Consider the following 43,757-nt stretch of genomic DNA (forward strand, 5'->3'; position numbering starts at 1 on the left):
CGACGCCGCCTGCCTTCAAGAATTCACGACGCTTCATGCGTATCCCTCCTGTGTGCCGATACCTCGACAAGGGGAACGATCTTGGTGTCGTCTTTCTTCGCCGATCGATCGACGTTGTGTGATGAATGTGTCCGGTGGCCCTCGACGGGCTCTTGTTGTGGAAATCCGAGTTTCCGGTTCCGCCGGTCAGGATGATCGTTTGCCGGAGGAAATCAAGCGCCTGCCTTCGTTGCAGGTGCGAAGGACAATCGGCGCTGTCGGTCTCATCTGATACCCGCCGCGATGGCTGCCGGCCTTGCCGCGATCTGCTACGCAGGGCGAGTGGGTTGATGGGAGTTCCAGGACATGGCCAACAAGAAAGTCGTGGTTGCCGGCGCGACCGGCCTCGTGGGCAACGCCGCCTTGCGACACTTCGGCGCATCCGACGATTGCGAGCGGATTGCGCTGTCGCGCCGCAAGCCACGCGATCTCTACGGCGCACGGCATGTGCGAATCGATCTCACCAGCGCGGAGGATTGCCGTCGCGCCGCGGCCGAGCTCGGCGGCGCAACGCAACTAATCTACGCCGCGCTCTATGAGGCGCCCAGCCTGGTCGATGGCTGGCGCGATGCCGGGCAGATCGAAACCAACGACCGGATGCTGCGGAATTTGATGGGCGTGCTCGAACCCGTCGCGCCCGATCTCAAGCATGTCGCGCTGCTGCAGGGCACCAAGGCCTATGGCGTGCATGTCCGGCCGCTCACGGTGCCGGCGCGCGAGGGCCGTTCCGAAATGTACGAGCAGCCGAATTTCTATTGGGCGCAGGAGAATTTCCTGCGCGAGCTGCAGCGGGGCAAGAGCTGGCATTGGAGCATCCTGCGCCCGGTCTTGATCATCGGCGAAGCCATGGGCGGTGCGATGGACCTGATCCCGCCGCTCGGCGTCTATGCGGCGGTGCTGCGCGCGCAGGGAAGGCCGCTGGATTATCCCGGCGGTGCGCCGCGCGTCGCGCAGGCGGTCGATGTCGATCTGCTGGCACGCGCGATCGCCTGGTCGGGCGACGCCGAGGCTGCGCGCAATGAAGCGTTCAACGTCACCAATGGCGACGTCTTCACCTGGGAAAATATCTGGCCGGCGGTCTCGGACGCGCTCGAGATGACGCCGGGCCGGCACGTGCCGCTGTCGCTGGCGCAGAGCTGGCCGCAATGGATCGCGCCGTGGGACGAGTTGCGCAGGAAGCACGACCTGATCGCGCCCGGACTGGAAGAGTTCGTCGGCCTGTCGTTCCAATATGCCGACTACAGCCTGCGCTACGGACAGACTGAATCGGGTCCGCCGTCGATCGTCTCGACGGTGAAGATCAACCAGGCCGGCTTCACCGAGATGATGGATACCGAGGCGATGTTCCACAAATGGTTCAGGCTGGCGAAGGCGAGCCGGCTGCTGCCGTAAGTCGTTCTGCCCGCGCTCTCTCTACTCCCTCTCCCCGTTCTTACGGGGAGAGGGTGGGGTGAGGGGCCTCCATCCGGCGAGCAGAATAGAGTTTGTCGAGCAGTGTGCCTCGCCCCTCACCCGGATCGCACCGGACGATGCTTCGCATCGCCGGGGCGATCCGACCTCTCCCCGCAAAGCGCGGGGAGAGGTGAAGGCCATCCCGTCGTTCGAGCGTCAGCGCGAAAACGCGGCTTCCATCGCCTTGCGCGTCTTGATCGTGTCGTTCGTCTCGTCGACCTCGACATCGCTCCAGCGCACCACCGCGCCATGGGCGACGTCGCTCTTCAGCTTCACCCGATGGGCAAGTCCGATCGGCAGTGCGCCGGTGGCGAGGCTGGCGGCGGCCGGCATCAGCTTGCCCCACACGGTGTAGCCGCCTTCGCCGTCGAGCATCTCGCCGGCGCGCAGATTGCGCTTGGCCACCGACGCGACGTCGCCGCGGAAGCCGCGCGGCTGCCCGGTCGGCTCGTTGCGCAGCGCCGCCGACAGCACGGAGATGTTCAGCTCGAGCCCGATCAGGTGATACGGCTTGTACATCGCCGCATAGCGGCCGGAGGCGTCGGTCTTGAGGCCGTACTGCCTGAAGCAATCGGCGGCATAATCGTTGGGCGCTTCCAGCACCACATAAACGCCCCAGCGCAAATCGCGAAACACCGGACGGCCGTCGCGCTCCAGCGACGACACCACTTCGACGATGCCGGATTTCTCCAGCACGCCGCCCTTGTCGCGCGGCCGCATCACATGCGGCAGGTCGTCGACGCCGCAGGGCGGAAACAGCAATCCCTCCGACGGCACGTCGAGGGTGCAGGCGTTGGCGATCGCCGCCATCTCGATCGCGGATTTGGTGCCGTCGAGGAAGGAGTTGAACATCTGCGGGTTCATGCCGGCGGACTGTGCCTCGCCGGCGGTGAGCCCGTAATGCTGCCACACGCCCTCCGGCGTCACGTCGTGATAGGCCGGCAGGTATTTGGTGCCCTTGCCGGCGGCGACGACGCGGAAGCCTGTCGCGCGCGCCCAATCGACCATCTCGGCCGTCAGCGCCGGCTGGTCGCCATAGGCAAGCGAATAGACCACGCCGGCCTTGCGTGCCTCCTCGGCGAGCAGCGGCCCTGCCAGCACATCGGCCTCGACATTGACCATCACGACATGCTTGCCGGCGGCGATCGCCGCGCGGGCATGGCGGATGCCGACGGCGGGATTGCCGGTCGCTTCCACCACGACATCGAATGCGCCGCCGGCGATCGCACGTGCACCGTCGTCGGTGAAGGTGGTGGCGCTGATCCGCGCGTCGTCCCAGCCGACGGTGCGGCACGCCTCGCGGGCGCGGTCGCGGTCGAGATCGACGATCACGGGCACCTCAAGCCCCGGCGTGTGTGGCACCTGCGACAGGAACATCGAGCCGAATTTTCCGGCGCCGATCAGGACAACGCGCACCGGCTTGCCGGCGGCGGCGCGGGTTTTGAGGAGGTGATGCAGGTTCATGATGCTTTCCAATTAGAGAGTCACTCCGGGGCGACGCGTAGCGTCGAACCCGGAAACTCGAGATTCCCAGATGCGCAATTGCGCATCTGCGGTTCCCGCTTCGCGTGCCCCGGAATGACGGTCGAAGACTTTACTCCGCCGCCTGCCGCGGTGCACGGGCGAGCCGCAGCAGCGCGTCGTCGGCGACGGTCTGGATCGGCGTGAAGTCGCGGTGCGCGATGTAGTCGGGCCGCGTCGGGGTGCGGATGTAGTTCGAGACCGCGTTCAGCGTCAGGTAGACGATCTTGCGCGGGTAGGGCGTGATGTTGCCGCTCGATCCGTGCACCAGATTGCCGTGGAACATCAGCATGCCGCCGGGCTTGCCGGTCGGCGCGACGATGCCGCCCTGCTTCACGAGGCGGGTCACCGTCTCCTCGTCCAGCGTCCACAGCGGGTAGGACGTGGTTTCGAGGTCGTGCGAGGCCTTGAGGTCGCCGGCGGTCTGGCTCTGCGGCACCAGCATCAGCGGGCCGTTGATCGGCATCACCTCGTCGAGGAAGATCGCGATGTTCATCGCGCGCGGTTCCGGCATGCCGTCATCGCGCTTCCAGGTGCCGTAGTCCTGGTGCCACTGCCAGACGTCGCCGGTGAAGGCCGCCTTCGCGTTGATCTTGAACTGATGCATGTAGACCTTCTCACCGAACAGCTGCTCGATGGGGTCGATCATGCGCGGATGCGCGCCGAGGAGCCCGAACGCCTCATTGTAGAGATGCGCGGCAAAGGCCGTGCGCGGCGCCCCGCTCTTCTCGCGCCACACCTCGGGGCGATTGGCGTCATAGATCGAGACCGCCTCGCGCGCGAGGAAATCGACCTCTTCCTGGCTGAACAGCTCGGGCAGGAACAGCCAGCCTTCGCGATGGAAAAATTCGACCTGCTCTTGGGTCAGTTTCATGGTGCTTTCCTCCTGTTGTTATTCTGTCTCCCCTCATGGTGAGGAGCGCGCCTTCGCGCGTCTCGAACCATGAGGCCTCGCTGGCTCATCCTTCGAGACGCGGCTTGCGCCGTTCCTCAGGATGAGGTCGGCCGGCGGTTCACGCCGCCACGTCGATTGCCCTCAGCTTCTCCTCGGTCATCCGCCCTGCCGTCTGCGCATGCGCCAGCGCCGCGGCTTCTGCCGCTGCGGCATTGCCGGAAAAAACATGCGCGGCGATGGTCTCGTGCTCGGTCCAGGCGCTGCCGCGGTAATCGAGCTCGGCGAGCACGGTCGCCATCGAGCGGCGCATATGCGGCCATTGCGGCGCGATCATCTCCTCGATCGCGGAATTGCCGGCGAGACGATAGATCGCGCTGTGGAAATCGACGTCGAGTGCGATCAGGCGCGCCAGCGGCGTACCGTCGTCAATCGCGCGTCCGGCTTCGAGCGCGGATTCGAGTTGCGCGCGTGCCGCGGCATCCGCTTTGACACGCGCAGCGGCAAGCCGCGCCGCCAGCGCATCGATGGCGCCGCGGACTTCATAGAGTTCGCGGATGCGCTGCGGATCGAGTTGCGTCACCTCGAAGCCGCGTTTGCCGCTCTCGGCGACAAGGCCCTGGCGATGCAACAGATGCAGGGCGTGCGAAATCGGCTGGCGCGAGACGCCGAGCCGATCGGCAAGTTCGTTCTGGGTGATGCGCTGGCCAGGCAGCAACGTGCGGTCGATGATCGCTTCGAGCAATCGCCCGTAGACCTGGTCGATGAGGTTTGGAAGCGGGTCCAACGGGATCATAACGACCGTCCAGTTTGGAATACGGAATTCCGTGTTCGAAAATGAGCCTACCGCGGGTTATGGAAGCGGTCAAGGCGGATGGACAACGAAATACTAAGCGATTGAAATGACAATGATTTATGAGGCGGTCGGAGAGGGGGCACCGCCGCCCCGTGCATCCGGCGGAGGTTAATCAAGTGAGGTGAGCACATCGGTTAGGCTCCCTCCCCCCTTGCGGGGGAGGCTTGGGGAGAGGGTGGCCCCGGGCGCCGGCGCTGAAGATTGGCACGCTCTTTCAAAGGATGCTGCTGCGCCTCCGCGCCCCGCTACTTCGCCTTGCCCAGCTCCATCAGCGTCCGCGTCATCAGATAGAGTCGCGGCACGATCGAGTTGGTGTCGATGTATTCGTCGCGCGCGTGATAGCCCCAGCCGGCGAGGCCGAAGCTTTCGACCACGACGGCCTTGCCGCTGCGCGCGGCGTAGCCGGCGTCGGTCGCGCCGCCGGTCATTTCCGCGATGTCGAGCGTGCGCCCGAGCTCGGTGTAGATCGCCTGTCCTTGCCTGGCGAGCGCGCGGCCGCGATCATCGGCGACGAAGGGTGGACGGCCCGCGACGACCTTCACGGTCACCTCGGTGTCCGCGATCAGTCTGTTCTTCACCTTCTCGTCGAGCGCGGCCTGCAGCTTTTGCACGCCGTCGGGAATGGTGAGGCGGATGTCGGCACCGGCGGTGGCGTGATCGGGGATTTGGTTGCGCACGGTGCCGGCCTTCGCGGTGGTCCAGTTCAGCTGCGTGCCCGGAATCGATTTCGCGACGTCCTGGGTCTGCAGCAATTGATGCGCGAGCTCGATCAGCGCGTTGCGGCCGAGCTGCGGCGCCGCGCCGGCATGCGAGGCCTTGCCCTTGACATCGATCGTGCCGGTGGCGGTGCCGCTGGCGCCGAGCAGCAGACTCTCATTTTTCGCGACCGGCGGCGCAACCGTCGGCTCGCAGGACAGCACCACATCGTGCTGGTCGGCGAGCTCGGCGATGATCTCGCCGGAGCCGATCGAACCGACCTCCTCATCCGGATTGAACGACACCGTGAGCTTGGCGTAGTCGCGCCAGCCCGCATCGTTCAGGATCTTCAGTGAATGCAGGATGACGGCGATGCCGCCCTTGTCGTCGGCAATGCCGGGCCCATAGATCCTGGTGCCGTCGACCTTGTAGGGCTGGGTGTCGAGGATGCCGTGCTCATACACCGTATCCATATGCGCGATCAGCATCAGCTTTCTGCTGCCGCTGCCTTCGAAGGTGCCGATCACCATGTCGGCACCGGCGCCCTTCGTGGTCTTGCGGCGTTCGGTCCTGGCGCCGAGCGCCTTCAGCCGCGCCTCGGTGTAGTCGGCCATCTTCTTCAGACCTTCGACATCGCTGGAGCCTGACTCGATCAGCACCATGTCGTGCAGGCTCTCGATCACCGCCGGCTGGGCCTGCTCGGCGGCCGCACGCAGTTTTTCGTCTGCGGCGGCAAAGGCGGAGGAGGAGGCGAGGGCGAGCAGGCCGGCCGACGCGAGCAATCTGATGGATAGTTTCATGATCGTCCTCCCTGCGCAGATGCAGGGAGACACTAGCATTGCGACTTGTCTGCCTCCAGCTGTGTCAGCTGCGCTCGAGCACCGCGACATCGAAGGTCTCGATCTCCGAGGCATCGGCGGTCGCATCGATCGCCGCGATCCGGTCGCCTGAGATCGTGACCCGCAGCACGATGCGCAGCGCGCCGCCGAAGATGACGGCAACGCCGATCGCGCCGTCGACCAGCGCGGGCTTCGCCGCCTGCGCGCGTCCCTTGAAGCTTTCGGCCACCGCTGCGGCGCCGCGGATGACCGGCAGCGAGCCGAGCCGCTGCGCGGCCTGATCGGCGCGCACCACGACATCAGGCGCCAGCACGGCCAGCAGTCCTTCGAAATCGCCGTTGCGGGACGCGGCGAGAAAGGCCTCGACGATGCCGCGCTGCCGGCTGAGATCGGCATCCGGTGCAGGTGGCGTGCCCTGCACGCGACGCCTGGCACGGCTGGCGAGCTGCCGCGCGGCGGCCGGCGTGCGGCCGACGATCGGCGCGATCTCTTCGAACGGCACCGCGAACATGTCGTGCAGCACGAAAGCCAGCCGTTCGGCCGGCGCCAGCGTTTCCAGCACCACGAGCAGCGCCGCGCCGACGGAATCCGCCATCTCGGTCTCGCGCTCGGACGGATTGTCCGCGACCGGCTCTGGCACATGTGGGCCGATCGGCTCCTCGCGGCGCGATTTGCGCGAGCGCAGCATGTCGAGGCAGATCCGCGCGATCACCGTGGTCAGCCATCCCCCGAGATTGTCGACCGCAGCAGCGTCGGTGCGGCCGAGCCGCAGCCAGGTTTCCTGCACGGCGTCGTCGACCTCCGCCGTCGAGCCCAGCATGCGGTAGGCCACGGCCCGCAAGCGCGGCCGGTTGGCCTCGAACTGTTCGGTGAGAGAATTTTTCTCGTCCATCGGTCACATTCCCTTTGTCCGCTCCGTCATGGCTATGACGAACGAAACTGCGCCGATGTGACAACAGATCGGCGCGGCGCCGTCAAAAGGCAAATCAGGAGAATGAGATGATGAAAGCCCGCATGAACCACCCGGTGATGGTTGTTCCCGAGGCCATGAAGGCGTTGCAGGCGCTGAGCGAGAGCACCAAGCCGGCATTGCCGGAAAAGCTGCTGGAACTGGTGCATCTGCGCGCCAGTCAGATCAATGGCTGCAGCGTCTGCGTCGACATGCACCCGAAACTCGCCCGGCGCGCCGGCGAGACCGACGAGCGGCTGTTCGCGGTCGGCGCCTGGCGCGACGCGCCTTATTTCACCGAGGCCGAGCGCGCCGCGCTGGCTCTGACCGAAGCGGTGACCCGGCTCAGCGACCGCGAGGATCCGGTGACGGACGCAGTGTGGGACGAGGCTGCCAAGCACTTTGACGAACAGCAACTCGCGTCTCTGGTGCTGGGCATCGCGGCGATCAACGTCTGGAACCGGCTGAACGTCGCCGTGCGCCAGCCGGTCGGCGCCTGGAAGGTGTGAGAGAGTAGCTTTCTTGCTTCGCCTCTCCCCTTGTGGGAGAGGCCGCCACCGATGCGTCGCATCGGTGGCGGGTGAGGGGTCTGTCTCCGCGGAGAGAGAGACCCCTCACCCGGCACGATGTCGCTGCGCGTCATCGCGCCACCCTCTCCCACAAGGGGAGAGGGTACACCGCCTATGCCGCCAAGAACTCCAGCACGATCTCGCAGTAGCGCTGCGGCGCCTGCTCGAACATCGGATGCGTGGTGCCGGGGATCATCTCGGTGCGCGAACCCTTCACATTGGCAGCGAGCGCGTGCAGCACCTTCGGCAGCACGCCCTTGGTGTTGGCGCCGCCGATGAAGAGCGTCGGTGTCTTGATCGCTTCCGCGTCCGCCTTCGAGAATGGTGGGCGCTGGTCGCGGGTCTGGCCGATCAGCGTGGTCGCATTGTCGCGCAGCAGCTGCTTGGAGGTCGCCGGAATCCGTTTCCACGCGCCGGGGCCTTCGAGCGCGTCCATGAAGATCTGCAAGCCGCCGTCGATATCGCCTTTGGCGATTTCCACCGCACATGCTGCGAAGCGTGCTGCCAGCGGTGAGGGCCCCGGCTTGAAATCGGGGTCGAGGGTCGCGTCGAGCTCGCCGCCCGGCTCGGCGAGGATCAGCTTGCGCAAAAGGTCGGGCCGCCGCTGCGCGGCGCGGAAGCAGATATGGCCGCCGCGGGAATGCCCCATCAGGTCGACCGGTTTGGTGTCGAAGGCCTCGATGAAGGCGATCACATCGTCGACATGCTGCGCGATCGAATAGGTGTCGCCGACGCCGTCCCACCGCGCCGGGAAGAAATGCCGCAGGCTGACCGCGATCACGCGGTGCCGGCGCGTCAGCGGGCCGAGCACCGCCGACCAGATCCGGAAATCGCACAGCGAGCCGTGTACGCAGACCAGCGGCGGGCCCTCTCCGACATCGAGATAGGGCATGTCGAAACCGTTGACGTGGAGGCTGTACATTTTGGGCTCGCGGAGGGGAGGTAGATGTTGTTGATTTGGCCCAAGTTCCCACGGAATTCGGGTGGATAGCAACATTCTCCAAGCCTAGATTCCGGATCAACAGCAAGCTCACGCGAGAGCTGAAGGGAACATCTGGAGCGAGCCATGACCGGCCAGCATTTTGCAATCTTCGAGACCATGATCGGCGCCTGCGGCGTCGTCTGGGGCGAGCACGGCGTCACCGGCGTGCAGCTGCCGATGGGCACCGAGGAGAAGACCCGCAAGCGGATCTTTCAGCGCAACGGCGAGGTCACCGAGGCGGCGCCGCCGGCGGAGGTGCAGCACGCGATCGACGGTATGATCGAGCTGCTCGCCGGCAAGCCGAACGACCTCGCCGACATCGTGCTTGATCTCGACGGCGTGCCGGAGTTCAACCGCGGCGTCTACGACATTGCGCGGAAAATTCCGCCGGGCAAGACCATGACCTATGGCGACATCGCCAAGCAGCTCGGCGGCGTCGAGCTGTCGCGCGACGTCGGCCAGGCGCTCGGCCGCAACCCGTGCCCGATCGTGGTGCCCTGTCACCGCGTGCTGGCGGCCGGCAACAAGCCGGGCGGCTTCTCGGCCAATGGCGGCGTGGTCACCAAGCTGAAGATGCTGCAGATCGAAGGCGCGATCGTGAACCACACGCCGAGTTTGTTCGATTAGGGCGGGCTCGATCTGCCCCCTCTCCCCGTTCTTACGGGGTCGAGACGAGCGAAGCTCGCTCTTAGAGGGCAGGGGTGAGGGGCTTTCACCGCGAGTAACGTAGCTGGTTAGACCTGTACCCCCTCACCCGGATTGCATCTGCGATGCAACCCGACCTCTCCCCGCAAGCGGGGCGAGATGAACCGAGCAAGGGGCGTCGCCTACACCGTCTCGCACACAAACCCGTTGCCCTTCCGCCTGATCTTGCCAATCGACGGCGAAGGGAAATGCGCGGGGCAGCACAGCGTGTCGGTGTCGCAATAGCGCTCCAGGAAACCGCGCCGCGTCTTCGCGGCTTGCGCCTGGTCGACGTCGAACTTCGCCGACAGCTCCGGATAATGCGTCTGGATCGGCGAGTGCATCAGATCGCCGGAAAAGACCGCAGCGTCCTTGCCGCGGCCGAAGGCGAAGGCGACGTGACCGGGCGTGTGGCCGGGCGTCGGCAGGATGCGGGCGTGGTCGCCGATCGCAAAGTCATGGCCGACGATCTCGGCCCGCCTGGCCTCGACCACCGGCAGCACGCTGTCCACGAAAGGCGGGACCTCGGCCTTCGCGTTGCTCTCGGTCCAGTAGTCGAACTCGGCCTTGTCGAACACGTAGCGCGCGTTTGGAAAGGTCGGCACCCAGCGGCCGTTCTCCAGTCGCGTGTTCCAGCCGACGTGATCGACATGCAGATGCGTGCACATCACATAGTCGATGTCACCGACCGAAAAGCCGGCTGACGCCAGACTGCGCAGATAGTTGTCGTCGGTCTTCATGTTCCATTTCGGCCGCGCCGGCCGCGGCTTGTCGTTGCCGATGCAGCTGTCGATCAGGATGGTGTGGTGCGGCGTCTTCACGACATAGGACTGGAACGCCAGGATCAAGGTGTCGCTGTCGTCGAGCGCGCCGGTGGCCTGCATCCAGCCGCGGTTCTCGGCGAGGACTTCCGGCGTCAGCCCGGGCAGCATGTCGTGCGCGGGCAGGAACGTCGTCTCCTGCTCGACGATGCGATGAATGGTGAGATCGCCGGCGGCAAACTTCAGGCTCATGGTGATTCCTTGGCGTTGGTGTTTTCGAGCGAAGTGGAGTCCGGTTCGCGTGAAGAAGACGCGAAAAAAGATTCTAGTGCGCGTCGCGCACGGCGGGAATGATGATGTTGGCGAGGATATCCATCGCCGCAAGGCCTTCCTTCGGCAGCCCGGTACGGCCGTCGTCGGCCCTCACATCAGTGCCCAGGACGGTCAACGCGAGCACAAGGCTCGCGCCGAAGAAATGGAAGAGGGGGAAGCGATCGCGCATCTTGCTTTCCCCCTGCCTTGGTTACGCCGCTGGCGGCGCCGAGATCTTCACCGACGGCCGCTCCAGCATTTTCTGGTAGAAGGTGTCGAGCTTGGGATAGGCCTTGCGCCAGCCGCAATCGGCGAAGCGGAAATCGGCATAGCCGAGTACGCAGACGAGGCCGATCTGCGCGATGTCGAACGACGAGCCGTTCAGCACGTCCGGCCGGTTCTCGAACCGCGCCATGCCGGCCCAGGCCCTATTCCAGTGATCGTCGTGCCAGGCCTGCCACAGCGAGCCCTGCGGCCGCACCATCTTCTCGTAGCGGCACAGCAGCATGGAATCGAGCATGCCGTTGAGCAGGGAGTGATCGGTCTTCAGCTTCCAGCGCCGCGGGCCGTAGCCCGGGATCAGCCGGCCGCCGCCGAGCTCGTTGAGATATTCGACGATGACATAGGAATCGAGGATGACATCGCCATGGTCGAGGATCAGCACCGGCAGTTTCTTGAGCGGCGAGATCCTGGAATATTCGTCGTTGGCCGTGCCGGGCGCGACGGTCGCCGGCACCAGCTCGATCTTGTCGATCAGGCCAAGCTCGATCGCCGCGATGCGCACCTTGCGGGCGAACGGAGAGGCGGGAGAGAAGGTGAGTTTCATGAAGATGACCTCGTTTCGCAAACACGGTCGTCATCCTGAGAGACCGTGAATGTATGACTCTCGATGACGCAACATACTCGATGTCGTCCCGGCCTAGTGCGCAATTGCGCACGGGAGCCGGGACCCATAACCACCGAAGGTCATTGTTGCGCGACGCTGGGGCCACAGCCTTCTAACAACTCAACCCTGTGGTTATGGGTCCCGGCTTTCGCCGGGACGACAAGGGGAGAGATTGCGCTGTATCCCCGTCATCCCGCGCAACGGCAAAGCCGTTGCGCGGGATGACGATCCCGTAAACTACGCCCCAACGATTTCCTGGCGCTGCTCGCCGAGGCCTTCGATGCCGAGCGTCACGACGTCGCCGACATTGAGATATTGCGGCGGCTTCATGCCGGTGCCGACGCCGGGAGGGGTGCCCGTCGTGACGATGTCGCCGGGCAGCAGCGTCATGAACTGCGAGACGTAGGAGATGCACTTCGCCATCGTAAAGATCATGGTCGAGGTCGTGCCGGTCTGGCGGCGCTGGCCGTTGACGTCGAGCCACATCGACAGCTTCTGCACGTCGGCGATTTCATCCTTGGTGGCGAGCCACGGGCCGACCGGGCCGAACGTGTCGTGCGACTTGCCCTTGGTCCATTGACCGAGGCGCTCGATCTGGAAGTTGCGCTCGGAGACGTCGTTGCAGATGCAGTAGCCGGCGACGTGGTTCAGCGCGTCGGCTTCCGACACATACTTGGCGCGGGTGCCGATGATGGCGGCGATCTCGACTTCCCAGTCGAGCTTGGTCGAACCGCGCGGCTTCTCGACCGGATCGTTGGGACCGGACAGCGCGGTGTTGGCCTTCAGGAAGAAGATCGGCTCTGACGGGATCGGGTTGCCGGTTTCCTTGGCGTGGTCGGAATAGTTCAGGCCGATCGCGACGAATTTGGAGATGCCGGTGACGGGGGCGCCGAAGCGCGGCTTGCCGGAGACGGCGGGGAGGGAGGCGGGATCGAGGGCGGAAAGCTTCTTCAGCGAGTCCGGCGTGTAGGCGTCGCCGGTCAGGTCCTTCAGATGGGCCGACAGGTCGCGGAGCTGGCCCGATTTATCGATCAGACCGGGCTTTTCCGCACCCTTTTCGCCATAACGAACAAGCTTCATGTTGATCACTCCCTACGATGTCCTGAGAGATTGTTACTGGTATACCTCGACACGCTTCATGGAACAGCGCGCCGGGAAATTCAACCGCTTCACGGCCATGGCATTGCAGCCATCACCTTCCGGGGTGGCCGCTTTGAGCCCTTCGATCGCCGGTCATGATCGCGGACGGGGCGCCGCCAGCATCCGCGTGAACATCTCTTCCAGCAGGCGGCATGATGGCTCGGGATCGCGCGTGCCCGCGACGATCGCATCGTCGGCCACGGCATGCATCCCGTCGAATACAATCAGTGCCGCGCTGCGGGCGTCCGGGAAAGCCCAGACGCCGGCCTTCCGGCCGTCCTCCAGCACGGCGACGATCTGGGCGATCACGTCGTCCTTTTCTTGCGACTGCCGCTGATGATGCGGGAAGTCGTGAAACACGACGTCATGCAGCTCGACATTGGCGAGATAGGTTCCGACGGCGCCCCGCAGCCAGGCCGACAGCCGTCCGGCGTGGTCGTCCGCGGCACGTTCGCTGATCGCCGCCGCCACCCGGGCGAGGAAGTCCTGCGCGAAGCGCGTGCGCAAGGCGATGATCACGTCGGCCTTGGTCGAGAAGTAATGATAGAAGGTGCCCTTCGCGACGCCGGCCCGGGCGGCGATGTCGTCGATCGTGGTGGCCTCGATGCCCTTCGCGATGAAGAGGGCCGCCGCAGCCGACATCAGGTCGTCGACCCTGACCTCGGCGGGCTGGGTCCGTCTCCAGCGTTGCGCCGCGCCGCGCGTGGCTGCCGCCTTCCGCTTCCCGATCATACCGTCAGCATCCATCCGCACCTGATATCCGATTCTTGGATCGCATATTTAGAATGACTTTGAAATAGCTTAGACGCATTGACCGACTGTCAGTCGATAGATATTTCTGCCCCGCCGCCGTCAGGGTCCGCGCGATCGGCACGGTCTGGCGCCGTCATCATGAGGAAGCTTCCATGAAATTCTTTCGCGAGGCCGAGCCCGGCATCTTCATCGCAACCGGCCGTCTGCAGACCGAGCAGGACGGCTGCGACTGGACCGCGGAATACAGCGAGCTGCTTGCCGCAAACCGACCGCTCGCCGTGATCGTCAACGTCAACGATCAGCCGGAGGTCGCCGCCGGCAAGCCGATGGTGCTGTGGATGAAGGCGCGCAAGGCCGAGCTCGGCCGGCTGATCCGGGTCACCGTCTATACCGCCGATGACGCGGAGGAGCGCGCCGAGCTCGAGCGCAATCTTCCCGGACGGGCCAAGGCCTTGCCCTATCCGGCCGCGATCGCCGCCAGCGAAGCCGACGCGCTCTTCCTCGCGCGCGCCAGTCTGATCTAGGAAACGAGGCTGGATAAAACTGCGCTCCCTCTCCCGCTAGCGGGCAGGGCTATCGCATTTCGTGGCGGTGCCCTCGTGGCCATCCTTCGCGACGCCCGCCTTCGACGGGCTCCTCAGGATGAGGTCTTGTTTTGCGGCACAATAGTAGACCCTCATGGTGAGGAGCGCCGCTTGCGGCGCGTCTCGAACCACGAGGCCAAGCACTTGCGCGGTCGCCAAGGGGCATATGCGATAGCCCTGCGCTTGCGGGGAGGCCTGGGGTGGGGGTCTCGCCGCGAGTCGCCTGGTGGAGAGAGCCCCCACCCGACGCGCTCTGGCGCGCAAGTGCGCTGCCGAGCGCGTCGACCTAAGAGCGAGCTTCGCTCGTCTCGACCCCGCAAGCGGGAGAGGTGCAGCGAATCTGTTGCGGCACTGATTCGACCGAGAAACATCACGCTCTATGCCTCCAGCGCGACGAACCTGAAGGCGTTGCCGTCGCGCTTGATGTGGCCGGCGTTGAAATGCCCGCCGATCACCAGCGTCGGCGTGTCGGCAAAGCGCGAGAACAATTCTCGCCGCGTCGCGGCCGATTGCCTCTGGTCGGAGTCCGCGGTCGACGACCAGTCGAGGTGGTACATCTGGCAGGGATGATGCGCGACATCGCCGGTCAGCAGCCCTTCCGCGCCGCCGGACCTGATGTGGATGCTCATATGGCCGGGGCTGTGACCTGGCGTCGGGATCAGCGTGATCTCCTCCGTCAGGCGGTGGTCGCTCGGCACCAGCTCCGCCTTGCCGGCATCCGCGATCGGCTTCACGGAATCGGCGAACACAGCGGCATGCGCGGGATCGTCGCTGTGGTCGCGCCAGTGCTCGTATTCGGTCTTGCCGAACACGTAGCGGGCATTGGCGAAGGTCGGCACCCATTTGCCGCCGACGAGTTTTGTGTTCCAGCCGACATGGTCGACATGCAGATGCGTGCACAGCACGGTGTCGATGGTGTCGGGCGCAAATCCGGCGGCGGTCAGTTTTTCCAGGAACGGATCGCTGCGGTTGTTCCAGGTCGGCACGTTGCGGCCCTGCTTGTCGTTGCCGAGCCCGGTGTCGACGATGATGCGGTGCTCCGGCGTCTCCACCAGCAGCGAATGGATCGACATTTTCAGCCGGCCCTCCTCATTGGCGAAATGCGGGATCAGCCAGGGCAGGCTCTGGATCTCCTCCCGGGCGGCCAGCGGCAGGATGAAGCGCGTGCTGCCGACGGTCTCGAGCTCGACGACCTTGGTGATCCTGACCTTGCCTACGGTCCAGTGCATGCGGCGTGCCCTCTGTTTTTTGTTGCTCTTGCCCGACCATGCGGGTTTCCGCACGCCGGCGCAATGGATCAAGTCGGCGCCTCCTGCGTTACCGCCTCGTTGGAAGAAGGAGTGTGCAATGCCGGAACTCGCAATCTCCCCTGAAAAAGTTGGCTTCTTGATCGAGAAGGCGCGGGAATTCGATGTCAAGGAGGGGATCGTCGATCCCGACTCCGGCTCGAACGGCGCCGACGACGAGATGATCGACGTGCTGGAGGACAACGGCAACGATCCGGTGGCGCGCGAGATCACCGGCTTCATCAACGCGCTCAGCGAGGACGAGCAGGTCGACCTCGTCGCCTTGATGCGGCTCGGCCGCGGCGACGGCACGATCGAGGAATGGGCCGATCTCCGCCGCGAGGCCGCGCGCGGACGCAACGGCCGTACCGCGAGCTATCTGCTGGGCGAGCCCATGCTCGGCGATTTCCTCGCCGAAGGGCTCGACGAGTTCGGCCTGTCGCCGAGTGACGAGCGCATCACGCCGATCCAGTAGGTAGTAGAAGCGTGCTGTTCTCCTTACCTCGCCCCGCTTGCGGGGAGAGGTCGGAATTCAAGCGAAGCTTGAATTCCGGGTGAGGGGGGCCTCCGCAGTCTTTGTCTTCACCGCCTTTGCGGTGACGGCCCCTCACCCCGACCCTCTAAGAGCGAGCTTCGCTCGTCTCGACCCCGTAAGAACGGGGAGAGGGAGAAGGAAAACATTCGCTTGCTAACGCGCGCAGTCGACGATCACGGTGCCGATCTTGTCGCCCTTCTCGACGGCGAGATGGGCGTCGGCGGTCTCGGCGAGCGCGAATTGCCCGGCGATATTGTGCACGCGGGTACCCGACGCCAGCCATTGGGTGATGTCGGCCTGCGCGGCCGCGAGCAGCGGCGGCGGCAGCGCGAACAGCACCAGCGACCGCACGGTGATGCATTTCTCCATCAATTCGCGCACCGGCAGTGTCGGCGTGCGGTTGCCGTTGGTGGCGTAGACCGCGATCGTCGAGTTCATCGCCATGATCTTCAGCGTGGTCGCGAGATTGCCGCCGAAATCGACGTCGATCACGCGGTCGACGCCGCGGTTCTCGGTGAAGGCCATCACCTTGGAGACGACGTCCTCGGTCCGGTAATTGACGACGGTGTCGGCGCCGGCGAGCCGCGCCTCGACGTCCTTGACCTGCGAACTGACGGTCGCAATCACGCGCGCGCCGCCCCATTTTGCCAATTGCACGGCGTAGTGACCGACCGCGCCGGCGCCGCCGGTGACCAGCACCGTCTGCCCCGAGATCGGGCCGTCCGCGAACAGCGCGCACCACGCGGTCATGCAGGGGATACCGAGCGTCGCGCCGGCCGCGAACGACACGTCCTGCGGCAGCGGCGTCACCAGATAGTCGGCAAGCGTGATGTATTCGGCCGCGGTGCCGAAGGCGCGGCCGTTGCGCTGGCCGTTGAACAGCCAGACGCGATCACCGACCGCAAAGCGGGTGACGCCTTCGCCGACCTGGTCGATGATCCCGGCGCCGTCGCTGTTCGGGATCACGCGTGGGAATTCCATCGCGCGATAGTTGCCGCTGCGGCGGCCGACATCGGCCGGGTTGACGCCGGACGCCTCGAGGCGAACCCGGACTTCGCCGGGACCGGCTTCCGGCGTCGGCATCTCGCCGACGGTAAGCACCGTCGGCGCCGCGCCGGTTCGTTCGTACCAGACCGCTCTCATCTAGCGCCCCTTTCCGAAGTTCGTGAACTCGTCCAGCGACCTCTTGCGCGAACTGCGGAAAGCAAGAGGGCGCTGGCAAGAGTCATAGGTCTCTAGTGCCGCTTGACCGATTTGAAGTTCCCAATCGGTCTCGGCGCATACAGCGCAGGAACTTCAAATCGGCGGCACTAGAGCGTGCCCGGGAAGGCGCCGCCATCGAGCAGCAGGTTCTGCCCGGTGATGAAGCCGGCCTTGGCGCCGCACAGGAATGCGCAGGCATAGCCGAATTCGTCGGGATCGCCGAAGCGGCCGGCGGGGTTCAGCTTGGCGCGCTCGGCCAGGACCTGCTCGGCCGAGATGCCGCGCTTCTCGGCCTCGGGCTTCGCGGTGCCGCGCAGGCGGTCGGTCTCGAACGGGCCCGGCAGCAGGCCGTTGATGGTGACGTTGTTGATGACGGTCTTGCGCGACAGGCCGGCGACGAAGCCGGTGAGGCCGGCGCGGGCGCCGTTGGACAGACCGAGGATCTCGATCGGTGCCTTCACCGCGGCCGATGTGATGTTGACGATGCGGCCGAACTTGCGCGCCATCATGCCGTCGACGGTCGCCTTGATCAGCTCGATCGGCGTCAGCATGTTGGCGTCGATCGCCTTGATCCAGTCGTCGCGGGTCCAGTTGCGGAAATCGCCCGGCGGCGGGCCGCCGGCATTGTTGATCAGGATGTCCGGCTCGGGGCAGGCCTTGAGCACGGCTTCGCGTCCCGCCGCCGTCGTGATGTCGCCGACGATCTCGGTGACGGTGACGCCGGGGTGGGCTTTGCGGATTTCGGCGGCGGTCTGCTTCAGCGCCTCGGCGCCGCGCGCCGTCAGGGTGACATGCACCCCCTCATTGGCGAGCGCGATCGCGCAGGCGCGGCCCAGTCCCTTGCTCGATGCGCAGACGATGGCGCGGCGGCCTTTGATTCCAAGATCCACGGTTCACTCCCTGTGATGTCGGGTCGGTTTGTAAAGGTTTGATGGCGCCATTCTAGCCAAGCTCGGCGGCGCCGATAAGGGACGTGCAATGCATAAGTGCATGCCGGGCAGGAACAGGCGGGTGAGCACGTTGGAGCAGGGCAGGAGGCTAGATGCGTTGCTCGCGCCGCAGCCGCTCGATCGCCATGGTGGCTTCGGGCGGCAGCGAGCGGAATCCGGCCTGTCCGGCCGCGGAGAACAACGGCCGCAATTGCGATCCATTGAGGAACTGCGGCTGCCTGGCGAGCGGCACCAGCTGATCGAACACCAGCACCAGCGTGGTCACGACGAGACCGACCCTGATGGCGCCGAGCAGCGCGCCGCCGAGGCGGTCGCCGATCCCGATCTCCGAGCCGATGGTGTCGTCGAGCATCGTCCGCGCCATCTTTCCGAGGATGACGCCGATCAGCAGGAAGAGGCCGAACAGCAGCACGCCATTCGGCGGAAACGGCGACGACGGCAGCGTCGCGATGTGGGGCCCGATCATCGCCAGCGCGGCGACCGCGAGCGGCATGGCGACGAGATAGGCCAGGATGGTGACCGCGCTGCGCAACAGGCCGGTCGTGAAGCCGGTCACCACCGCGAACACCAATCCGACGATGATGGCAAGGTCGAAGAGGTTCATGGATTAAGGAATTCCCTGCCCGAATCTCCTGCGATCCCCTGGTTGATCAAACCTGCTTACATCAGGGACAATTGTCGCTATCAATCGTCCGCTTCAATCCGGGAACCTGTCGATGTCCGACCTATTCGATGTCAGTAAAGAAATCATCCTCATCACCGGCGCCTCGCAGGGGCTCGGGCGACAATTCGCCCGCGTGCTGGCGGCGCATGGTGCCGCGGTGGTGCTGGCCGCGCGCCAGGTCGCGAAGCTGAAGAGCCTTGAGGAAGAGATCAAGGCCAAGGGCGGCCGCGCCGCCGCGGTGCAGATGGACGTCGCGGAAATCTCCGGCATTGCGCAAGCGCTCGACGCCGCCGAAGCCGCGCTCGGTCCGGTCACGGTGCTGATCAACAATGCCGGCATCGCGATCGAGAAACTGTCGACCGAGCAGACCGAGGCGGATTGGGACGCCGTGATTGGCGCTAATCTGAAGGGCGCCTACTTCCTCGCCACCGAACTTGCGCGGCGCATGATCATGCGAAAGCAGTCGGGGAACATCGTCAACGTCGCATCCGTGCTCGGACAAGGCGTGGTCAAGGCGGTGTCGCCCTATGCGATTTCCAAGGCCGGCATGATCCAGGGCACCAAGGCAATGGCGCTGGAGCTCGCCGGCAACAACATTCGCGTCAACGCGCTGGCGCCGGGCTATATCGATACCGAGATGAACCATGATTTCTGGTCGACGCCGGCAGGCGAGCGGCTTGCCAAGCGCATCCCGCAGCGCCGGGTCGGCGCCGAGTCCGACCTCGACGGTGCGATCATGCTGCTGGCTTCCAACGCCTCGCGCTATATGACCGGGACGGTGGTGACGGTGGATGGCGGGTTTCTGCTGAACTAGCTTGTAGCCCGGATGAAGCGCAGCGAAATCCGGGGAGCATGCCTGAAGGTCCCGGATTACGCTTCGCTCCATCCGGGCTACGATTGCAGCGGATCCGCGTATATCCTCGTCCACCGTCGTCATCGCCCGGCCTGTGCGCAATTGCGCACATGGACCGGGCGATCCAGTACGCCGCGGCCCCTCGGCTCAAGCACTGCGGTCTCTGGAATACTGGATCACCCGCATGCGCGGGTGATGACACGGAGCAAGCTGACGGCGTCTGCGCAATTTTCTGAATAATAGAAGAATGCCGCTGATTTGCCCGACGAGTCAAGTCGCCGTGTCGAACGCCGGCAGCCCCCGACTCCTTTGCATGGGGTTGTTTTCGATATTTTGGCACTGCGGCCCTGCGACGGCAGCCTCACAGGGTGGGCAAAGGCGCGCTTTCGCCGTGGCCACCCTACGCATTCGGTCACCCCGCCCGCATCTCCGCCCTGATCATGTCGGCCGCCTTCTCGCCGATCATGATGGTCGGCGCATTGGTGTTGCCGCCGATCAGGGTCGGCATGATCGAGGCGTCGACCACGCGCAGGCCTTCGAGTCCGTGCACGCGCAGCTTTGGGTCGACCACCGCCAGCGGATCGCCGGTGCCCATCTTGCAGGTGCCGACCGGGTGATAGACGGTGTCGACGCGCTCGCGCAGGATGCTGCGGATGTCGTCGTCGGTGCGGACGTTGGATGTGAACACATCCTTCTGCTGCAGGGCGCGCAGCGCCGGCGCCTCCATCAGCCGCCGTGTGGTCTTGTAGCCCGCCACCATCGATTCGAGATCGTCTTCCTCGCCGAGGAAGTTCGGGTCGATCAGCGGCGCCTGCATCGGGTCACTGCCGGCCAGCGCGACGCTGCCACGGCTCTTCGGCCGGAGCAGGCAGACATGGCAGGAGAAGCCGGTGCCGCCGTGGCGCTTGCGACCGTGGTCGTCGACCATCGCCATGCCGAAATGCAGCTGGATGTCGGGGATGTCGAGATCGGGCCGCGTCTTCAGGAAGCCGCCGCATTCGGCGAAGTTCGAGGTGAGAGGGCCGCGGCGCTCGCGCCGATATTGCATGATGGCGCGGACGAGCCGCGGCATGCCCTTCAGCGAGAGGCCGGCGAAGTTCGGATTGTCGGACATGTAGCCGAAGATGAAATCCGGATGGTCCTGCAGATTTTGGCCGACGCCGGGCAGATGATGCACGCTGGCGAGACCATGCTTGCCGAGCGCTGCGGCATCGCCGACGCCCGACAGCATCAACAGCTGCGGCGACTGGAACGCGCCGGCGGCAAGCAGGACTTCGCGCCGCGCGCGGAGTTGCTTCAGCTCCTTGCCCTGCCGGTATTCGACGCCGACCGCGCGCTTGCCCTCGAACAGGATGTGCGTTGCGTGCGCATTGGTCTCGACGCGCAGATTGGCGCGCCTGCCGATATGCGGATGCACATAGGCGCGCGCCGCGCTCCAGCGCTCGCCGTTGCGTTGGGTCACCTGGTAGATGCCGAGGCCCTCATGGTCCTCGGCATTGAAATCCTCGCGGATGCGGAATTGCGCCTCCTGCGCGGCCTGCAGGAAGGTCTGCTGGATCGGATTGCCGGAGCGCAGCTTGTTGACGGCGAGCGGGCCGCCCTTGCCGTGATACTCGCCGTCGAAATCGGCGTTGTTCTCCGAGCGCTTGAAATAGGGCAGTACGTCGGCGAACGCCCAGCCGGTATTGCCGAGCGCGGCCCAGTGGTCGTAGTCGGCGCGATGGCCGCGGATGTAGACCATGGCATTGATCGCCGAGGAGCCGCCGAGCCCCTTGCCGCGCGGCTGATAGCCGATGCGGCCGTTGAGCCCCTTTTGCGGCACGGTGTTGAAGGCCCAGTTGTTGACGGTGCCCGCAACCATCAGCACCAGTGCGCCCGGCGTGGTGACGACCCAATTGTCGTTGGTGCCGCCGGCATCGAGCAGCGCCACCGAGGTCGCCGGATCCTCCGACAGTCGTCCCGCCACCGCGCAGCCGCCGGAACCTGCGCCCACCACCACGAAATCGAATGTGTCAGTCACGTTTTCCCCCTGTCTTCATTATCGTCCGTCATTGCGAGCAGAGCGAAGCAATCCATCTATCCGTTGTGCGTGACTATGGATTGCTTCGCCACGCTCGCAATGGCAGCGTGATTCTTACGACAACAACCGCATCAGCTTCTCCAGCCGCGCGACCTTCGCGCTATAGGGCGGATAGAGATCGGCAAGCCGGTTGAACCGCGAGCGGTAGAACACCGGCTTGAACTTGGTCAGCGCCTTGAATCCCCACTCGCCGTGATAGGCGCCTGTGCCGGAGGCGCCGACGCCGCCCATCGGCTGATAGGCCTGCGCGAAGTGGAACAGGCAGTCATTGACGGTGACGCCGCCGGACACCGTGCGCGCCAGCACCGCATCGCGGGCGGCGCTGTCGGTGCCGAACCAGTACAGCGCCAGCGGGCGATCGCGCCTGTTGACGAAGGCAATCGCCTCCGCCGCATCGCGCACGCCGATGACCGGCAACAGCGGCCCGAAGATCTCCTCCTGCATCACCGTCATGTCCGGCGTCGCGTCGACGATCACGGTCGGCGGAAATTTGCGCCTCGCCTTCCACTCGCGGTCGTTCGACGCTGCCGGCTGCATGATGGTCGCGCCTTTCGCGGCGGCGTCGGCGACCAGCCTCTCGAGCCGTGCATAGTGCCGATCCGAGACGATCGACGTGTAATCGGCGTTATTGGGATCGGTACCGAACATATGCTGCATGTGGCCCTGCAGCCGCATCGCGAAGGGTTGCACCGCGGCCTGCGGCACCAGCACGTAATCGGGCGCGATGCAGGTCTGGCCGGCATTGAGCAGCTTGCCATAGGCGATGCGCTGTGCGGCTTCGTCGATATCGGCGGAGCCGTCGACGATCACGGGCGATTTGCCGCCGAGCTCGAGCGTCACCGGCGTCAAATTGCGGCCACAGGCTTCGGCCACCAGCCGGCCGACGCGGGTCGAGCCGGTGAAGATCAGATGATCGAACGGCAGCGCGGCAAACGCCCTTGCGATTTCGTCGTCGATATCGGTGACCGCGAGCTCGGTGACGTCGAATTTCTTGGCGATCGCCTCGGTCAGCAGCTCGGCGAAGCGCGGCACCAGCTCGCTCGGCTTGATGATGGCGCGGTTGCCGGCCGCGATCGCGGCGACTGCGGGCGCCAGGGTCAGCTGCAGCGGATAATTCCACGGCGCGATGATGCCGACCACGCCGAGCGGCTGCGGCATCAGCCGGTTCCTGGCCGGCGCGAACTGCACCGTGGTCGGGACCTTCCGCGGCGCCATCCAGCCCTTGAGGTGCCTGGCCGCGTGCTTGATCTCGCCGAGCACCAGCATGGTCTCGGCGATTGCGGTCTCGACGGTGGAGCGGTGGCCGAAATCGGCCGAGATCGCCGCCTCGAATCGCGCCTCATTCTCGGTCAGCGCGGCGCGCAGGCGGCGCAGCCGGTCGAGCCGTGCCTGCAATGTCGGCGCCGGCTCGGTGCGCGACAGCTCGAACTGGCGATGAAAGGCCTCCTCAAGCGCATGCAGCCCCGGGCTCTTCAATGGCCGGTCCATGGCATTTCCCCCTCGGATGACGTTTTCTTGACGGATTTGTTGCGCGCCAAGCTCCGCTTTTGCGCGCGGTCTGGCAAGGCCCGGTTCCCGGCGGTAAATCCTGTCGGGAACGCCGGCGATTTCGACGTCACAAAATCCTCAAAAACCCGCATCCGGGGCTTTCCAAACCGGGCTCACGTTGATACATACGCCCCGCACCCGACGGCTTCGGCCCGGGTCGCCTTCTCAGGAAGCCCCCGGACGGATCGATCGGCGCCGTTGAAAAGCGTTGGCCGGCCGGCTCAGGCACCCTTTCTGCAAGGCACGCAACGGTTTAACGCGGGGTGGAGCAGCCCGGTAGCTCGTCAGGCTCATAACCTGAAGGTCATAGGTTCAAATCCTATCCCCGCAACCAAAGTTGAAAATGGAAACCCAGCAATCTCAACGGATTGCTGGGTTTTTGCTTTTCGGTCTTAAGCAGCCGCATCAACAAATCCAATTGCTTAGCTCGATAGGTTCAAATCAACCCGCAACCAATTGGAGAGTGCGAAGCGCCACGGACGATCAGTGCCAATGGCGTAGGTCCTCGCTACCAAAAAAGAGAGTGATCGCTGACGCGCAATCATCATCCCTTCAATTCCGAAGGCTGGCCCGTCTGTTAGTGCCGTGCGGCCCGAACGAAGCCCCGTGCGGCGTGCCGCGCGAGTATCCTGACGAAGGCGACGGGGCGCGCATCCGTTCCTATCGACAATACGAAATCGCGCTGCTCGTGCGCTCTGCCGATATTCAATCGAGCAGGAAGCGTCTGACTTCCTCGGCAACCGTGCGACCTTCCGTCTCAAGCGCAAAGTGCCCGGTGTCCAGAAGGACAATTCGTGCTGCGGGAATGTCTCGCCGAAACGCTTCGGCGCCCTCCGGGGCGAAGAATGGGTCGTTCCTGCCCCAGGCGGCCAGCAGCCGTGGCTGATGCTGACGGAAGAATGCCTGATAGAGCGGATAGCGTTCGATGTTGCGCTTATAGTCCAGCTTGAGGTCGATCTGCAGATCGGCATTTCCGGGGCGGGCCAGAACCGCCGCATCAAGCGTGTAGGACTCCGGCTCAATAATGGATGGATCGGCCACGCCGTGGAAGTAAGCTTGCTTGACCCCCTCGAGCGTCATGCGGGAGCGAATGGGCTCCCGTTTGTCGGGGCTTGGGCTGACCCAGTAGGCTCGCAGCGGATCCCAGGCTTCCTTCCTCAATCCCTCGACGTACGCGTTGCCGTTCTGGCTGATGATCCCTGCAACACGCTCCGGATATGTCAGCGCGAGGTCCCAACCCACCGGTGCACCGTAGTCGAAGACATAGAGCACGTAGCGCGTAAGCTCCAAGACGTCGACGAACGCTGCGATCGTGCGCGAGAGGGATTCGAAGTCATGCCGATAGTTTCGCTCGGCGGGGATTTGCGTGAAGCCGAACGAGGGTAGATCCGGCGCGATCAGCCGAAATCGATCGGCGAGCTGTGGCATCAGATGACGAAAGTAGAAGGAGGAATTCGCAAAGCCGTGCTTGAGTTTACCGCAAAGCCACCGACAGGATCCGCGATCTTGCGCCAATTTCATCGCGCAAGCTGTGGTTTTTCGCTGTTGGTTTGGAGGATGGTTCTTCCACCGCCGTTCTGTTCTCAGCATCTGTGGTCGAAGCGGCAGTATTAGAACTGCGAGTAACGCGATAAAGGGAGTTGCGGACAGTTCTGCGATCTCGGCATAGCCCTTCTGCCTGGGTTGAGAATGCCGCAGGAGATGCTGGAGGCGACGATTGAGATGGCGAAGCAGGCCGACAAGTGCACATGCTTCTCACCAGCGAGCGCATTCCGGCGTCGTGTGCCTTAGGCGCCAGCGATCAGTGAGGCGATATCTGAGAGCGGACGTCGGCCGAAGTCTTTCGCGAGCTCGCCTATGATCTTGCTTCTCAGGTCGTGGTGAAAGTGCTTGCGCATCTCCCCCAAGGTTCTGGGGTCAGAGACAACGACCAAGTGCTCTATTGTCCCGTCCATGCTGAGCTTGTTCAGGAAAGCCGCGGTTGCCGCTGCAAAGTCCTCTTCGATGAACCGCCTGCCATCGGGGTTGGCGGAGCCGGTATGGTGCCGTGCACCTGAGCCTGCGTGGAGGTGCGCGGGCGGAGCTGCCGTGATCTCGACCAAGTGCACCCCAGGTTTCACGCCTGTATTGTGGAACATGCGAAACGTCTCGCCGTCAGCGACGGCAACTGTCGTACCGGCAGGTAGAATCATCGAAAGATCTCCTGTTCATCCGGCGAGCTATGACACTTGCACGCCGAGCGCCCCACTGCGTGTTTTCGATGAGCCCCTGTCGGTCGAACGAATGGTCGAGGCGGAGGGGATCATGAGCTCCCTCGCTGAACCGGTCTCCAGGTGTTCGCGCTGGCCAAGATGGCGCCAAAGCTGTCGCGGGATTCACCAACGTGAAACATCCCGCCGTTAGGGGAGGGCGTGTACGCGATCTCCGTGCCGACGATCGTGCTGGGGAGCCCGGCTCTGTGCGCGCGCGGGAGCAGCAGACGCATGCGTGTGCCGGCACCGCGCTTGCTCTCTGTACAGACCACGCCGCCTCGTTCTTCAGCGAAGCGCCGGACCTGGGAAAGGCCGGTGCCATGGCCCGTGGCCCTTGTTGTGAAGTCCGAGGTCAAGGCCTGCGATAGGATCCTCTCAGGCATGCCGTCCCCATCGTCGGCGGCAACGATCTCGACGAATTCCCCGGACGCGTCGGCGGAAGGCTTGACGTTGTGCGCCTTGACGGTGATCGTGCCGCCTCTCGGCATGGCATCCGCCGAGACTTGGCAAAGGTCCAGCAAGGCGAAGTATAGCTCCTCCGGGTCGGCATTGAAGGCCCATAGGTCAGGGGCGATCTCGGCGCGCACCGTGATGTGCAGAGGCAACGTCCAGTCAAGCGCACTTGCGATCGTTGCGAGGCGAGTGCCTGTGACAAACCCGTCGATCGACTCGGCGCCTGCTTGCTCGGCATCGAGGAACTGCCGGCTGGACATCGCGCCTCGCGCGATCGCCTGCTGCATTTTCGCAAGGATGGCCTTTCGGCGCGCGGCATCGGTCTGGCACTCGAGCAGCCGCAGGCCGCTGTCGATCACGGCGAGGAGGTTGTCGATGTTGTGGACGAGGAACTGCGCCACGTCGGGCATGATGCTCGCGATATCCCGCCTGCGAGGGGTGGCCACGCCGCGCGCATCAGACGGCACGCTGGCGCGGCACAAAATCCCCGAGACCTCGCCGTTGGGGCCGACGAGCGGGATCTCCGCGTACCTGGACGCGATGAGACCGCTACCGCCGTCGCGAACGTCTCGCACTCGTGCGCTAAACGCATGCTGCACTCCGAGCGCGACGCCGGCGCGGTCCGCGAGCACGACAACATCCTCCAGCAGCCGGCCTTCGACAGGGCCGGATAATGAAACGCCAATCGTCTCTCTGATTTGCATATCGGACCTCCTGGCTTGCAATCGTGCAGCGGAACTGCGACTTCGGCCCGCATAAGGGACGACGTAGGTCGAAGTCTGAGTCCATGATGGTCGAAAGGAAAATCACCTCTCGCCATGGAGTCGATAGCCGACCGTTATCGGATTGTCTGAAAGACGCTTGGCTAGCCGGAGTGGGCTCGTTCGCGCGGACTCTTCGACGCCCGACCGACCTGGGCTGATCTCAGGCTCCCGAACCACTGCCGGAGTAGCTGGCCTCGGTTGCGCGAGTCCGATGCGGCAGACCTCCGGCCATCATAACGCGCGGCTATCGACTTCATGGCGTGACGTCACTTCCCATTCACAATGTGGAATTCCATGCTTCGACGGCGCCGCGCTGATCCGGCTCGCAACACCACGATCGACTATGTCGCAGCACTCTGGGAGTGAGATACGATCATGTTTTCAGTGATTTTCGAGCTCCTCCCCAACAAGGGGAGTTGGGATGACTACCTCGACAGCGCCAAGATGTTGCGCCCCGAACTGGAGCAAGTCGAGGGCTTCGTCGACAACATCCGCTATAAGAGCCTGACCCGCGAGGGCTGGATCCTCTCGCTTTCGAGCTGGCGGGACGAGAAGTCGCTCGTCCGCTGGCGGACTCGCATGCGCCATCACGAGCTCCAGCAGAAGGGCCGGGACGAAATCTTCGCAGATTATCACCTCCGCGTCGGCCAGATCACCGGTGACAATCAGGTGCCTGCCGGGTACGCCCTCACGGAGCAGCGGCTCGACGAGACCGAAGTCGGGGAGGGAACGACGGTCACGCTGATCAACGCGACGCGCCCCGCGGAGTGGAAGCAGACCGACAACCCGTATGACTGCGCCGAGTGGCTCGGCCTAAACCCGTGGGCGGCCGACAGCACGTCCTGGGACATCTGCGACGCCATGCTCACGCCTGGCGATCTGATTCTGCTCATATCCTGGAAGAACCACGCTGCGGCGCAGGCCTACGAGGACACTTTCGCACCGAATGACAATGCGAGGGTCCGGAAAGTGCGGATCGTGCGCGACTACGGGAAACACGACCGCCGCGAAGCGCCTCAATACTACGCAGATGCCAAAGGCGGTGAGACGCTCCGCGCCTGACGCCATGCGCCGGAAAGGGCCGGCCGGCCGCGTAGTTAGATGATCCGGGCGAACGCACGACGCCTACAACGGCGTCGACTGCACGCCGCACGGCAACGCGTCCGAATTGAGCCTTTTCCTCGTTCACCCAACCCTTCACCATGTCGGCTCTCAGAGATTCCTGAAGGCGTGTCCGTGCGTCCAAATCAACAGCCAGGTCATTCAAACGGGGGCACGCAAGTAGCATCTAGGCCCCATGATTGCGGCGTGCCTCGTCACGTCGCGGAGCGCAAAGGCTCATCAGCACAGACAACCGCACCTTGACGGAAACGATCCATGGAGCTTCATCAAGTTCGCTACTTTCTCGCTGTGGCGTCCACACTCAACTTCACCCGCGCGGCCGAGCTGTGCAATGTCACGCAGCCGGCCCTGACCAAGGGAGTGCAGAAGCTCGAGCAGGAACTCGGCGGCCAGCTGATCTACCGCGAACGCCAGCTGACGCAGCTCACCGACCTTGGAAAGGAAGTCCTTCCGATGCTGGAGCGCACACTGGCCTCGGCGGAGGCGGTGCGCCGCAGGGCCGAGGAATTCCAACGCAAGGACGTAGCCCCGTTGAAGATCGGCCTCGCCCCCTCTATCTCGGCATCGCTGGTCCTCGATCCGATCGCGGAGATCGCAAAGTTCGTCCCTGGACTTCACGTCGAACTGCGCGAGGGCGTGGCGGAGAAGCTCGTCGACCTCTTGCTTGCGGGGGAGATCAACGCGGCTATGGTCGGGGATGTGCAGGACGTGCCCGACCGTATCGACGACTGGTCGCTGTTCGAGGAACGCTACGTCGCGGTGCTCGCGCCGACGCACCGGCTCGCAAACCGTCAGTCGATCGGCATCGATGACCTCCGCGAAACCGTCTTGCTGGAACGGGCTGAATGCGATGTTGCCCCGAAAATCCAGCGGTCGTATTTTCCGGAGGTGCCCCCTCACTTCGGCCACTGCAGCGGTCACGACTTGCACCTGCAGCACATGGCGGCTGCGGGCTTCGGCGTGATGCTCGCGCCCGAGCACATGCCGCGCCTTCCGACGCTCAAAACCATCCCGCTCGAAGGCGACCCGGTCTTGCGGGAGGTGCGGCTGCTGGCAGTACAGGGGCGCCGCTACTCGCCGGCGCTGGACGCTTTCGTCAAGGTCGCGCGGCTTCGCGACTGGTCGTTCGAGGTCTCCGACCGGGGTGTGCCCTACGAAACGGTCGTAGAGATGGCGAGGGCGTCCGCATGACGACGACACCCGCGCCGGCGGCCAGCCGCCTCCAGCCAACCGATCTTCAGCTTGACGGCTCCTTGCCGATGACCAACCAGGCCGACAAGACACTCGCCCAGATTCGCACCGAGCTGTTGTCGACGTTTAGCGCGGCAGATTGGGAGTCTTACAACCACCTCGTGGGCTGGCTCCGCGATACCGACGTGGCATCGCGCGCGTTGAAGGTCGGGGACGAGGCGCCAGATTTCCTTTTGCCGGACGCCGACGGCCGTCTCCACTCCTCCGAGCAATTGCGCCGCGACGGACCCCTCGTGCTGAGTTTCTTCCGCGGCGGCTGGTGTCCGTTCTGCACCGCTGAGCTCTCCGCCCTCCAGGCTGCGAAGGATGAGTTCGAGAGCGTCGGCGCGACCCTCGCAGTCGTGACGCCCGACACGAAAGACTTCCCGCGGCAGCTCAAGCGGAGCCTGGGTTTGGATCTGAAGGTCCTGTCCGATGTCGACTACGGCGTCGCCATGTCGTATGGCGTACTGTTCCGGGTGCCCGATGATACCATCGCACATTATTCCAGGTTGGGCTTTGACTTCGGCGCCCGCCACGGGTCACCGATCTGGATGCTGCCCATCCCCGCGACCTACGTGATCGACTCGGAAGGCCGGATTCGCAGTGCGTTCGTCGAGCCTGACTTCACGATACGGGACGAGCCGGCGCAGATATTGGCGTCGCTGCGCCACGCCGCCTCCATGTCTCGGTGAGGGAGGCTGAAGGTGGACAGCAGTATCCGGGATAATCCGGCGATGAGTCGGTTGAAATGCCGCTTGGCGACGGAGCGCTCGCGGTCGCCTACTACAAGATCGAAGACGGTCGCGTCGTTCTCCTCCACACGGAAGTGCCACAGGATCTGTCCGGTCGGGGGTACGGATCGCGGCTGGCGGATGGCGTTTTCGAAGCGTTGCGGCGCGACAGGAAAAAGGTAATCGCGAAATGCCCGTTCATTTCCTCCTATGCCGCGCGGGGCCTTTGAACGATACCTCACGCCTATCGAAAGCATGTCCAAAGGGAATTTCTAATTTCATAGGCTGCGTCCGATCTTTGGGTCCGCCAGGTCGGCCGAGCTGCACGCGGTCGGCTCCGCAGCGAATGAAACAGTGATTGAAGACGCTGCGCCGAGTCTCCGTACCGCGCGCGAGCAGAAAAGGAGAGCTCCCATGAAATTATCAAGGACAGTCGGTCTGGCCGTCGCCGTCTCGCTGGTGGCCGGCGCCGTGGCGGCGCTCGCGCAGATCAACGGAGCGGCCTCGGCCGGCCCGACCGCGAACGTCGTGGACGCCACCGGGCATCTGCGCGTGCCGGCGGACTACCGAACGCTCTACCAGGCGCTCGGCAGCTGGGCAATTGCCGCCGACAGCGGCCAGGGCTCGAAGGAAATGCATGTCGTCTGGGCATCCCCGGGAACGATCGATGCGTATCGGAAGACGGGGCAGTTCCCGGACGGCGCCGTTCTGGTGAAAGAGGTCTTCGCGACGGCGACGGACGAGATGACAACCGGCAGGGTGAGCCATGCCGACAAGCTCCAGGGCTGGTTCGTCATGGTGAAAGACAGCAAGGGAACGCACCCCGGCAACCCGTTGTGGGGCGACGGGTGGGGATGGTCGTGGTTCGACGCCGACAAGCCGCTCAAGACCACCTCCACAGACTACCATTCGGATTGCCAGGGCTGCCACGTGCCGGCTCAGACAACCGATTGGATCTACGTGAACGGATATCCGGTCCTGCGTCGCTAGGCGACCGAATGCGTGGGCGCTTCTCGAATCCCGCAAGTTGATGCCGCAAGCTGAAAAAATTGAAGTGCTCATGGTGAGGATTCGTTTCGGCTGTCAGCCTTTCGGACCCGATCGACGTCCAGAGTACAAGCGAGCGCATGGAGTTCGACGTGTCGTTCTCGGTCTATGACATCACCGTCCCCGTCATGGTGCACGGACTGAACGTGATGGCCGACTATCTCGACCATGCCCAAGCGCTCGAGCGGGCCCGCGGGATCGAGCCCGGCGGTATCCTTGGCGAGCGGCTCGCGTCCGACATGCTGACTTTCGGAGAACAGTTTTCGGTAAGCTGCAACAAGGTCGACGCCCACTTGGCGAAACTGATGCAGCGCGACGCGCCGGCACCGCGCGACATCCCCATGATGTACCCGGCATTGAGGGAGCGTCTCCTCGAGACGCGCCGCTTCCTGCAGAACGTGCAGCCGGACGAGGTTGCCGGCGCGCAGGCCCACACATACGGGCTAACGCCGCCCATCGCGCGCGGCTGGTTCGGCGGCGACGACTATATCCGGCATCTGGTGCTGCCTGACTTCTTCTTCCACATCTCGATTGCGCACGCGATCCTTCGGCGCCTCGGAGCGAAGATCGGAAAGCGCGACTACCTTGGCAACCTCAGTCAGCAGAGCGGAGGTGACTACTCGTGAGAGGCGGGCGCAGTGCGCGGCGCGGCCCCCCCTAAAGTTTGTGCCGGAGATTTCATCCTGATAGACGGCGTCGAGCGATTACAATACGGCGATGATGACAGCTGGACCCAAGGAGCGTAGTGGCGCTTCAAGTGGGATGAATGCTGCGGCTCGCTACGTGGGATGGACACACTTGGTTCGGCCCTGGTCTCACTGATCTTCGGCCTGGGCGGAGATCATGGCGCGGTCTCTTGTCTGGTCGCCGGAGCGGCTTTCGCTTCCATGGGAGCCGCTACCAGCAGCGCTCGCCGGTTCAGATAGCGCGACGCCCCGCTTTCGCAGCGCGCGGCGCCAGAGTCATCAAAGCTGTAAAGGCACCGGCGATCGAGGTCGCGGCGGCTACGGCGAGGCCGACTTCGTAACCGGACGCAAAGGGCGCGACGCCGGCGGCGAAGGCTACCCCGGCAAGCTGAGCAATCCGGCTAGCCGCATTGTTGATCCCGGAAGCGAGCCCTTCGTCGGCCTGATTCACGCTCGACAAGACCGACGCAGTGAGCGGTGCCACGAGCACAGCGAAGGACAGGCCCAGCAGGGTCACGGGTCCGATCACGCCGAGCATCAGGGATTCTGCCCGGCCGAGCGCCATCCAGACATAGGCGAGTGCCGCACCTGCCGGTCCCGCGATGAGCATGGCCCGCGCGCCAATCTTGTCCGCCAACCTGCCGAAGACGTTCGACATGAGCCCCACGCCGAGCGTGAAGGGCAGGAATGCCAGGCCGGCGTCGGTCGATGACAGCGCGCGACGATCGACGAGATCAAACGGCAACACAAAAAACATGATCGAAACCGCCGCATAGATCATCAGGGTCGCGACGTTCAGCCCGAGGAAGGCGCGGTTTTCCAGCAGGCGAGGTGGCGTCATCGGGTGTTCGCTTCTGCGCTCCCAGAACGCGTAGACGGCGAGCCCGACAATGCCGAGCCAGGCGACGATCATGAGTACCGTGACCGGCTGGGCTGGAGTGCTCGTGGCATCCAGCGCTTCGGCGGAGCCGATCTGGCTCAGTGCCCAGGTGAGGGCCCCGATCGCCGCAGCGAGGATCGCGGCACCGATCAGGTCGAATCGGCGCTGGATCCGGCCGTCTTTGGGTGCGAAGACCAGCAGAACTCCCACGGCGGCGAGCGCGAGCGGCGGGTTGATCCAGAACACGGACGGCCAGCCGAAGGTCTCGGTCAGCCAGCCGCCCAGGACAGGACCTCCGGCCGTTGTGAGGGCCGATGCCGCAGCCCATAAGCCGATCGCCCGGTTTCGCTCGGCGCGCGGATAGGTGGCCCCGATCAGGGCGAGGCTGGCGGGGGTGACGATCGCCGCGGCTGCTCCCTGTGCGATGCGGGCAGCGATCAGCCAGGTCGGCGAAGGCGCCAGCGCGCAAGCCGCAGACGTCACACCGAACAGGACGCAACCGAGCCCCAGCATTCGCGCCTTGCCGTAAACATCCGCGAGCGCACCGCCGATCAATGTCAGCGACGCGAGCGCCAGCATGTACCCGTTGAGAACCCATTGAACGGAGGCAAGGTCCGCTCCGAAATCAGCGCGCAATATCGGTAACGCAACGGGTAGCGCGGTCCCATCGATGAACGCCATCGACGACGCGAGCACGCAGGCCGTGAGCACCATGCCTCGGTGGCGGGGCGGCGCCTCCCGCCCGAGCTCTCGCGGGCAGGGTTCTGCATCGATAACGCGGTGGCTGTGCCGTCCTTCAAGGGGCTGCGTCTCGTGGTGACAAGCTCGCCGTCTCTGGCTTGCAGGCGTGGTCATTTGCAGTCTCGTTCCGGGGTGTGGGTGTGTCTGACAGCGATCTCACACCGTGGCTGTCGAACCTGCCGCGAGGGAAGTCACCTCTCGCCATGGAATCAATCGACGATCGTTATTGCCGCTTGCCGCGCGGCGTGATGCCGTCGCGGGCCGCGCGCTTGCTTTGATTTACGCAGGTAGAGAGGAACGTCACAGCAGTATTCCTCACCGCTATGGAAACCATGCATGCCGATTATTGGAAGGTTTCGTATCGCGCTGCGATCTATGGGTGGACTGTGGAGAAGAGAATGCTGCTGCCTCGTCGACCGGTTCCAGAACTGCGCGTGCCGACCCTTGCTCATGGCGACTTTGACCTTGCGACCGACACGCCGGAGCGGTTTACGTTGATATGCTTTTATCGTGGGCTCCATTGTCCGGTCTGTCTCAAATATCTGCGCGACCTGGAATCGCTGATCTCCGAATATGAGCGCCGCGGCACAAAGGTCATTGCCGTTAGCTCTGACGTTGCCGAGCGTTCGCAGGAAATGGCGCGCAAGGTCGGCACCAACTTGCGATTTGGACATTCGTTGCCGCTGACGGTTGCGCGGCAATGGGGGCTGTATATTTCTGCGTCGCAGGGAAAGTCGTCGATCAACGTCGAGGAGCCGCCGCTATTTTCGGAGCCGGGCGTGTTCCTGGTCCGTCCGGACGGTACCTTGTACTACGGCGCGGTTCAAACGATGCCATTTGCACGTCCGTTGTTCTCGGAATTGCTTCAGGCGATCGATTTCGCGATCTCCAAGGCTTATCCGGCGCGTGGCGAGTATGACGGCCCTGTCTCATCGTGAGCAGCGCGTCACTGATCCTCCCCGACCTCGGCCTTGCGCTCTCCGAGCCCAAGGCGGTTGACGCGTGGGGCAGCACCAAGGTGCTCGCCGCGTCGAGCCTGGGCTGTTGCCTGGTGTTCGTCAGCAGCGCCGTCGTCACGATTGCGCTCGCTGCGATTGGCCAAGAGATGCGCCTGTCGCCGCTCGACCTGCAGTGGGTGATGAACGCCGAGCTTCTGCCGCTCGTTGCCGTGACCTTGGTTGCCGGCGCCCTGGGTGACCGGTTCGGACAGAAGCGGATTTTCCTCGGGGGCATCGCTCTCTACGGCTTCGGCGCAACCGCAATTGCCTTCGCGCCGGGTTTCGCGTCGCTCATCGTCGGTCGATTGTTGCAAGGCCTGGGCGAGGCCGTGATCCTGCCCAATGGTCTTTCCGTGCTTGGGCGGGCCTTTCCCGCCGACCAGAAAGCTCGCGCGGTCGGAATCTGGTCCGCCGCAGCGGCTGTTGCCGCCGGCGTCGCACCCGCGATCGCCGGCGCGATCCTCGATCACGGGTCCTGGCGGACGACCTTTCTGATGCTCCTGCCGGTCGTCGCCGGCGCGCTGGCTGTCGGCATCGCGTGGATACCCAACGACGCACCGGCCAGGCACGTTCGGGTCGACGTTGGTGGCGCGGTCCTGTCGACAGTCGGGTTCGGCGGGTTGAGCGCGGCGCTGATCAACCTGACCAACGGTTCGGGTCCGAGCCCATGGGTGCTCGTCATGCTGATTGTCGGTCTGGGTAGTTTAGCCGGCTTCATCGTGAACCAACGGCGATTAGGCGACAATGCCATGCTGCCCGCTTCGCTCTTTGTTTCACGGTCGATCGTCGGCGCGAACCTGTTCACTGCGCTCCTCTACGGGCCGTTCACGGTCATGCTAACCCTGATCCCGTTTGTGATGATCCGGGGCGCGCACTTGCCGGCGCTGGTGGCGGGCCTGGCCTTCGTTCCCCTGCAGGTGCTGATTATGGTCGTCTCGCCGCTCGCCGGTGTGCTCTGCCGCCGGTTCGGCCGGCGCGTGCCATTGTTCGCCGGCGGCGCCGTCGCCGCCCTGGGATGCATCATGGCGCTCCGTATCGGTCCGAACGCGACCTATTGGGCGGACATCTTCCCGAGCATCCTGTTGCTGGCGCTTGGCATGAGCCTGGCGATTGCGCCGTTGACAACCCTCGTCCTCACCACCGTCGAGCCCGATCGCGCCGGAACCGCGTCTGGAGTCAACAGTGCGGTCTCGCGCGCCGGGTCGCTCTTCGCCATTGCCCTGCTTGGTGGCGTCCTGCAGCAGGGCGGCCCTCAGCTATTCTCGGGATTTCAGATCGCGATGGCTGTTGCCGCGGTCACCTGCGTTCTCACCACGCTCGCGGTGTTCATCATCGAGCCAGGGCCCCATGTCGATTTCATTCCGCGGGACTGACTCCGCTATCGAATGGCCAGTCGTGCGGCCGACCAAGTCTTCCGAAGCTCACGATATGGAGTTGCGATGTGAAGGAAAATAATATGGGACTATCTCCCGAGGTCGGCGACAGGATCACCGGCAAGTCAGCACCGCCCGATGACGGCACTGTCCGCGACTGGATCGGGCCGAAGGCGTTCGGGCATTGGGCCGAGCTGCGTAACTGGATCGAGGCAAACTACCCCGCTGTCTTCGCGCCGGAATGGCTCTATCGTGGCAAGAAGCGCGGTTGGTCCCTGCGCTACAAAAAATCCAGGGCATTCTGCACTTTCCTGCCGGAATACAGGTTGTTTTCGGTCGAGGTGGTCCTGGGGGGAGCAGAGCGAGAGAAGTTTGAGGCGCGGCGTTACGGGTGGCGCCCGCAATTGGTCAAACTTTACGATGAAGCCCGAACTTACCCCGACGGAAAATGGTTGAAAGTTGGTATCTCTTCCGCGGTCGACCGGCGTGACGTGACGGAGCTTTTAAGTCTGAAGCGTCCTCCTCCGCGGTCACCCGGTTGAGATGTCTGCGCCGCGCCGATGCCGTAGTGATCTTCCAGGAGATCGGCGCGAGCCTCGAACACCTTACCGAGCGGTGGAGCGATGCTTCACTCACCTTCGACAGTCGCGGGGCATGGGACTTTCCCCATGACCGTCAGGTCGAGCGCCAAAAGCGCTTTTGCCCTCGCTGACGTGGCGTTATCTCCCTCAAGAAACGCAGTGGCTTGCACAGGGAGGAATTGCAAGGTTTTCAGACCAATGGAGCCCAGCACGGCCGCAAGATACGGAGTGAGAAAATCGGGCTGGTTGGCCCGGTCACCGGTGAACACGCCACCAGATGCGATACCGATGAACACCGGGCGATCATGGAGCTTTCCCACCTTCCCAACCGGCGTCGATCTGAAGGTGCGGCCGGCGCGCAAAATCTGGTCGACCCATGCCTTCAGGACCGAGGGAATGGTTAGGTTATGCATCGGCGTTCCAATGACCACCGCATCCGCCGCCTCGACTTCCTGAATGAGCGTTTCAGAAAGATCCAGCGAACCCTTCAGCGGAGCAGCCAACGTTGCTGCCGTCGAAAGCGTCGTGGCGTAGTCAGGCGTGGCATGCGGCAATGGGGCGGCGCCAAGATCTCGCCGACAGATGGTCGCCCGGGGCTCGATCTCGAGTAGCTTCTCGACAATCGCCGCCGAGAGCTGCCGGCTGTGTGATTCCGCCCGCGGGCTGCAATCAATATGAAGGATACTCTTCATGCTTTACTCTTTTCGCCCAGCCCCGTCACTTCGAGTCCCGGCCGCATCGCGCATCACATAAAAAGCTCCGATAGCCTTCAGCGATGATCGATGCGACCAGGCTGGAGTTCAGAGCGACCCAGCGGGCGCTACGGCTGGAAAGTCCTTCTCGGGATCGAAGACGTTGTTGAAGAAGTTCGTCATGGAATACATTGCCACCAGCGCGACGATCTCCATGACGTTCGCATCCGTGTAGCCGGCATCGCGCACGCCTTTCAGATCCGCGTCACTGATCTTGCCGCGGGTCTCGATGACCTTGCGCGCAAATTGGATGGCGGCGTCCCGCTTCGGGTCGCTGGCATGGCCCATCCGGGCCAGAATAATTTCATTGGCCGGCAGCTTGGCCATGTGATCGGCCGTAAAGCTGTGAACCGTCAGGCAGTAGTCGCAGCCATTCACCTCGGAAACCGCGAGGCCGATGCTGTCACGCGTCTTCACGTCGAGCGCCTTGCTCAGGGAGCCGAGCAGGGTGGCCCAAGAGTTGAATGCGATCGGGCTTGCCGCGAAGGTCGCCATCATGTTTGGAGTGAATCCGATGTTCCTGGTGAACATATCGAGGGTCGATTTTGAATCGGCCGGCACCTGTTCCGGCTTGAGAGCAGCAGTTCTTGGCATCATAGTCCCCGCGGGTTGCTGGTTGCGCTAACGATCAAACGAGATTCAACACTTCGGTCACCGGACGGCGCGGCTTCTGCGCCCAGTTGCCCGGACGCAGGGCTCCCACCGACAGCAACATGACCGGTACCTCGTCCTTGGCGAGCCCGAACTCGCGATGCACGGCTTCCGCATCGAAACCGATCATCGGCGTCGAACCCAGGCCGAGCGAGCCGGCCGCATAGATCATCGCGGCCGCGCCGAAGGTGGCGCTGCGAACGGCTTCGTCGCGCTGACGCTGCGGGTACGCCATATACAGACCGCGCGCGGGGATTTCCCATTCCGGAACCATCTTTGCCGGCATGACGCCGGATTCCACCAGCGGTGCAAGGCGTTCTGGCACGACGCTGGAGTCGGCCAACTGACCGCAGACGATGAAGGTAACTGATGCTTCAGTGATTGCAGGCTGATCCCAGGCGATCGGCCGCAATCGAGTCTTGGCTTCACGCGAGCGAACGGCAATGAAGCGCCAATTCTGCAAGTGGAAGGATGTTGGCGCGGTGGTGCCAATTCGCACGAGCTCGCTGATTTGGTCATCGCTCAGGGTGGCTGCAGTGTCGTAGTACTTGGCAGAGCTGCGGCCCAGGATGCATTCGATAACCGCGTTGGTCGTGGTGATCCCGTTTGTCATGGTGAATCCTATACGTGAAAGGACAGGTTGAAATGCTTTCGCTCTCTTCGCCGGAAATGCCGCAGGGGGTGCATCCCGGTCGACGTCTCTTGCCGAGGGGCAGGGTAGATCGCCGGCTGCCTCCGGCACGTCTGATAGGACGCGGCCGGCCGGAAGCGTGCATCGAGTAGATGTTGCTCACGGACGAGCGCGAATGATCGTCTTGCCGCTGATCCGCTTCGTCGGATTGAAGGCGGCGACAGCGTCGTCGAGAGCCGCGATGCTGCCGATGTTGGTCCGCAGTCGCCCGTCCCGCACTCGCTGGACAATCTCTCCCAGTTGGGCACGATCGGACTCAACAACGAAGTCGACGGCTAGGCCGTCAACGGGTCGTACTTCGCTCGGTCCGACGATGGACACCAGCGTTCCACCGGTTCGAATCAGACATGCGGAGCGCCTCCCGATGTCGCCGCCGATAACATCGAACACCAGATCGATTCCATTGACGTCTTCAAGGGTGTCGTTCTCGAGATCCAGGAACTCCTGCGCGCCGAAGTCTAGGGCGTTCTGACGATCGGCGGCACGCCCGGTGCCGATGACGTAGGCGCCAGACAATCTTGCGAGTTGACTCACCATCGATCCGACTGCACCGGCTGCGCCGTGCACGAGGACGCTCTGCCCAGCCTGAAGGCGGCCGTGCACAAATAGTCCCTGCCATGCGGTGAGGCCTGAAATTGGCAGACTCGCGCCCGCCGTGAATTCGATGTCCCCCGGCAGAGGCGCGAGGTTACGTGCCTCCATAGCCACGTACTCCGCCAGGGAGCCGTCGCGATACCAATCGGAAAGCCCGAACACTCGCTGCCCCACCGACAGCCCCGTCGTGCCGTAGCCGAGAGCGGTGACCACACCGGCCAGCTCGTGCCCCGGAATCGACGGTGTTCGGCTGTGGTCGAGGCGATCGGTCCACGTCGAGGGCCACGTTAGCTCGGTCGGGACGAATCCCGATGCATGAACCTGAACGATAACGTCGTTGATGGCGGCCTGCGGCTCGGACCGCTCCACGAGCCTCATTCCACCGGTCCCCGCTGCCTGGTCCGTTACGACGATTGCTTTCATCATCCACTCCTCTGCGTGTGGTATGCCGCCATCTTCTGAATTCAGTTGTAGAGGAGCAAGAAATACGACCGCGAAAGTCGATGGTCCAATGACGTGTGGCTATGGAATCGATGCCATCGACACGCCGCGCCAGAATGAAAGGCACCACGGCGCAGCAGTGAACAGAGCGAATGCCCGCGGGGTTGATTTCTGGTCACTGAGGACGCGAGAACCGTAACGCGCGCAGGAACGCAGGCTCTGTCGGCTTACGCGTTCATTAAGGGTTTTGGTTGCGCGCGGAGTAAGAAGACTCTGCCGCCGTCTCGCCGCTGAGACGGCCGACCGCTAGTAGTTGTGGAGTCGAAACGAGCAATGCCGCCGGTGCTCCTGGCGCGGTGGTCGCGGGCAGGCGAAGCACTCAATCCGCTTCGATATAGGGGATGTGGAGCTCAGCCAGATCATCTTCATAGCTGGCCTGGGTGCTTGTGTCGTGGCTGGACGTTGCGGCGTCCGGGCGTGTGTGAATATCCGCGCTAATGCCGAGAAGTTCGCCAACAGGGCAGAGGTTCGCGGCCTCCAGCAAGAAGGCGCGTTGTTGGGCGTCGAGTTCGCCCTCCAGCACGAGCGTGCGTTCGAACGAATCTCGTTCGCCCTTTGCACCATGGTGGAAGCTGACACCGACTTCTACCCGCACCAACGGCAGTTTTCGACGTCGGGCGTGAAAGCGAACAGTCATGGCGGTGCAGGCAGCGAGAGAGGTGCTGAGAAGGTCGTAAGGATTGGGACCGGGAGAAACGTGGCCGATTCCATCCGGGCCGCCGATGGGAAACTGAGATCCATCTACCTGACCGACCAGCGTGCCATGATTGGCGGGGTCGCTCGCGACGAAAACCTCGCGGCGCTTGGATGCTTTGTCCTGGGGCGTCATAGCGTCCTTCCACTGTGTTTAGCGCTCATGCGAAGCGGCGTCACGAACCGTCGCAAGCGCCTGAGCGGCACGCCTGGCAATTAAGATCGGTGACCATTCAGGTAAAGCTATCGTATCGATAATCGGTAGGAATGCGCCGTGAAGTCGACATCGAGCAACAACGTTGGCTTCGAGTGCCATTCGGCTTTCGTCATCCTCGCTACGGCGGCACGGCGCGCGGCAATAACGATCGTTTATCGACTCCATGGCGAGAGATGATTTCCCTGGCCGACGTTGCAGCGTCAATCTCCAGGCATCGTCGTGCCGAACTCGCGGTTTCGCGATCGGCTCGCCAAAGTGCTTGGAGAGAGGGAAGTGAATACGATTGACATAACGGAGCACCGGGCTCCGGCGACCCGGCTCAATCGCAGTTCGTTTCGTCGCCTTCTGCGATGTGGCGCTGCGGTGATCGTTATGCTGGTTGTGTTGGCGATCGTTGGCTGCGACAAGGCGCAGTCGCAAGGGGCCGCGCCGCCGCCCGTCACGGTCGCGCAGCCGGTTAAGCGCACCGTTACCGATTGGGACGAGTTCACCGGCCGCTTCGAGGCGATCGAGGAGGTCCAGGTCCGCGCCCGCGTCGGCGGCTTTGTCAACAGCGTCGAGTTCAAGGACGGCGCAATCGTCAAGGCCGGCGATCTGCTCTATGTCATCGACCCGCGTCCGTTCGAGGCGGTCGTGCTGCAGGCCGAAGGCCAGCTCGCCGACGCGCGGGCCAAGGGGGAGCTTGCCAAGCGTGATCTCGAGCGCGGGCTGAACCTCGTGCAGACCAGCGCGGTCTCCGAGCAGGTCGTCGATCAGCGCCGCCAGGCGTTGCAGGCGGCGCGCGCTGCCGAGACCCAGGCCGAAGGCACGCTGAAGGCCGCGCAGCTCAACGTCGAATTCACCCATGTGCTGGCGCCGATCACCGGCCGCGTCAGCCGGCATCTGGTCACCCCGGGCAATCTGGTGCAGGGCAGCGAGGGCGGCGCGACGCTGCTCACCTCGATCGTGTCGCTCGATCCGATCTACATCTATTTCGACGTCGACGAGGCGACCTATCAGCGCAACAGCAAGCTGTGGTTCGAAGGCAGGCGGCCGAGCTCGCGCGATACCGCGAACCCGGTGCAGGTGACGCTGACCGGCGAGACCAAGCCCTCGCATGAGGGCAAGATGGACTTCCTCGACAACCGGCTCGACGTCTCCACCGCAACGCTGCGCAGCCGCGCGATCATTCCGAACAAGGATCTCTCGATCCTGCCCGGTCAGTTCGGCCGCGTCCGCCTGATCGGCTCCTCGCCCTATGAGGCGCTGCTGATCCCGGATACCGCTGTCGCCACCGACCAGTCGCGCAAGATCGTGTTCGTGGTCAAGGACGACAATACGGTGGAAGCCCGCGCGGTCACGCTCGGGCCGCTGGATGAAGGCCTGCGCGTGATCCGCGAAGGCCTCAAGCCGGAGGATCACGTGATCGTGGACGGGCTGCAACGCGCCCGCGTCGGCGCCAAGGTGACGCCCAAAATGACGCCGGTTCCGGCGGATGCCAAGCCGGCGGCAGGTGCGAAGCCATGAATCTCGGAAAGCTCTCCGTCAACCAGCCCATCCTCGCGATGGTGCTGTCAATCGTCCTCCTGATCGTCGGCGCGATTGCCTATCAAACGCTGCCGGTCTCGGAATATCCGCAGGCGGTGCCGCCGACCGTCACGGTTACGACGCAGTATCCGGGCGCCTCGGCGCAGACCGTGTCCGATACCGTCGCCGCGCCGATCGAGCAGGAGATCAACGGCGTCGAGGACATGCTGTATCTCTACAGCCAGGCAACTTCGAATGGCCAGCTCACCATCACCGTCACCTTCAAGCTTGGCACCGATCTCGACAAGGCGCAGGTGCTGGTGCAGAACCGCGTCGCGATCGCGCAACCGCGCTTGCCTGAAGAAGTGCAGCGCAACGGCGTCGTCACCCGAAAGAACTCGCCCGACATCCTGATGGCCGTGTTCGTGTTGTCACCCGACGACAGTTTCGACCAGCTCTACATCTCGAACTACACGTTGCTCCAGGTCCGCGATCAGCTCTTGCGGCTCGACGGCGTCGGCGACATTCAGATGTTCGGTGCGCGCGACTATTCGATGCGGCTATGGTTCGATCCTGACAGGATTGCGAATCTCGGCCTGACTTCGACCGAGGTGCTGGCTGCGATCCGGGCGCAGAACCTGCAGATCGCCGGCGGCCAGATCGCCGAGCCGCCGATCGCCGATCGCGCGTTCCAGCCCAATCTCGTCTTCACCGGCCGCCTCAAGGACATCAGGCAGTTCGAGGACATCGTGGTGAAGGCCGGCTCCGACGGCCGCATTGTGCGGCTGCGCGACGTTGCCCGCGTCGAGCTCGGCGCCCTGTCTTACGCCACCAGCAGCCGCATATTGCGCAAGTCGGCCGTCGCAATGGTGGTGACGCAACGGCCCGGATCCAACGCGCTCGATACAGCGAAAGCGATCTCGAACACGATGGCGAAGCTGAAGGAGAGTTTTCCGAAGGGGCTCGACTACAATATCGGCTACAACCCGACCGAATTCATCGCCCAATCGGTCCATGAGTTGATCAAGACGGTCTATGAGGCGATGGCGCTGGTCGTCATCGTGGTGCTGGTGTTCCTGCAGGGATGGCGGCCTGCGATCATCCCGATCATTGCGATCCCGGTGTCGTTGGTCGGCACCTTTGCGGTGATGTCCGTGCTCGGATTCTCGATCAACAATCTGACGCTGTTCGGCCTCGTGCTCGCGGTCGGCATCGTGGTTGACGACGCCATCGTGGTGGTCGAGAATGTTGAGCGCCATCTCGAGCACGGCATGTCCAGGCGCGATGCTGCGCTCAAGACCATGGGGGAGGTTGGCGGCGCGCTGGTCTCGATCGCGCTGGTGCTGTGTGCGGTGTTCGTGCCCACCGCCTTCCTCGGCGGTATCTCCGGACAGTTCTTCCAGCAATTCGCGGTGACGATTGCGGTTGCGACCGCAATTTCCTGCTTCTGCTCGCTGACGCTGTCGCCGGCGCTGGCCTCGCAGATCCTCGTGCAGCACGGGGAAAAGCAGCCGCCGGCGCGCTGGAACATCATCGCGCGCGGCTGGGACAGCTTCACCGCGCTGTTCAACCGCGTATTCGACCGCCTGGCGCAAGGCTATGCTGGTGTCGCCGACTTCGTGATCCGGCACACGGTGGTGATGCTTGCGATCTACCTGGTGTTGATCGGCAGCGCCGGCTGGCTGCTCGCGACCACCTCGCAGGGCTTCATCCCGGCGCAAGATCGCGGTTACCTCATCATCTCGGCGCAGCTGCCGGGCGCGGCGTCGCTGGCGCGGACCACGGCGGTGGTGCGCGAGATCGAGCGGATTGCGCTGGACACGCCAGGTATCGTGCGCGTTGGCGCATTTAGCGGGTTCTCCGGCGCGACGCGCACGCAGGCCGGCAATGCCGCGGCCTTGTTCCCGGTGTTCGACGAGCCGGAAGTACGGCAGAAGAAGGGATTGTCGGCCGACGCGATCACAGCCGACCTTCGCAAGCGGCTGTCGGTAATCCAGGGCGCCTTCATCATCGTTATTCCGCCGCCCGCGGTGCCGGGCATCGGCACCGGCGGCGGCTTCACCATCCGCATTCAGGATCGGCAGGGACGCGGGCCGGAACTGCTGGCCGCCGCGACCGACGAACTGGTACAGGCCGCGCGCAAGTCGCCGAACCTGACCTCGGTGTTCTCGCCGTTCTCGGCTAGGGTCTGTACCTAAATAGCGCCACGTGATTCTCTTGCCTACGTGTTGATTCGGGGGCGAGAGAATGCGCGCTG

At 64.1% G+C, this 43,757-nt stretch carries 43 protein-coding genes, 1 tRNA gene and 1 pseudogene (1 of these 45 running past the window's edge); 18 read left to right on the top strand and 27 right to left on the bottom strand.

Annotated features, from left to right (window positions below; translation table 11 throughout):
- On the bottom strand, nt 1–37 hold the start of the coding sequence (gene dctP, locus QJT82_RS32265; protein ID WP_028341905.1) for a TRAP transporter substrate-binding protein DctP. It extends 1,052 nt beyond the left edge of the window; 37 of the gene's 1,089 nt are visible here — the first part of the coding sequence; the start codon lies at nt 35–37; the stop codon falls past the left edge of the window.
- Nucleotides 38–345: 308 nt separating this feature from the next.
- Here dctP and QJT82_RS32270 point away from each other — a divergent pair, with 308 nt between their 5' ends.
- Complete coding sequence (locus tag QJT82_RS32270) at nt 346–1,431, top strand: NAD-dependent epimerase/dehydratase family protein (RefSeq protein ID WP_028341906.1); 1,086 nt, start codon at nt 346–348, stop codon at nt 1,429–1,431.
- Nucleotides 1,432–1,647: 216 nt separating this feature from the next.
- Here QJT82_RS32270 and QJT82_RS32275 read toward each other — a convergent pair whose 3' ends face one another.
- From QJT82_RS32275 to QJT82_RS32295, 5 genes are all read right to left on the bottom strand, one after another.
- Nucleotides 1,648–2,955 carry a Gfo/Idh/MocA family oxidoreductase gene (locus QJT82_RS32275; protein WP_028341907.1) on the bottom strand — a complete coding sequence of 436 codons (1,308 nt, stop codon included), beginning with the start codon at nt 2,953–2,955 and terminating at the stop codon, nt 1,648–1,650.
- 130 nt (nt 2,956–3,085) lie between these two features.
- Complete coding sequence (locus QJT82_RS32280; RefSeq protein ID WP_028341908.1) at nt 3,086–3,886, bottom strand: phytanoyl-CoA dioxygenase family protein; 801 nt, start codon at nt 3,884–3,886, stop codon at nt 3,086–3,088.
- Nucleotides 3,887–4,025: 139 nt separating this feature from the next.
- Entirely contained in the window at nt 4,026–4,700 is a 675-nt protein-coding gene (locus QJT82_RS32285; RefSeq protein ID WP_028341909.1) for a GntR family transcriptional regulator, read from the bottom strand.
- A 305-nt stretch (nt 4,701–5,005) separates the two neighbouring features.
- On the bottom strand, nt 5,006–6,256 hold the full coding sequence (locus tag QJT82_RS32290; RefSeq protein ID WP_028341910.1) for a M20/M25/M40 family metallo-hydrolase: 1,251 nt from the start codon (nt 6,254–6,256) through the stop codon (nt 5,006–5,008).
- Between the two features lie 64 nt (nt 6,257–6,320).
- The gene (locus QJT82_RS32295) at nt 6,321–7,187 is read right to left on the bottom strand and encodes a sigma-70 family RNA polymerase sigma factor (RefSeq protein ID WP_028341911.1); all 867 of its coding nucleotides are present in this window, start codon (nt 7,185–7,187) and stop codon (nt 6,321–6,323) included.
- Between the two features lie 110 nt (nt 7,188–7,297).
- On the opposite strand from QJT82_RS32295, the gene QJT82_RS32300 reads away from it, so the two are divergent.
- Complete coding sequence (locus QJT82_RS32300; protein ID WP_028341912.1) at nt 7,298–7,753, top strand: carboxymuconolactone decarboxylase family protein; 456 nt, start codon at nt 7,298–7,300, stop codon at nt 7,751–7,753.
- Nucleotides 7,754–7,925: 172 nt separating this feature from the next.
- On the opposite strand, the gene QJT82_RS32305 is transcribed toward QJT82_RS32300, so the two are convergent.
- Nucleotides 7,926–8,735, bottom strand: a complete 810-nt coding sequence (locus QJT82_RS32305) for an alpha/beta hydrolase (RefSeq protein ID WP_028341913.1) — start codon at nt 8,733–8,735, stop codon at nt 7,926–7,928.
- 144 nt (nt 8,736–8,879) lie between these two features.
- Here QJT82_RS32305 and QJT82_RS32310 point away from each other — a divergent pair, with 144 nt between their 5' ends.
- Nucleotides 8,880–9,422, top strand: a complete 543-nt coding sequence (locus tag QJT82_RS32310; protein WP_028341914.1) for a methylated-DNA--[protein]-cysteine S-methyltransferase — start codon at nt 8,880–8,882, stop codon at nt 9,420–9,422.
- Between the two features lie 200 nt (nt 9,423–9,622).
- On the opposite strand, the gene QJT82_RS32315 is transcribed toward QJT82_RS32310, so the two are convergent.
- The 5 genes from QJT82_RS32315 to QJT82_RS32335 form a co-directional block, all read right to left on the bottom strand.
- Nucleotides 9,623–10,492 carry an MBL fold metallo-hydrolase gene (locus tag QJT82_RS32315; RefSeq protein ID WP_028341915.1) on the bottom strand — a complete coding sequence of 290 codons (870 nt, stop codon included), beginning with the start codon at nt 10,490–10,492 and terminating at the stop codon, nt 9,623–9,625.
- Between the two features lie 73 nt (nt 10,493–10,565).
- Nucleotides 10,566–10,742: a hypothetical protein gene (locus QJT82_RS32320; protein WP_155258589.1), complete on the bottom strand. Its 177-nt coding sequence runs from the start codon at nt 10,740–10,742 to the stop codon at nt 10,566–10,568.
- 21 nt (nt 10,743–10,763) lie between these two features.
- On the bottom strand, nt 10,764–11,378 hold the full coding sequence (locus tag QJT82_RS32325; RefSeq protein WP_028341916.1) for a glutathione S-transferase family protein: 615 nt from the start codon (nt 11,376–11,378) through the stop codon (nt 10,764–10,766).
- A 297-nt stretch (nt 11,379–11,675) separates the two neighbouring features.
- Nucleotides 11,676–12,518: a fumarylacetoacetate hydrolase family protein gene (locus tag QJT82_RS32330; RefSeq protein WP_028341917.1), complete on the bottom strand. Its 843-nt coding sequence runs from the start codon at nt 12,516–12,518 to the stop codon at nt 11,676–11,678.
- Between the two features lie 153 nt (nt 12,519–12,671).
- A complete protein-coding gene (locus tag QJT82_RS32335) occupies nt 12,672–13,310 on the bottom strand; it encodes a TetR/AcrR family transcriptional regulator (RefSeq protein ID WP_028341918.1) in 639 nt (212 codons plus the stop codon).
- A 173-nt stretch (nt 13,311–13,483) separates the two neighbouring features.
- Here QJT82_RS32335 and QJT82_RS32340 point away from each other — a divergent pair, with 173 nt between their 5' ends.
- Entirely contained in the window at nt 13,484–13,855 is a 372-nt protein-coding gene (locus QJT82_RS32340) for a hypothetical protein (protein WP_028341919.1), read from the top strand.
- Nucleotides 13,856–14,292: 437 nt separating this feature from the next.
- Here the strand turns inward: QJT82_RS32340 and QJT82_RS32345 are convergent, their stop codons facing one another.
- Nucleotides 14,293–15,144, bottom strand: a complete 852-nt coding sequence (locus tag QJT82_RS32345; RefSeq protein ID WP_028341921.1) for an MBL fold metallo-hydrolase — start codon at nt 15,142–15,144, stop codon at nt 14,293–14,295.
- A gap of 118 nt (nt 15,145–15,262) precedes the next feature.
- On the opposite strand from QJT82_RS32345, the gene QJT82_RS32350 reads away from it, so the two are divergent.
- Nucleotides 15,263–15,676 (top strand): DUF3775 domain-containing protein, encoded by a 414-nt coding sequence (locus QJT82_RS32350; RefSeq protein ID WP_028341922.1) that lies wholly within the window; start codon nt 15,263–15,265, stop codon nt 15,674–15,676.
- Nucleotides 15,677–15,889: 213 nt separating this feature from the next.
- Here QJT82_RS32350 and QJT82_RS32355 read toward each other — a convergent pair whose 3' ends face one another.
- The 3 genes from QJT82_RS32355 to QJT82_RS32365 all read right to left on the bottom strand — a co-directional run bounded on the left by QJT82_RS32355 (nt 15,890) and on the right by QJT82_RS32365 (nt 18,493).
- The gene (locus tag QJT82_RS32355; RefSeq protein ID WP_028341923.1) at nt 15,890–16,879 is read right to left on the bottom strand and encodes an NADPH:quinone reductase; all 990 of its coding nucleotides are present in this window, start codon (nt 16,877–16,879) and stop codon (nt 15,890–15,892) included.
- A gap of 167 nt (nt 16,880–17,046) precedes the next feature.
- Nucleotides 17,047–17,829, bottom strand: coding sequence for an SDR family oxidoreductase (locus QJT82_RS32360; protein ID WP_028341924.1), 783 nt, complete (start codon nt 17,827–17,829; stop codon nt 17,047–17,049).
- Nucleotides 17,830–17,977: 148 nt separating this feature from the next.
- Nucleotides 17,978–18,493 (bottom strand): CvpA family protein, encoded by a 516-nt coding sequence (locus QJT82_RS32365; RefSeq protein WP_028341925.1) that lies wholly within the window; start codon nt 18,491–18,493, stop codon nt 17,978–17,980.
- Between the two features lie 112 nt (nt 18,494–18,605).
- Here QJT82_RS32365 and QJT82_RS32370 point away from each other — a divergent pair, with 112 nt between their 5' ends.
- Nucleotides 18,606–19,367, top strand: a complete 762-nt coding sequence (locus tag QJT82_RS32370) for an SDR family NAD(P)-dependent oxidoreductase (RefSeq protein WP_028341926.1) — start codon at nt 18,606–18,608, stop codon at nt 19,365–19,367.
- 451 nt (nt 19,368–19,818) lie between these two features.
- Here the strand turns inward: QJT82_RS32370 and QJT82_RS32375 are convergent, their stop codons facing one another.
- Complete coding sequence (locus QJT82_RS32375) at nt 19,819–21,426, bottom strand: choline dehydrogenase (protein WP_028341927.1); 1,608 nt, start codon at nt 21,424–21,426, stop codon at nt 19,819–19,821.
- A 114-nt stretch (nt 21,427–21,540) separates the two neighbouring features.
- Entirely contained in the window at nt 21,541–22,974 is a 1,434-nt protein-coding gene (locus QJT82_RS32380) for a coniferyl aldehyde dehydrogenase (RefSeq protein WP_028341928.1), read from the bottom strand.
- A gap of 317 nt (nt 22,975–23,291) precedes the next feature.
- Between QJT82_RS32380 and QJT82_RS32385 the strand changes: the two genes are divergently transcribed.
- Nucleotides 23,292–23,368 (top strand) — tRNA-Met (locus QJT82_RS32385).
- Nucleotides 23,369–23,739: 371 nt separating this feature from the next.
- Here the strand turns inward: QJT82_RS32385 and QJT82_RS32390 are convergent.
- The 3 genes from QJT82_RS32390 to QJT82_RS32400 form a co-directional block, all read right to left on the bottom strand.
- Complete coding sequence (locus QJT82_RS32390) at nt 23,740–24,555, bottom strand: alpha/beta hydrolase (RefSeq protein ID WP_051447950.1); 816 nt, start codon at nt 24,553–24,555, stop codon at nt 23,740–23,742.
- Nucleotides 24,556–24,821: 266 nt separating this feature from the next.
- Complete coding sequence (locus QJT82_RS32395; protein WP_028341929.1) at nt 24,822–25,226, bottom strand: host attachment protein; 405 nt, start codon at nt 25,224–25,226, stop codon at nt 24,822–24,824.
- Between the two features lie 110 nt (nt 25,227–25,336).
- Nucleotides 25,337–26,443 carry an ATP-binding protein gene (locus QJT82_RS32400; RefSeq protein WP_063607095.1) on the bottom strand — a complete coding sequence of 369 codons (1,107 nt, stop codon included), beginning with the start codon at nt 26,441–26,443 and terminating at the stop codon, nt 25,337–25,339.
- Between the two features lie 435 nt (nt 26,444–26,878).
- Here QJT82_RS32400 and QJT82_RS32405 point away from each other — a divergent pair, with 435 nt between their 5' ends.
- From QJT82_RS32405 to QJT82_RS32430, 6 genes are all read left to right on the top strand, one after another.
- Entirely contained in the window at nt 26,879–27,565 is a 687-nt protein-coding gene (locus QJT82_RS32405) for an antibiotic biosynthesis monooxygenase (protein ID WP_028341930.1), read from the top strand.
- Nucleotides 27,566–27,880: 315 nt separating this feature from the next.
- A complete protein-coding gene (locus tag QJT82_RS32410) occupies nt 27,881–28,816 on the top strand; it encodes a LysR family transcriptional regulator (protein WP_028341931.1) in 936 nt (311 codons plus the stop codon).
- Entirely contained in the window at nt 28,813–29,550 is a 738-nt protein-coding gene (locus QJT82_RS32415; RefSeq protein ID WP_028341932.1) for a peroxiredoxin-like family protein, read from the top strand. The genes QJT82_RS32410 and QJT82_RS32415 overlap by 4 nt, the downstream gene beginning before the upstream one ends.
- Before the next feature lie 56 nt (nt 29,551–29,606).
- The gene (locus QJT82_RS32420) at nt 29,607–29,819 is read left to right on the top strand and encodes a GNAT family N-acetyltransferase (RefSeq protein ID WP_051447951.1); all 213 of its coding nucleotides are present in this window, start codon (nt 29,607–29,609) and stop codon (nt 29,817–29,819) included.
- 184 nt (nt 29,820–30,003) lie between these two features.
- Nucleotides 30,004–30,579 (top strand): cytochrome P460 family protein, encoded by a 576-nt coding sequence (locus tag QJT82_RS32425; RefSeq protein ID WP_028341933.1) that lies wholly within the window; start codon nt 30,004–30,006, stop codon nt 30,577–30,579.
- A 137-nt stretch (nt 30,580–30,716) separates the two neighbouring features.
- Nucleotides 30,717–31,262 (top strand): DUF1993 family protein, encoded by a 546-nt coding sequence (locus QJT82_RS32430; protein ID WP_051447952.1) that lies wholly within the window; start codon nt 30,717–30,719, stop codon nt 31,260–31,262.
- Nucleotides 31,263–31,554: 292 nt separating this feature from the next.
- On the opposite strand, the gene QJT82_RS32435 is transcribed toward QJT82_RS32430, so the two are convergent.
- Entirely contained in the window at nt 31,555–32,916 is a 1,362-nt protein-coding gene (locus QJT82_RS32435) for an MFS transporter (RefSeq protein WP_035631961.1), read from the bottom strand.
- A 425-nt stretch (nt 32,917–33,341) separates the two neighbouring features.
- On the opposite strand from QJT82_RS32435, the gene QJT82_RS32440 reads away from it, so the two are divergent.
- The 3 genes from QJT82_RS32440 to QJT82_RS32450 all read left to right on the top strand — a co-directional run bounded on the left by QJT82_RS32440 (nt 33,342) and on the right by QJT82_RS32450 (nt 35,856).
- Entirely contained in the window at nt 33,342–33,881 is a 540-nt protein-coding gene (locus QJT82_RS32440; RefSeq protein WP_028341934.1) for a peroxiredoxin-like family protein, read from the top strand.
- Nucleotides 33,878–35,314 (top strand): MFS transporter, encoded by a 1,437-nt coding sequence (locus QJT82_RS32445; protein ID WP_051447953.1) that lies wholly within the window; start codon nt 33,878–33,880, stop codon nt 35,312–35,314. Before QJT82_RS32440 ends, QJT82_RS32445 begins: the two co-directional genes overlap by 4 nt.
- A gap of 83 nt (nt 35,315–35,397) precedes the next feature.
- On the top strand, nt 35,398–35,856 hold the full coding sequence (locus tag QJT82_RS32450) for a DUF3788 domain-containing protein (RefSeq protein WP_028341935.1): 459 nt from the start codon (nt 35,398–35,400) through the stop codon (nt 35,854–35,856).
- 86 nt (nt 35,857–35,942) lie between these two features.
- Here QJT82_RS32450 and QJT82_RS32455 read toward each other — a convergent pair whose 3' ends face one another.
- The 5 genes from QJT82_RS32455 to QJT82_RS32475 all read right to left on the bottom strand — a co-directional run bounded on the left by QJT82_RS32455 (nt 35,943) and on the right by QJT82_RS32475 (nt 39,913).
- Nucleotides 35,943–36,587 (bottom strand): NAD(P)H-dependent oxidoreductase, encoded by a 645-nt coding sequence (locus QJT82_RS32455; protein WP_035631963.1) that lies wholly within the window; start codon nt 36,585–36,587, stop codon nt 35,943–35,945.
- Nucleotides 36,588–36,695: 108 nt separating this feature from the next.
- Entirely contained in the window at nt 36,696–37,241 is a 546-nt protein-coding gene (locus QJT82_RS32460; protein WP_028341936.1) for a carboxymuconolactone decarboxylase family protein, read from the bottom strand.
- 34 nt (nt 37,242–37,275) lie between these two features.
- Nucleotides 37,276–37,911, bottom strand: coding sequence for a nitroreductase family protein (locus tag QJT82_RS32465; protein ID WP_028341937.1), 636 nt, complete (start codon nt 37,909–37,911; stop codon nt 37,276–37,278).
- Between the two features lie 177 nt (nt 37,912–38,088).
- Nucleotides 38,089–39,006, bottom strand: coding sequence for an NADP-dependent oxidoreductase (locus QJT82_RS32470; RefSeq protein ID WP_028341938.1), 918 nt, complete (start codon nt 39,004–39,006; stop codon nt 38,089–38,091).
- 397 nt (nt 39,007–39,403) lie between these two features.
- Complete coding sequence (locus tag QJT82_RS32475) at nt 39,404–39,913, bottom strand: OsmC family protein (protein ID WP_080686808.1); 510 nt, start codon at nt 39,911–39,913, stop codon at nt 39,404–39,406.
- 447 nt (nt 39,914–40,360) lie between these two features.
- On the opposite strand from QJT82_RS32475, the gene QJT82_RS32480 reads away from it, so the two are divergent.
- The gene (locus tag QJT82_RS32480; protein WP_338132187.1) at nt 40,361–41,500 is read left to right on the top strand and encodes an efflux RND transporter periplasmic adaptor subunit; all 1,140 of its coding nucleotides are present in this window, start codon (nt 40,361–40,363) and stop codon (nt 41,498–41,500) included.
- Nucleotides 41,497–43,683 (top strand): annotated as a pseudogene (locus tag QJT82_RS32485) (efflux RND transporter permease subunit); the annotation flags it as partial. The gene QJT82_RS32480 and the pseudogene QJT82_RS32485, both read left to right, overlap by 4 nt.
- Nucleotides 43,684–43,757 lie beyond the last annotated feature (74 nt).

This window comes from Bradyrhizobium sp. Mp19, assembly GCF_029952935.1.
Classification (GTDB): domain Bacteria; phylum Pseudomonadota; class Alphaproteobacteria; order Rhizobiales; family Xanthobacteraceae; genus Bradyrhizobium; species Bradyrhizobium elkanii.

Coding starts and splice junctions, on each gene's coding strand:
- QJT82_RS32270 (WP_028341906.1), top strand. CDS start 346: ATGGCCAACAAGAAAGTCGTGGTTGCCGGCGCGACCGGCCTCGTGGGC.
- QJT82_RS32275 (WP_028341907.1), bottom strand. CDS start 2,955: ATGAACCTGCATCACCTCCTCAAAACCCGCGCCGCCGCCGGCAAGCCG.
- QJT82_RS32280 (WP_028341908.1), bottom strand. CDS start 3,886: ATGAAACTGACCCAAGAGCAGGTCGAATTTTTCCATCGCGAAGGCTGG.
- QJT82_RS32285 (WP_028341909.1), bottom strand. CDS start 4,700: ATGATCCCGTTGGACCCGCTTCCAAACCTCATCGACCAGGTCTACGGG.
- QJT82_RS32290 (WP_028341910.1), bottom strand. CDS start 6,256: ATGAAACTATCCATCAGATTGCTCGCGTCGGCCGGCCTGCTCGCCCTC.
- QJT82_RS32295 (WP_028341911.1), bottom strand. CDS start 7,187: ATGGACGAGAAAAATTCTCTCACCGAACAGTTCGAGGCCAACCGGCCG.
- QJT82_RS32300 (WP_028341912.1), top strand. CDS start 7,298: ATGAAAGCCCGCATGAACCACCCGGTGATGGTTGTTCCCGAGGCCATG.
- QJT82_RS32305 (WP_028341913.1), bottom strand. CDS start 8,735: ATGTACAGCCTCCACGTCAACGGTTTCGACATGCCCTATCTCGATGTC.
- QJT82_RS32310 (WP_028341914.1), top strand. CDS start 8,880: ATGACCGGCCAGCATTTTGCAATCTTCGAGACCATGATCGGCGCCTGC.
- QJT82_RS32315 (WP_028341915.1), bottom strand. CDS start 10,492: ATGAGCCTGAAGTTTGCCGCCGGCGATCTCACCATTCATCGCATCGTC.
- QJT82_RS32320 (WP_155258589.1), bottom strand. CDS start 10,742: ATGCGCGATCGCTTCCCCCTCTTCCATTTCTTCGGCGCGAGCCTTGTG.
- QJT82_RS32325 (WP_028341916.1), bottom strand. CDS start 11,378: ATGAAACTCACCTTCTCTCCCGCCTCTCCGTTCGCCCGCAAGGTGCGC.
- QJT82_RS32330 (WP_028341917.1), bottom strand. CDS start 12,518: ATGAAGCTTGTTCGTTATGGCGAAAAGGGTGCGGAAAAGCCCGGTCTG.
- QJT82_RS32335 (WP_028341918.1), bottom strand. CDS start 13,310: ATGATCGGGAAGCGGAAGGCGGCAGCCACGCGCGGCGCGGCGCAACGC.
- QJT82_RS32340 (WP_028341919.1), top strand. CDS start 13,484: ATGAAATTCTTTCGCGAGGCCGAGCCCGGCATCTTCATCGCAACCGGC.
- QJT82_RS32345 (WP_028341921.1), bottom strand. CDS start 15,144: ATGCACTGGACCGTAGGCAAGGTCAGGATCACCAAGGTCGTCGAGCTC.
- QJT82_RS32350 (WP_028341922.1), top strand. CDS start 15,263: ATGCCGGAACTCGCAATCTCCCCTGAAAAAGTTGGCTTCTTGATCGAG.
- QJT82_RS32355 (WP_028341923.1), bottom strand. CDS start 16,879: ATGAGAGCGGTCTGGTACGAACGAACCGGCGCGGCGCCGACGGTGCTT.
- QJT82_RS32365 (WP_028341925.1), bottom strand. CDS start 18,493: ATGAACCTCTTCGACCTTGCCATCATCGTCGGATTGGTGTTCGCGGTG.
- QJT82_RS32370 (WP_028341926.1), top strand. CDS start 18,606: ATGTCCGACCTATTCGATGTCAGTAAAGAAATCATCCTCATCACCGGC.
- QJT82_RS32380 (WP_028341928.1), bottom strand. CDS start 22,974: ATGGACCGGCCATTGAAGAGCCCGGGGCTGCATGCGCTTGAGGAGGCC.
- QJT82_RS32390 (WP_051447950.1), bottom strand. CDS start 24,555: ATGAAATTGGCGCAAGATCGCGGATCCTGTCGGTGGCTTTGCGGTAAA.
- QJT82_RS32395 (WP_028341929.1), bottom strand. CDS start 25,226: ATGATTCTACCTGCCGGTACGACAGTTGCCGTCGCTGACGGCGAGACG.
- QJT82_RS32400 (WP_063607095.1), bottom strand. CDS start 26,443: ATGCAAATCAGAGAGACGATTGGCGTTTCATTATCCGGCCCTGTCGAA.
- QJT82_RS32405 (WP_028341930.1), top strand. CDS start 26,879: ATGTTTTCAGTGATTTTCGAGCTCCTCCCCAACAAGGGGAGTTGGGAT.
- QJT82_RS32410 (WP_028341931.1), top strand. CDS start 27,881: ATGGAGCTTCATCAAGTTCGCTACTTTCTCGCTGTGGCGTCCACACTC.
- QJT82_RS32415 (WP_028341932.1), top strand. CDS start 28,813: ATGACGACGACACCCGCGCCGGCGGCCAGCCGCCTCCAGCCAACCGAT.
- QJT82_RS32420 (WP_051447951.1), top strand. CDS start 29,607: ATGCCGCTTGGCGACGGAGCGCTCGCGGTCGCCTACTACAAGATCGAA.
- QJT82_RS32425 (WP_028341933.1), top strand. CDS start 30,004: ATGAAATTATCAAGGACAGTCGGTCTGGCCGTCGCCGTCTCGCTGGTG.
- QJT82_RS32430 (WP_051447952.1), top strand. CDS start 30,717: ATGGAGTTCGACGTGTCGTTCTCGGTCTATGACATCACCGTCCCCGTC.
- QJT82_RS32435 (WP_035631961.1), bottom strand. CDS start 32,916: ATGGTGCTCACGGCCTGCGTGCTCGCGTCGTCGATGGCGTTCATCGAT.
- QJT82_RS32440 (WP_028341934.1), top strand. CDS start 33,342: ATGCTGCTGCCTCGTCGACCGGTTCCAGAACTGCGCGTGCCGACCCTT.
- QJT82_RS32450 (WP_028341935.1), top strand. CDS start 35,398: ATGGGACTATCTCCCGAGGTCGGCGACAGGATCACCGGCAAGTCAGCA.
- QJT82_RS32455 (WP_035631963.1), bottom strand. CDS start 36,587: ATGAAGAGTATCCTTCATATTGATTGCAGCCCGCGGGCGGAATCACAC.
- QJT82_RS32460 (WP_028341936.1), bottom strand. CDS start 37,241: ATGCCAAGAACTGCTGCTCTCAAGCCGGAACAGGTGCCGGCCGATTCA.
- QJT82_RS32465 (WP_028341937.1), bottom strand. CDS start 37,911: ATGACAAACGGGATCACCACGACCAACGCGGTTATCGAATGCATCCTG.
- QJT82_RS32470 (WP_028341938.1), bottom strand. CDS start 39,006: ATGAAAGCAATCGTCGTAACGGACCAGGCAGCGGGGACCGGTGGAATG.
- QJT82_RS32475 (WP_080686808.1), bottom strand. CDS start 39,913: ATGACGCCCCAGGACAAAGCATCCAAGCGCCGCGAGGTTTTCGTCGCG.